The organism is Candidatus Poribacteria bacterium, from assembly GCA_028820845.1.
Lineage (GTDB): Bacteria > Poribacteria > WGA-4E > WGA-4E > WGA-3G > WGA-3G.
Genome location: JAPPII010000119.1, coordinates 1 through 57,671 on the forward strand (window position 1 = coordinate 1; position 57,671 = coordinate 57,671).

Sequence of the window (57,671 nt, forward strand, 5' to 3'; positions counted from 1 at the left end):
GTGTCTACATCCCCGACCTAAAGGACGGGGGTTTGACACCGAAGATTATGCTAAAACATGCTAAACATAACCATTAAAAGTATACGATATTTTCAAGGAAAAAGCAAGTTATACCATTTCTAAAAGTTTATCTCGCATTAACCGAACCCACTCACACCACACCCGGTAGGTGCGGTTTCTAACCGCACCGAGCATCGCTGAAAAATAGTCAACCTTTTAAGAGGAATTATCAATTAGAATTGGTATTATATCCGAAAAAATTGTTGATTTTGCTTGAGGCGGGCATAATACTTTAGGATTTTACCCGGTTTTTGTGAGAAAAGTTCTTTTAAAAAAAACAGGGAAATTGCGAAAAAGTTTCTTCAGGTTATTTCTATATTAACCCAAGTTGCTACTTGATAATAAAGTTTGGCTTTTATCTTGATTAATTTCTTAAACCCTACTATCATTGTCGCACTAAGCGGCGAGGAGATGCAGAGGTCCATACGCTTTAGCGTGTGTGAGCCGTCCCTGTAGTGAGGAGGTATGTCTATGACAACCGATATCTTGCAAGATATGATCGTACGCTGCCACGAACGGCATGAGAAGCCACTTAAGCAACGGAGGACGACCGCAACGCCTCCGTTGTACAAAGGGCTTCCTTACTATTTCACAGCCCATTGTGCACATAGATATCCTGTAATGCTCCAAGACTTGGAGGCAGCAGGCATTTCCTTCATGCCGATAGGGCGTGCCCCTGGAACCGACCGACCACCTCGGAGTTTTGGGGGTAATCGGTTCTTGAAACGCCAACAGGCGACAGACTGGGATATCATACAATGGCAGAAATCGTGGGGGATTCAAGTGTATACGGGTATCCCCTCCGCACGCGATGGCGCATCATGGCACGACATCGACTTTACCTACGAAGCTATCTGTGCCGCACCTAACGCCGTTCTATTTTGCGTTCAATCACTTATTGATGCTGTTGCGAACCCGTTGTTGACGATGTCAAAGTCTGGGGGACTCCGCTTTTCTTGCAGGATACCGGGGTACTTGCACCCGAACACGAAACAGGCAAAACTGTATGTCTATAAAGGGGACCTGACAGCAGAGAATCTACACCGACCTGACGCGTATCTTGAGATTGTTGGTGAGAAAGGATACAATTGCTGGGATGCGCGTTATGAAATCCTACTCGGAAATCTGTTAGATCCACCTATGATTTCTAAAGAACTCCTCTTTGCACCTCTCGATGCCCTTCGCGCGAAACTTCACCAACCTGTTTCCCAAAGCGTCCAAGACAAGGAGGACATTTCCGAAGCACCCTACTCTCTCGGATCGGGTAAACTGGATCTCGCCAAAGAGGCGTTTTTCAAGCGCGGATTTTCTTACGCCAGACAAGAAGATGGATTTCACTATTGGAGACGGCAGGGAGTGGAGATTGGCAACACAGAGGTATCATTGTGGGAGCGCGAGGGTGGCGTGTGGATATGTGCCTCTACAGCGAATACGGGGCTGCCTACGGAGGCAACGCTCATCACAGATGTTTGGAAGGATACGGGTATCCTGCCGCCGCTCCCCGCGACGGGGCTGCCGATAGATGATAAGGTGCTTGCCGTTCGGGAAGGGACACTCAGTCCACTGGGAATAAAACGCCCTCGGCCGGTGTTAGAGAAGCCGACACCTCCAGAAAAGATTCATGAGACAGATGAAGCAATTAGCACTCAGGTGCAGCATGCTTTCGATAGAAACGTGCGCGTTCTTGGATTTATTTCCGATACAGCTCCAGAGGAAGATCCTGAAGTAGAATCGTTTCTGCAGAATAATGAGGCAATCTGTTTAAACGTCTCAAACGTCGCACTTGCGGCAGAAGCGGAACAACTTCTTGAAAAGCGAAATGTGGGATCGGTCCCACGGTGGCGGGATCGGATGTATCTCTGGGATCAAGTGAAAGATACCCCCATCGCCATGCGTATAGCAGCTCCCTTTCAACGTGGAAACGTCTGCGTGGATCCTGAGCGGTGCGAAGCACTTGAGAAAAAGGGCGGGAATCCAGACGAAATTATCTGTCCACAGTGCCCCGTCTATACAACATGTCAAGAGCGTGGCTATCTATCGCAATTCTCTACATTACAAACTTCCGAAGCACAAATATTAGAGGATTCCCAACTGTTTTTGGACCCACAATACGCAAAAACAGTGGAACAACTTCTCGAAGCGCGCGATGGAACACATCGGCTTTGTATTACCAATTCCATGAGAGAGACTGAACTGTTTCTTGAATGCAATCTATCAAAAACCACATTGGAGGCGTGGGTTGCCAACTGGCAAGGCAGTGCTTTAGGCAATTTCGCCATAGCCCTACTGAATGCAGTAACAATCAGAGACAAATCCCATGCCAACGCCATCAAACGCCTGCGAACAGTGACACAGACGTTTGAATGGTTGGAAGCAGAAATCATTCAACAGATGTGCCATGTTGAGGTACAGGGGAGAGTGGTCGAGCGAGGGACTATTGATGCCGAGACCGAAGAGGAATTAGCACGCTTTACGATCGAGTTTGAAGGCGGGATTTCTGCTTACATTCCTTTAGACGCTGCGGCTGCGGAGAGACTGGCGGCAGAAGGGTTGCCCTTCTTTCGACCCGACGCTTTTGTGCCTAACGAAGAGGTAAAAATCCTGATGTCAATAGCGGATGCCGTCAGGTTGGGTATCTTGGATGCATCGACTGTTGAAAATATTCAGGCGTTTCCAACGGTTTGTGGGGACCCAAACTGGACGTTTTGGCATCAACTCAAGGGTTTCTTCGCATATTACACCCGAGACGCTGATGCACCGATGCGATGGGAAGACGAAGTGCTACAATTTTGGGTGCCGCCGGTCCTACATCCGGGCATCAGACACCTGTTGGTCACCTCCTCGGCTCTCCATGGCAGACACCTACATCGAGCGTTCTTGGATGAGGAAGTTGAGATCCTTCCCGCCCAACCGATGGCCTGGGTTCCCGGAAACTGTGTTTTTCAGGTTCGCACCGGTATTTATCCACGGGAGACAATCTTAGAACTCGACAACACTTGGAACGTTCTCGGGGTGTCTGAAACAGGACAGGACATTTTTTGGCGGATTCAAGCTGAAATTGAAAGGGATCGGAACATTAAGCATGGAATTATAACCCATGTTTACTCACTGTTACAGTTAAAGGATATCGCGAAAAATGAGAACGTCCGTTTCTTGACAGCTTTCCGATGGATGGAAGGATTGGAAATGGCTTGTCAAGAGGCAGAGGTCATCTGGATAGTTGGCTTGCCGGAAGTAGGACCACGCGCCATTTTGGAGCGCAGTCGGATCTTGTTCGGAAACGATGAGGAACCCCTCTCTTATGAAATGGACCCTGAGTCCCACCGTTACAAAGACGAACGCGTCCAGAGCGTTTGTGAAAAAGCGGTCGCCCATATATTCACAGAGATTATAGCACTCGCTCAGCTGAACCGTTTGGAAACCAATAAGAAAGTTATGTTGATTACGGGTTTGCGGATTCCCGAGATTACCGACAGACCTGAAACGCACCTTTTTGACTGGGCAGATTTGGAGGTTGCCGGTGGCTTAGATAAACTTTCAGAGGTAATAGCGACACGCCAAGGTTTTGAGACCGAACGCGACAATCTGACACCTGAATCCCCCAGAAAAGAGGTAGAGCGGATTCTGGGATGCTCCCCAAGACAGGCGAACCGAGTGTTACGAAGACTCAGGGGTGGGAAACTCGCACGTGTCCCTTTCCGCGAGCAAATCCTCGCGTTTCTCGCCGATGGAGACAAAAAAACACGGGAACTAACGGATGCGATTCAAGGACATCCAAAAGCAATAAACACAGAACTTACGCGCCTTGTAGCCCTCGGTGAAATTGTAAAAATTCGGCGAGGGGTCTATACACTGCCGAAAACATAGGACACCCACAGCCACTGAAAGACCCCTGAATTCCCTTATTTTTCCCTTGACAAATTCTGGAATCTATGGAATTATAAATACCGTATCTATCAGAAACGTTGTATTTATCATGCGAATTCCAGACTATTATCAAATCTTAGAGGTCAAGCGGAATGCTACCGCTTCTGAAATAAAACGCGCCTTTCGGCGACTCGCAAAACGCTACCATCCCGATAAAAATCCGGAACAGATTGCCTTTGCTGAGCAGATGTTTCGTGAGGTGTGTAGGGCATACAACACCTTACGGAATAAAAAACAGAAATCGGCTTACGATCAAAAGCTACAGACAATTGAACGTCAGCGTAAGGCGCGCGAAGCATACCTCGAAAAACTCAGTAAACTCAACCAGAGTTATGCCAAGTTAGAACTCCTGCTCGAAGCACTCCTCCATCAAAACTACGAAACCGGTATCTCTTTATACGAGCAGTTGTGTCATACTAAAAAGAAAACAGGCAAAGCGTGGCGCATCGACGATTTCCTTAGCTACGAAGAAAGTCGCGACTGTGAATTCCTCATTGCCGAAGCGTACCAGTCCCTCGGATTCTCCAACGGAGATGCGTCCTCCACTTTCGAGCGGCACCGAAAAATTAAGCAGGCAATGTTGATGTACGAATCCCTCCTGTCCGCCGAAGCGAAACGTCCCTGTTTCAGACACTTCACCCGAGAGGTCAAGGAACGCCTCAAGTTCATCTATCTCTACCATTTCAGCACCGATGGATACGATCAAGCACATCACATTTCCCTAACCAAGATCCGCGCACTAAAACTCCCGAAACGTGAAACCGCATGGATGTACAAAAAAATCGCTGAATTCTACGTGGAAATCGATCGACTCCCCGAAGCACGCATCGTTTTGAAGATGGCATTTGAATTGCAACCCCGTCTTACCGGTGCCAAAAAGATTTGTAGAACTTTAAATATAGAATATTAGTTGTCGGTTATTGGATATATACAGAGTATGTTGGGACACTCACACTTCAACCGATTATCACCGCTCGGCATCTATATGAGACGCAATCACAGCGACTCCCCCTATTAGCATTATACAACCGGAAAGCGCGCCCGCAACAACTGACTTCATTTTATAGGTTCGCATCCTCTCCTGATAAGCATCGGCGTAAAATGCGACATATTCCGGCGATTTCCCGATCAGTCTCTCAGGTTGCGGATACGGTGGGCGGATATGATATCGAAATAGCAGACTGAAGACACCCGCAGCACTTACCGCAGCCGTTAGATAAAAAAGCTCGTCCTCCCCATCTCCAAGCGTCAAGTCGGCGATGAATCCCGTCATCAAACCGCACATCGCTGCGGCGAAAGTTGCACCCATGCCTGTGGCAAAAGACATCAGTACTTCTGTATCGCGTTTAGCATCCAACTCCGCAGCGGCTTTTGCCTGAAGATGTATTGGGTGCTCTGCCGCAAATGGTATCTGCACAGAATGTTTAGCACCGCAGCCGTTAAGCGCAAGGCCCCACACAATTGACAAACACCCTAAACATCGTAAGCATTTCACAAGAAAGCTCCTTCAGATTGTGGAAAGTTACCGGGCGACCAGCAGTGTCACCCGATGCGGTTCGGTGGTGGATGGATGATACATCAAAACATCCTGCTTAGCGTCCCTATTCAAATTTACCAGCCAAGTGTGTCGCTCATCAAAAGGGGTGGCGACTGCTATTTTTTTAGGCTCCTGGGTGAATACATCAGGCCCTGACACACCCATGAAAACGTGCAGTTCTTGGGGTGCGTGCTGCACTAATAGATCCGCGCGTTTATCGCCGTTCACATCTCCGATCAGCACAGACGATAAGGTGGACCGTTCACCTGTTTTGTCGCCAGGATATAATTTGACCGTGCGGATAGCGTTCGGCGCGTCAAGGTAGTGACCATCCACCATGCGGTAGAACTCAATATCCAACGGCACGGAGCCTGTCAAAACCCCGCGGCGGCAGATACCATGGAATCAACAGTGTCGCCAAGCGTCCCTGCGCATCCCGATAGAAAGACATTGGGCACCAATAGCGGCAACAGGCCAAGTCGACAATATTTTCTGAACTCGGCTGCGGAAAAAAAGAGGCTTTGGAATAGATTTCGTTTTTTCATTGTATGTTCCTCATATTCATCGGCGGACATCCGATACCCGCACAAACGTGTATCCCTCCCGTTTAAGGGCAGTAATGATCCTGTCTGTTGCCTCGACGGTCCCCAGACGTTTGGCATTCCCATAGACACCTTTCCCATCGTGTAGGACGATAATGGAACCCGGCTTTACCTTCTTCAACACCGTTTTGGTGATTCTGTCTGGGTTCTGTGTTATCCAATCCCAACTCCATACATTGCAGCTCACATGTGCGCGATCCCGCTTCGCGAGCACCCACGCCACCGGCAGAAACCTTGTTAGCACAGGTGCCCGAAACACAATCTCACCCTTTACTCCGATTTGCCGAAGCAGGGCATCCGTCCGTTCAATTTCCCGTCGGACCTGGGACGGCGGCAGCAAACCCAGTACAGGGTGACTGTAGGAATGGTTACCGATCTGGTGTCCTTCAGCGATCACGCGGCGAACCGTTTCAGGATGCTGTTTGACCCGATTCCCGATCATAAAGAAAGTGGCTTTAACATCGTGTTTGGCGAGGACATCCAGCAAGGGATCGGTATAAGACGGACTCGGGCCATCATCGTAGGTAAGCGCGACAACCCGTTGATTTGTGTTCAGGTGAACAATGTTCTTACCGAAGGGCGGTTTGAAGAAAATCCACAACAGCCCCACGATTGCGACCCCTGACACAGCAGCAATTATTGATTTCATGTTTTTATCCTTATTAGACAGGTTTTTCCTTAATGGTTTTTTAGGACGACCGAGAAGAAACCCGATCAAAACAGTGATTTTTTCCCTTGTTCACGGTTTTTTAGTACCCATCACCTCATCTTTGATTTACAGAGTCATCTAAATTAACAGTGTTAATATTATATCAGGTGTTTTTCTTTTTGTCAAATAATTTACGCTTGAAGTAGTTCCGATAATCTGATAACATAGTCTCTAAACGGAAAAAAGGATCTATTTTTACACATCCTTAAAAAAATATATCCTTGGTTAAACCGGCAACTACGGTAGATTTCAGAATTACCTATACATTACGTATCAGCAAGAAGCCGTCGGGACTCGGAAATCTCTCCTACACAAAAAGAACTGAAATGTAAATGTATTTTCGTAATTCACCATAATAACCAATAATGTTCCAAAAGGAAGGACACATGCGAAAAGAGGTACGTTGGGAACGGATGTTCCCTGATGAATTAGAAGCAGCATTTGATGAATGCCCCACTGTCTATTTCACTTACGGTCTGTGCGAACCCCACGGCCCCCAAAACACTGTAGGATTGGATGCGCTCAAAGCACACGCAATCGCTTGTCGCGCGGCACAAACCCACGGCGGCATTGTCGCACCCCCGGACTACTGGCACATCCACGAACACGGGATGTATGCGAATTGGGCATATCGAAGTGTCGGCGAAGTGCGGAGCTGGCTCACTGCAATGCCTGCATGGCAACACTTCAAAAACGTCTGCTACCACGTCCGCGCTGCCGATGCACTCGGATTTCACGCAGCCATCTTCCTCACAGGACACTATGGACCCAACTGGCAAGACCTCAAGACCCTCCTCTCTCTAATTCAACCGCACTTCGCCATGCGTCTCTACGGACTCCCTGATTTCGAGGCGAACACACCCGGATTTGATCAACAAGGTAACGGTGGAGACCATGCCGGTAGAGTCGAAACATCACTCCTATGGGCATTAGAACCCGACTGCGTTGACATGTCACGCATGCCCGAAACTGATGCAGGCAGCCCGCATTTCGCTATGGGCGCGAATGCCTTCGAGTCAGACAGACGTATCGGTGAACGGATGGTGAACGATGAAGTCGCATGGCTCGGACAAAAGATGCAGGAACTCTTGGAGGCTTACGCAGCAGCGGATATTTCTGACCGTCAACAGGTAACTTTTGAGGAAGTCGAACGAATATGGGCAGAAACAGTGTCACCTGCTTTGAAGACTTTTGAGACAATGAAAGATCCAGATGAATCGCCACCGGAAGATTCACAATGGTTTCGACAGTGCAAGATCCCAGAACTCCTCTGACCCAATCGCAAGGAAGAATAAAAAAATGGAAACGAAAAACCCACAACTCGCCGAACTTTACCGAAAAGACGGATTTTTGACCGGTATTCCTATTTCTAATGAAACTGAAGCGACACAGCATAGACGTGCCTACGATGCATTGGAAGCAGAAGTTGGCAAAGAGATATGTGAAATCGGTCTTATTGACTGGCACTTTGACCATCAATTTATCTGGGACCTCGCAACGCATCCAAAGATTGTAGATGTTATTGAAGCACTTATTGGTCCCGATGTTATGTTATTAGCGACCCACTTTTTCTGCAAATATGGACCTCGCGACAAGTTTGTTGCATGGCATCAAGATGTGACATATTGGGGTCTTGAACCCCCGGACGCGATTACGGCTTGGTATGCGATAGATGACAGCGACACCGGCAACGGTTGTATGCAGGTAATTCCCGGAAGCCATCAGCGCGGTATCCAAGAACACGGCACATCTGAACAGGCGGGCAATCTGCTAAGCATCAATCAGGAAGTTCCTGTCACCGAATCGGAAGCAGACAGTGCCGTTGATCTCGTGTTGAAAGCGGGAGAGATGTCCATCCACCACGGACAGATGATTCACGGCAGTCTACCGAATCATTCTACGCGTCGGCGATGCGGTCTCACAATCCGCTATATTGATCCATCCGTGAAACAAGCAGAAGAAAACTCACTGAAACGTCCGTGGAAACCGATCCTACTGCGCGGCGAAGATCGGTATCAGAACTTCACGACCGTGCCAAATCCATTTTAATGGTTCCTGGTTATTGGTTGTTAGTTTTCAGTTACCAATAACCAACAACCAAAAACTATGAACACTCACATCTACGACGCAATCGTTATTGGTGCCGGTGGAATGGGCAGCGCAACGGCATACCACCTTGCTAAATCGGGGGCAGATGTCCTTGTCTTAGAACAGTTTCAGCGCGGACATAAGTTCGGCAGCTCACACGGAGAAACTCGGATTATCCGTTTCTTTTACGATAAGCCTTTCTATACCGAGTTGATGAAAACCGCTTATGCCGAGTGGCGCGATCTGGAATCCGTATCGGGGAAACCGCTCCTCTTCATCACAGGGAGTGTTGGTTTCGGTGCAAGGGGAAACCCCTACGGACGGGCGACAAAACAAAGCTTAGATGCCTCAGGTGTCGAATCTGAGTGGTGGAACGGGACACAATTAGCAGATCGTTTCCCGCAATTTCAAGGCGTGAAGGATATGGACGTTCTCTGGCAGAAGGATACCGGTTTCCTCCGCGCCGCTGCGTGCACCGCTACACATCTACAACTGGCAGAAAAACACGGCGCAACGGTTCAAGAAGAGACCCCAGTAATCAAGGTTGACTGGCAAACGGATGTTCCAACTGTTCAGACTAAAAACGATCAGTTTCAGGGAAAAAAAATCGTCGTGACGGCGGGAGCGTGGGCGGGTATTCTTCTCACAGAACTGAAGCTTCCACTCACCGTTACAAAACAACAAGTCTGCTACTACCAACCCACAAATATCGACCGTTTTCAGCCAGACCGGTTCCCAGTTTTCGTGGAATCAACAGTAGATGGGGAATTTATTTACGGTATCCCGGCTTTCGGCTCTTTTGATACGGGTGGCGGATTAAAAATTGCGCGTCACGGAAGGGGTGAGATTATCTCTCCTGATACGCGCGATCGCACACCCGATGCGGATTACATTGCCCATATAGATGCTTACGTGCAAGAACGCATCCCAGAACTTGGAAAAGCCACACACGCCGAAGTTTGTCTCTACACTGAAACACCAGACGAAGACTTTATCATCGACACACACCCAGACCGCTCAGACATCCTGATTGCGGCAGGCTTCTCAGGACACGGCTTCAAGTTCTGTGCTCTTGTCGGACGCATCATGAGCGAGCTTGTCCTTAACGGCGAAACCCACTTTGACATCCATCCATTTCGTATTGAGCGAAAACACAAAATCTCAAGCGGCATTCCGAGGCTTCAAGCATGAGTAAACAGAAAAAACTGATTGTCGGTGCGATCTTTCTTGGTGCCGTTTTAATGCTAATCACGTTATTCTTGCTGCTGCCACGAAAGTCGGACCTTACCCTCAAAGCACCGGCACCCCCGCGAGCAGTCACACCCGTGCCATTACCGCCCCCTATCCCTTCAACTATTGTTGCGAAAGCAGACCTGCCAATACAAGATGTCAAACAATTAACGGAGTCCGTCCTCAAAGACTATCTCAGTAAGCCGATCAAGTGGAAAGATGGCATTATTGATGCCTCTATCAATTTACACCTCGATGCGCTGACAATGACAAGCGCGGCTGATGGAACGGTATCAGTCCGAAGTCCGTTTCGGTTCAACGGTTGGATACGCGTCTCAAAGGAAATTTTTGGGAAGGTCCTCGAAAAACGCGAAAATTTTGAAGGGAAAGCGACGGCATCTTTAACCCTCACACCAACGCTTAATCCTGACTGGCGCATTACCACAAAAACTACCTCTGACATCTCTATTCAGAAAGCAGAACTTGAAATTTTGGGGATTACAGTCTCAGTCCGCCGGATTCTTACCGAATTGGTCAGAGAGAAAGTCCTTCCGAAATTAGAGGATCTCATCGTCAAATATATCACCAGTATAGATATAAAAACGCGAGTTGCGGGTTTATGGGCAAAACTCTATGAACCGATGGTCCTAAAACAAACGCCTCCAATCGTTCTTATCATGGAGCCGCTGGAAATTCTGTCAGAAAACCTATCAAGCGATGGAGAGATGCTCTTCCTCAGCTTCGGCATAAAAACGTACATTCAAGCCAACATCGGAGAGACCTCAACCGATTCAGTCTCCCACGTGGGTCCCCGCGCCGATTTGCCGAATATTCATTTCGTGGATTCACTCGAATCCGGCTACCATATTATCGCGCCAATCGACGTAACTTACGCTACTATTGAAAACTTCGCCAAGCCGCATGTCGAAAAAACACACAAACTCAAAGGTGTTGACACATTCGTTGAAAATTTAACACTCCACGGTAGCGGTACGCAGCTGGCGGCAGGTGTTGGATTTAGCATGCCATCTTTCGGAGCAAACGGGCAGCTTTACATGCTCGGAACACTTGTGTATAACGCAACCACAACATCGCTTTCTGTCACCGAATTCGATTATTCTCTGACAACCCAAAGCCTACTCTTAGAAGTCGCTGAACATGTAGGCGAAGGGATTTTCCCAAATCTACGCACGACTGTTGAAGAAAAGCTTCTTTTTCCTTTAGAAGCAGAACTCACGACACTGCGTGAAAGATTATCAGACGTTATCGCAGACCGTTCGATCGATCCTTACCTCCACTTGCACGGCACTGTTGATACCCTCACACCAGAGACGCTCTATCTCACACAGGAAGGTGTGCGCGTCCCCGTCCGTTTACAAGGCAACTTGACATGTGAAATTACTCTCAACGCCTCAAACGCGCCATAGCCCTGAACGCATCGGTTCGCACTTCAAAGCAGAAAACTATATCCAGCTATACACCGCCGACCTCAGCACAAGGCTTAACAGGGGCCAGAAGCATCCCATCAAAGCCTCGCCCAACACCAAACCGATGAAAAACGGTACTGCTTTCCGATACGCATTGATACCGCCGAGTCGTAAGATAATCCATTTTGTCACCATCGCAATGAACAACGGAAACCAGATTACATCCGTCGTTCCCGGTGCAACGCCAATCACATAGCCAGCTGGATGTAAGGGACACCACACGAAACGCGACCGCAAAAATATAATCCCCAAATTCGCCGCAAAGGCTAACCCTAACACCGAGGTTGCGAGCCAGTCTGTCGGCTTCGGGCTCACCAACCACGACGAAAGAAAGTTGTAGGTATCCGCACCACCGGCATGGATCTGCTCCGAACCCGCGGCAACCCCCTCACTATAAATCGCATACGGATAGAGAATAAGTCCCGATAAGATACCGGCGAGACTCGCAATGACCAATACGCCGAACATTGTCCGGTTTCGGATACCTGTGCGCTCGGCAAGCTTGAACGCCTCTAATTGGTCGGGCATTGGATGCGTCCGGAAAGAGGCGTAACTTGCGCCACTGAGCCAATTCAACAACGAGAGCATTGTCAGATTTCCCGCTCGTAAACGTCGCGTGCCCAGCAGCGAAATTATCATATATTGCGGTGTTAGATAACCGATAGCGTGGATTGGTGGCCCCAGTTCCGCCCGCATTCGCGTCAATCCGACCACAATCAGAAGATAAACACATATAAAAATTGCAAACGCCCAGAGCGTCATTCCGCTACGAACACAAAAAATTGCGAGGAGCAGTACACAGACTCCAAGCGTTATGACAGCACTCCGATGCGAGATTGCTTCAGTTCGCGACTCAGCGCGATTCGGACGCACGACTTGTTTTAGCACAGATGTCAAGTGATGTCGGGCATACCAGCACGCAATCGCGAGGAGTGCCAATAACGCCCCTGCCCCCTGTTCTCCTAAAAACGGGTAGCCTTGTAATGTTGCTATACCTACCGCACTTCCGAATAGGAGCTGGACTTTCTTCATAAGGTAGAAAAACGTACACGAGAACGCTAAGTCTAAGGGTAAAATAAAAGAGAAGCCTATGAGATAGGGATGAAACCGTAAGGGTGTACTGCCCATTGCGTTCCACGGTTTCTGGGTAAAATAGATATTAAGGTTATATTCTCTGACAGGAATGTGCGGAAGCACGGGAAAAAAGAATTGCAATCCGTTGAGTAGGTTGATGCCCACGGCTATCGCGAAGCCAAACCAGAGCAACCGATTAAAAAAGATGCGACGGTTGGTCGTAATCTCAAGTGGGATTTGGATAATCGGATACGCCAGCTTTTCGTTTTCTATCCACTGCTTGCGGATGATAGAGGTCAAACACAAGAAGATCATCATCAACAGGAAAATAACCACCGACCAAGAGAGTATCGGTACAATCCAGTGCTGTACATACCCTTCTGTAAAAAAGTTGACCTCGCCTTCATAAAAATCGTTGACCGCTCTTGGGTCTTTTACCACAAGCCATTCTGGAAGATAATGGAAGAGCAATGCCTCCCAATCGTTCTCTGGGGTCGCGAAGCGAAACGCGTAAGGTATCAGTCCCATAAGGCGTGGCAGACAATCGTGTCCGGAAAACGCGCTGCCCACAGCGAGCATGCTGTAAACCACAAGCAGATCGCGCGGCTGTAGCGCGACCCGCGGAAAAATACGCTGGACCCCCATGTTCAGCAGTGTCATCATCAAAATGCCAAACATCACATTGACAGACATTGCAACCGTCGTCAGATGTGCGGTATGCCAGATCATTTCTACATACGCTATCCAGTAGCTATTCGCGATAATGAGAACCGTGCCAATTAATACCGCACGTTTTGCAATCCGCTGCGAGGAATGCCGATCCGTATTTTGCATATCTTTAGGAGAAGGACGAAAGTAACTTAGTTTTTCAGTAGCCTTAGGTGTCTGTTCGCTGCTCACCAGCAACAGGTGGGGCCCGAGCACCTAAAAACTAAATCGTTCTGGTGTATATTTTGGTTAGAAAACTTAGAATTGTAGATTGGAGTGGGTGTTAGCGTCTATCTTGCGAGTCGCAACCTACCCTATGTTGAAATCTATAATTTTTTCTATGCTATATCCGTGATAATATGTTATACTAAATGTAGGTGGTTGTCAAGATTTTTATTGGATAGGCGAAACCTTTCGGCGAGAAATTATCAGGTTTCGTCATTGGCGCTGCCACTGCACTGTTTAACACAAATTTTTATGTAGAGGTGCCTTACGTTTTAAGGAAAATCGCATCTATCGTATAGACAAAGAATAAGGAGAAATTGGCATGGAACTAACTTTTGAAAGAGATGATCTCCTGTATGCCCTACAGGTACTACAAGGCGTTGCGAGTGGACGGAACACTTTACCTATCCTCTCAAATGTTCTCATCCACGCGGAAGGGAACAGTATCGAATGTATGGCAACCGACCTCGAAATCGGTATCAGAATGAAGGTCGAAGGCAAGGTTACAGAGGAGGGAGCAATTACCGTTTCTGCGAAAAAATTGGGCGATATCGTCAAAGAGCTCCCCAGCGATAAACCGATAGATCTCGCAACTACCGCCAACGATCGCGTTGAGCTCATCTGCGGGGACGGTGTTTACAAAATTATTGGGATGCCCGATGAAGAGTTCCCACAACTCCCTTCTGTTGAAGGTAATGCTGTCGCTATCGGTGGAGAAACGTTGCGCGACGTTCTCCAAAAAACGGAATTCGCAGCTTCCACAGAGGAGGTCCGATACTTCCTAAACGGACTCTATTTTAATTTCCTTGACGAGAAAACCGAAGTCGTCGCTACCGATGGCAAACGCCTCGCCCTTGCACACTGCGAACCCCTTAACTCTCCCGGCGAAGCCAAGGGATTTATCGTCCCACTTAAAGCCGTCCGAGAGATTGAACGGACGTTTGCGGAATCTGGCGAAGTTAATGTTTCTGTCTTTGAAAATCAAATCCTTTTTACCGACGGAGATGCCACTTTAACAACCCGACTTGTCGACGGCGAATATCCGAGTTATCAGAAAATCATCCCTGAAACCAGCGAAGGCAAGACAACCGTCTCAAAGGAACATATCCTCCGTGCAACTCGGCGGGTCGCTGTGCTCTCAAACCCAAAAAACTTTTCCATCTCTTTAGAGATTGATACAGAACAGATTCGGGTCTCCGCGAAGACCCCCGAATTAGGTGAAGCACACGAAACATTGCCGGTTGAGTCGAGCACTGGAACCGTCCGAATCGGTTTTGACGCACGGTTGCTGGTAGAGGCGTTCGCCCATATCGAAACTGAGTCTTTGTCAATTGAATTTTCAGGCGAGTTGAATCCTGTCCTTATTAAACCCGTTGGCACGGACAACTATCTCACCCTTATCATGCCGATGCGTTTGGAGCCTGTTTCGGCATAACTGACAGGATCGTTTTGGCAGGTTCTCCAGACATGACGCTGGTGCGGTAGCAAACCGCACCAGTAGTCGGTCTAATTACTGTGCCAATCGCAATCAGGGTTACAAACCCATCCTACAATTCGGACCAAACACTAATCTATCTCGACACCGGACATCTGCTCTAATGCCAACATCAAGGCTTGGGTTCCCAATCTACCGTGCCCTTGTGCTTGTACTGCCGTGTAAAGTTGATGTACCAACGCCAAACCCGGTAGACTTAAATTCATTTTGCGTGCCTCGTCCAAAGCGATACTCATATCTTTGATGAAATGCTCCACGAAGAAACCGGGATCGAAGTTGCGTTGCAGCACCCGTGGTGCTAAGTTATCAAGGGACCAACACGCCGCTGCGCCACCGCTAATTGAGGACAACATCGTCTCCAAATCCAAACCGGCTCTGTAGCCGTAAATCAACCCTTCGCAGACCCCAATCATCGTTCCAGAAATCGTAATTTGGTTACACATTTTGGTGTGCTGTCCCGCGCCTGCGCCACCTTGATGCACAATATTTTTACCCATCGCCTCAAAGAGCGGCATTACAGCTTGCACAGCAGCCTCATCCCCACCGACCATAATCGAGAGGCGTGCTTCTCGGGCTCCGACATCGCCGCCCGAAACAGGAGCATCCACCGACGAAACATCTTGTGCCTGCGCTGCAGCATAAATTTCCTGCGCCAGTGACGGCTCGGTTGTTGTCATATCAACGATGATACTTCCAGACTTCGCACCCTTCAAGATGCCGTTATCGCCGAGATAGACCTCCCGGACATCCGGTGGAAATCCGACTATTGTGAAGATAATATCGGAAGTCGCTGCAACATCTTCCGGCGAATCTGCCCACGCTGCGCCTGCCTCCAGAAGTGGATCCGCTTTCGATTTCGTTCGGTTATAGACCGTCATCGCGTATCCCAAATCCATTAGATGTTGACACATCCAGCGTCCCATGACCCCGGTGCCAATCCAGCCGAGCTTTGTTGTCGTAGGTTCAATTTTCTCATAAGTAGTAGCTGCCATAATTTTCCTTTCAGACGTAGTGTCTCATTCATGCCTTTTTTATCCGATTACGATTCAACGAGTGTCAAGGTAAGGCTAATATCCATCGGCATCGCCGAGTGAGTGAGTGCTCCAACAGATATGAGGTTCACCCCTGTCGCTGCGACAGCCTGCACCCGATCCAGCATAATCCCACCTGACGCTTCAGTTATCACCCGATCGCCTACCTCTTGAACAACGCCTCGCATAATGCCAAGCGGCATATTGTCAAGGAGTAAGATGTCCGCGCCTGCTGCCAATGCCTCGTCAACTTGGTCAACGGTCTCAATTTCAATCTCTATCTTCGCCGTATGTGGAACAATCTCCCGTGCCCGCCGCACGGCATTGTGAACACCACCAGCAGCAACGATATGGTTATCCTTGATTAGCACCCCGTCGTAGAGACCAAAACGGTGGTTGGAACCGCCGCCGACGCGGACAGCATATTTTTGAACCGCGCGCCATCCGGCTGCAGTCTTCCGAGTGTCCACTATTTTGGCATCATAGTCAGAGACGGCTTCCACAAATTGTGCCGTGAGCGTCGCTATTCCTGAAAGCCGCTGTAGGAAATTAAGAGCAGTCCGCTCACCTATCAGAATCGCCTTGGCACTGCCTTGTACTTCAGCAATCGGGGTCCCTGCCTTCACTGCATCCCCATCACTGACAAGGGCTCGAAATCCCAACGTCTCATCCAATTTCGCGAAGACGCGTTCGGCGACCGGTAGTCCTGCGACGATACCGTCACTCTTGGCAAGTAGGGTTCCTATACCCTTCCGCGTAGGCGGCACTGTTGCCTCTGTCGTTATATCGCCAATACCAATATCTTCCGCAAACGCCAAGTCAATTAGGGAATCCAATGAACGCAGATTAAGCATCTAACCCTTAATACCTTTCCAAATAGGGTGTTAGGAATTTCTTTGCGTCTTCCGTGACATCCCAAGCATTGGGCCAGAAACAGAGATCGATGGAGAACCAATCGCCGTCGTATCCAGTCTCTTCCATGATGACTGGAATAATCGCGTCAAAGTCGAGGACACCATCTCCGAAAGGCGCGTGTGTGCTTGTTTCGTCGTCATGGAGCGTATTATCGGAATCGATAAGGTGGAAATGACCGATTTGCCCTTTCAGTTGCCGTGCAAGGTCGATGACCCCATTCTCACCGAGTGTCTCCTGTTCTCCGGGCTGCCTGGCACCGACAACGGCACACATTTGTGCGTGGCAGGTATCGAACATCACCTTGAAATTCGGGTGGTCGACTGCCTTCGGCATTTCAATAATCTCGCTGGGTTTGTTGAACATAAATCCGGGTTCAAATTCCCAGAGCATCAGCACACCATGATCTTCAGCGACTTGCGCGCAGCGCCGCCAGACGGAAACGATCCGATCCCACGCTTCCTCACGCTCAACGCCCTCCACGCCTGCTTCGGGATCGCTCACTGTATCGACTCGGATAGCCGGTGAGCCGAGGTCCAACGCGAGCTGGAGACTCTCTTTGAAGAGTTTGTAATACCTATCGTCCTCTTGTGCCTCATCTGTAGCGGGCCCGGGGTGCGACCAGAAATCTGCCGCCAATCCAGAGACCTCTAAACCGTAATAGGCGATTAAGCCCCTGACGGCATCCCGCTCACTTTTCATGGGATAGTCGTTAATGTCAATATGCGGTTTAAACGCTCCAATTTCAATACCATCAAATTCAAGTTCGCTGAGTGTCTTGACGACGGTATCAAACGGAATCGGGTTATCTTCATAGGGCCCAAACGCGTAAGCCCAACTTCCAATTGACAATTTTTTTGCCATGTTTTTCTCCAAATTTTTTAAACTTAGGACTTACGCAATTTTGGCGGCAGGACACTTTGTGAGAGGAAGATGCCCTGAGAAACACAAGCGTTTTGGATGCACAACCTAACAGGTTATGCTACAAAAGAGCATTCTGCGTCAGTCCTGAAACTATTGAATTATGATATACCCCTGACCAAATCCTGGACTACTGTCTCAAGTTCAAGGGTTATCTGCTCCACTGTCTCTCTTTTCTGTGCCTTATAGGTATCGTAATATTCTCGGAGATTTTTGGGTTCACCGACACGGACGGATGCGACCCTTGGACCCCGCATTTTTGACGTACCAAAGACTTCTCTCTCCAGACGGATGATCACTTCAAGAAATCGCTCCGGCGACTGCTCTTCAGCAACATACCCATCCGAAATTGCTATGAAATTAATTAACCGCTCCAAATCTGGATAGAATTGTTGAAATTTCTGGAGCAGCTCCTCATGTATCTTCTGTTCATATTCGGTCATCTGATCAATGTCTCTATAGACTTCAGCATCGACCAAGTTTTTCAATGCCCGGACCCTTGTGAGTACATCAGCGTTAGTGTCGATCCCCATGATTCTTTCAGCATGGGATAAAATGTGCTCTTTCATTCTTTGGATGTGTACATCAAGCGGTACGGTTTCATCCACCTTGTATTGATATTCGGCTGCAAGCGTTCTGAACATTGTCACACCGATGCGTCGCAACCGATCATAGCGTTCAACCGACTTTCGTTCGGCAGGTGGTAGAATGCTCTCCTCTAATTCTGTGAGGGCAGCATCAATGTCGCCCCACATGTCTTGTGGATAACGGTATTTGATCCCGATAGGAACAACATAAAGCGGTTTGCTGACTTCCGCCTTCGCCATATCGTCCAACGCCCAGAAACAGAGTTGTACAATCCCCCTCTCAAAGCGCATAACAGTGTCATTCTGCAGCGAAATTTCCCCTTCCGCGAAGATAACAAGGGATGCGTTGTCTTCAGATAGGAGTGCCCGCGTTGTGCGGAAGGCGTTTCGGTCGGCGGTGCCCCGCACAATTGAATAAGCACCGAACCGTTGCAACAGAAAACTGCGTAAACCGCCGAATCTTCCTTTGTCAAAGGTCTCCCGTGCAGTCAGGTAGTAATACTGCTGAGAGAGTTCTTTGGACAAGAGGAATGTAACGGCAGGATCGGCACGTGCCGCATGATTGGGTGCTAATACGGTAGGGTAGCCATCTGTCATTTTTAGACGGGCAATAGATTCCGCATCAACATCCAACGCCAATCCCTTCAAACACAAGCGGTTGACAAGCGGCATAAGTGCTTTCGCAACCTGAATTGCGGTTGTACTCGGTTTAGGGGGTTTAAAATCTAACATTTTATAGTTTTCAGTCTTCAGTTAACAGTTAACAATCACAAGAGGTTTTGGGTCAAAAAATTCTCTTTAACTGACTGTTGACAACTGACAACTACTGTTCTGTCACATCTAAACTGAGAGGCAGTTTGTAATAGGGAAACCATTCATTGCCCGTTCTGACGTGCGATAAATCGCACTACTACGAACCGGGGTTTCCCCATCATTTGAAGGTTGACAGACTACTACGCTTCGGCACACAGGGCGTACCTAATTTTTTAGAGCCTCGGTGGATAGCAACAAATTATTTCCATCGGTGTATCGCCAGTGCTAACAATGACATAACTCGACAAGCACCGCGGAATAAAGACGGATTTGCCCCGTTTGAGCGGGACATCTTCAAAGTCCCCGCGAAGCACACCTTCACCCCCCAAGGTCACAAGTGCATAGAAGCCTTCGCCTGCTGGCATACTCAGCGTCGAATTCACCGTCAGACGTGAGCACCCGAAGAATTGCAGTGCCTCCTCTGGCACAATCCGATCCTCGCGGTTATCACCCTCTGCCCGAACGAGTTCCGGCGTACGTCGGATGTAGTTGTTCAGATAGTCGAGCTCCAATTTATCAAACTCAGCGGCATCGACTGCCAGATCCCATCCGAGACCGAGGTGTCCATCGTCTCTTTCAAACGGGAAACCTTCCCATTCAGCGAGGATGTTCCAGTCGGTAGGTTCCTGAGGTTCAAGGACGCAGAGTCCTGTACCGAGTGAGTGGACAATCGGTGTGCGTAAAAAATAGACTTCTCCGACTTTCGGTTCAACGACGTGCATGAGACTCCGCAGCGTTGGGACATCTTGTGCCTCCATCAGGCGACGGAACTCTGCCTTGTCTATCGCTTCTTTCCAACCGATCCACGCTTTTGCGCCTGGACGCGTGCCGATTAAAATCCATGCCTCATTTTTGCCGAAAGGTGAATTCAGATGCTCCTTTGAAAAATCGGGGTTCGGGTGCCAGTGGATCGGGATATGCGCGCCTTCACCGACATCAAAAATTTTGAGAAGTACACCGAGATCTGTGCCGTATTTGGCGACATGCGAACTGCCAAGCGCCTCCTCTGGAAACGCGTCCAACAATGCTTTCAATAACACGACTTCACCACTGGGAAGTTCGATACGGCTGAAGCCCTTGTCGGGCGGGTTTTCCCTACCCGGGGTCTCTGCCCGGTTCGTGGAGAAGATCCATTCCTCGGAGTAGTAGTCATCTTTGGGGTCGGGTTCGCCCATAAACTCGGCGCGGAGTTTCCCACCGTTATAGAAATGGAGGTAGGTATTGGGTGCTAAAGCGATGGGAGCGTTTAGCATTGACTGTAGTTCGTTTTGTGATGCCATGTTGTTTCCTTTCTCTATCTTTAAAAAACTCAAGGCGTAAAGGTTTCCCTTGTTTGAAAGTCAATTTATCATTTTAGACAGGTTTTGTCAAGTCAATTTCATAGTGATTCATAGTGATTCATAGTAACGGTCTGGAAACTGTGCGATGGGAACTGCCCGGAGGTTAGACGGGCCGTGGGTTGAGAGGACTTTTGCGGCTCTGGTGTTTTTTCGCTGTTACTATGAATCGTGATTTTGAGGCGATTAAAAAACCTCGTGAAAACCCAGTTGTGGCGTGGGTTGAGAGGGCTTTTGCGTTTGTCTGCTTTGGGGTGGGTTACTATGAAAATAACATACCAATGAAAATAACATACTTATAAATTATTTTATACAAAGTGTGAATAATTAAGGAACATCCAACCCGAATTTTTAGATGTTTGATGCGATTAGATGTATCAACATCCGTTAGTTACAAAATCCACGACTGCATACGATCTGCAATTACTTCAATATCGGTTATAGTTCCATCGGCAATCTTGAAGCCGAGATCAATAATGGAGTCATCAATGTCTGCCCGACGGAAATAACCGTTCAATTCTAAAAACTGGAACGCACACGTTAGACCGATACGTTTGTTCCCATCGAAAAATATATGTCCTGTAATGATATGGTGGGCATACACGGCAGCTTTTTGAAATACAGTTGGAAACAGGTCGATGTTACCAAATTTCTCACCCACTATGTCCACCAAATAATGTAACTGATTTTCATTTAGCAGCTGATAGTCACCCACATGCCCCACGGCAATGATTAGAATATCTTCAATTGTCAAATATTTCATGCGCTGCCGAGGACTTTCCACGCGCGATCGTGGTCTTGTAGTATCTTGTCTAAGGTGGTGAGGGCATCACTCCCCAAATTTCTGGCGGTCCCCAGATCTGCTTTGGCTTTGTCGCGCTCCCCGAGGCGTAACCACGCACCACCTCGATAGTAGTACGCCTCAGCGAAATCGGGCTTAAGTTCTATCGCCTTGGTATAGTCTGCAATCGCAAGTTCAACTTCGCCTTTTTTGGCGTAAGCAAGGCCGCGTTGGTAATATGCCTCGGCAAACTTTGGGTTTAGTTCTATCGCTTGGGTGAAATCTTCAATAGCGCAGTCATAATCTCCGCTTTCGGTGTAGGCAACGCCGCGCTTGTAATATTTATTAGCAAATTCTTGATTCGGTTTTTGCATGATTTTTCTCCTCCATAAGTCAATTTTGCCTATAAGCACACCCGCTAATCCATCTCATCTGCTTCTTGTAGCGCGTAATTGATGAGCGATTCACTCAGATGCATCCCGTTAGCCCGCAACCGAATTAAAAGCGGTTTGATGACCTCAATCAAACCTTCTTCTTTCGCCTCCAGCAAGATGCCTACTGTTCCTTTAGTCATTAATCCGATTTCTTTCGCCTCCCGTCTTCCGTCACTGTCATCAATAAGAACGAGGCGTGCATCATGTTCGTTGGCAAGAGCTAAGGCATGGGCTTCACCGTCATCAAGTCCCGCATAAACCGCAGCGGCTTGCGGATCCGTTAAATCAACAGTTTTAATCCAAGGGGCATTTTCGAGGGCTTTCCGGCGGATTATTGGATCCCTTTTGAGAAACTCTTTTTCAACTTTTCGTGGAATCCATACCTCTGTATAAAGATCTCTCAATAGAGAAAGCAGGTTGATCCCCAAGAGTCCCACAAGCGGACTGTTATTGCTAATAACTGGTTGTATCGGCATTCTTAAAATCCGCTATTGACAAGCTCCTCCTCATCAACATAAAAAGGAGAGAGTCCATAATCCCCCATTAGATACCAGAATTCTTCGCGTGATACCCCTGCAAGCTTCGAGGCAAGCCCACTGCTAAGTTCACCGCTCCCGTAGTACTTCATTCCTAACGCGATCCGCGCTTCCTGATCAATCTCAAATGGTCCTGTTAGCGGGGTCAGCAGTGTCACAATTTCTTTTGGTAACTGAACCTCTATCTTTTGCTCAAAGGCAGCAATGCTCTCATGGTTGCTCCGAAATGCTGCGGCGACATCTACGTCTTGTAGGAGTGCAGCTGTCAGGTCCGTCTTCGCTTCTTCCCAACCTTTCGCAAGCAACCAAGCCTCGCCCCGTATATAATAGAATTCAGCAATTTTTGGTCTGAGTTTTAGTGCCCCGGTATAATCCTCAATCGCACTGTCTAACTCGGCTTTGGCGCGGTAGGCGTTGCCCCGATGCGTGTATGCCTCCACAAGTTCTGAATTGATCTCTATGGCTTTGTCATAATCTGTTATCGCCTTGTCCAATTCGTTTTTGTTGTAGTAAGCCTGACCCCGATTGAGGTATGCCTCGGCAAATTCTGGATTCAATTCTATTGCTTTGCTATGATCTCCGATCGCCTTGTCTATCTCGCCTTGCTGATTGTAGATGAGACCGCGGCAGGTATAAGGCTCAGCAAGTTCTGGGTTAAGTTGTATAGCTTTGTCATAATCTTCAATCGCCTTGTCTATCTCGCCTTTATCACGGTAAGCCTTACCGCGCGCCGTATAAGCCTCTGCAAACTTTGGCTCCTGTGCGATCGCAGCGTTATAGTCCTCAATTGCCTTGTCTACCTCACCTTTGCAATGGTAGGTTATACCGCGCTCGGTATAGGCATAGGCAGCTGCTTCCGGTTTAAGACTTATTGCCGTGCTAAAGTCTTGGATGGCTTTCTCAAAAACCAAGAGATTGCGGTAAGCCATCCCGCGGCCATAGTAGGCAAGTGGATCGTCAGGGGTGAGACTTATGACTTTGCCGAAATCATCGACTGCTCGGTAAAACCTGCCCTTGTTGTAGTAGGCTGTACCGCGATTGTAATATGCCTGGACAGCATCTGGGTTCAGTGCTATCGCCCTGCGGAAGCTTGCAATAGCAAGATCATAATTACCCTTTTCCTTATAATCAATACCTTGGGCTATATGGATGTAAACATCAGCGGTCTTTAATGAGTGTGGGGTCAACAGTGCTACGATGTCCACTGGCAATTGAACCTGATTTGTTTCTTCAAAGTTTGCGACGTTTTCATAGTCGTAACAGAACGCGGTAAGAAGATCAACATCCATATTCTTGGCAGTGATGAGATCCACCCTAGCTTTTTCCCATTCTTTCAGGAGCAACCACGCCTCACCGCGGTTATAGTACGCAATAGTAAATTCTGGATCAAGTCGTATCACCATACTATAATCCTTGATAACTTGATGTATCAAGCGTTTGCTGCTTTTCCGACAAGCGAAGCCTCGGTTGTAATAACCCTCAACACGCTGGGGATCTATTTCTATTGCAGTGTTAAAGTCTGCAATGGCTTTGTGAAGTTCGCCTTTTTGGTCATAAGCGTTTCCACGGTTATTATAGGCATCGTAATAACGTGGATTCAGTTCTATCGCCTTGCTATGATCTGCAATCGCTTTGTTAAAATTCCTTTTACTGCTATAGGCATTACCACGGTTGAAATATGCTTCGGCAGACTCGGGATTCAGTTCTATTGCCTTGTTGTGATCTGCAATCGCTTTGTTAAAATCTCCCTTATTATAATAAATTATCCCCCGGCTGTTATAGGTCCCAGCAAAATTGGGTTTACATTTTATAGCGGTACTTAAGTCTTCAATAGCTCTATTAAAATCTCCTTTGCTAAAATAAATAGCACCACGGTTATTATAGGCCTCGGAATTCTTAGGATTTAGTCCTATCGCAGTGTTGAAATCTTCAGAGGCTAGGTCAAGATATCCAATGCTTAGGTAGGCAGTGCCGCGGTTGTTATAGGCACTAGCATAATCTCGTTTTAGTTGTATTGCCGTATTATAGTCATTAATCGCCAAATCAAAAGATTTCATGATTTGATAAGCCAATCCACGATTATCATAGGCTTCAGGGAGAGCTGGTTTTAGTTGTATTGCCGTATTATAGTCATTAATCGCCAAATCAAAATTCTTTTTTATTCTATAAGCATTACCGCGATTAACATAGGCTTCGGCAAAATGTGAGTTCAGTTCTATTGCCATGTTATAGTCATTGATAGCCAAATCAACTTTGCCTAACTCGTAGTAGACAAACCCGCGATTGTAATAGGCCACAACATCATTAGGTTTTAGTTGTATTGCTCTATTACAATCTTGAATTCCTTGGGTAAAATTGCCCTTACTAAAGTAAGCGAAACCGCGGTTGAGGTAAGTTTCGGTAAGTTGGGAATCTAATTTTAATGCGTTGTCAAAATCAGCGATAGCAAGGTCATACTCACCTTTTTTCGCGTAAGTAATACCACGGTTGTTATAAGCAGCAAAAAACTTTGAATCTAGGGCTATTGCTCTAACATAGTCCTCAATAGCCTTATCATATTCGCCCTTCCTATCATAAGCAACACCGCGATCGTTATAAGCACCAATATGCTTTGGATTCAGTTCTAATGCCTTGCTAAAATTTTCGATGGCAAGGTCATACTCGCCTCCCTTATTATGAGTAATGCCGAGAGTATTGTAGGTTTCGGCCTCATGAGGAATAATGTCTATAGTTTTGTTAGAATTTTCAATATTGCTGTTAGGTGCATTTATGTAACCGTAAACAATGTCGGCTGCGGAAAAATCCAGATTCGGTTGTAACATCGTTCTTCCTCCCCTACAATACGGATAATTTAAGGGTAATGATAACACATTTGAAGACCTGATGTCAACCGAATTTGGAGATTTGAAACCCAATTAATTGCATGTGTCACATACCGCTCCGAAATCAACGGTATGAATGCCTTATGGCATTCCCCGGGAGCGGAAGATTGGAAACACCATGCAGACTATAGACATAACGCTCCGCTGGAGCGTAATCCGCGAAATCTGCGCAATCCGCGATAATCCGCGATTCAGACAAACTATCCTTTCCCCTTCAAACTCCGCGCCTTCCGCAACCGAGATTCTACCAAATTAACAACCGCTTCATACACCCCATCCCGTTCACCTTGTGTGAGACCGAGCGCATCGAAAATGATTGTGTCAAGGACGCGACGGTCATCCGAAGGATCAAGCATTTCCCATGAAGAAGATGTGAATATCGCTGCATCTTCAAATGCAAATATCTTTGGATCTAAACAGAGTAACTCCGACACTTCATAGGTCTGAATCTTCAGTAAACCGCCACCGAAATTAGAACGTCCTGCCATATTTACCATCAGTTGAAACAGGGACGAATTCAAAGAGGCACACAAGGGCAATATCAAATCCGAATCCGTATGTACTTCCTGAAAATTGTCGCTTGTATAGCAACCGTTTCGTGCATATAGCGTTCTTGCGGTTGAAGAAATTAGATAGTTGAAAGCAAGCGATGGGATTTCTCGTTTACCTAAATCCCACCACCTTACCCTTGACCTACAACTCGGTTTCTGATGAAATCCCTGTGATTCACCCCATTCAATATAGTCCAACGCAGCAGTGCCTGCCAATACCGCTCTGTCCGTATGACACATAAATAACTTGAACTGCAACTGACTGGGATCTACGCGGATGCTTTTGCATTCCCGCGGACTTTTGATGACGGGCTTCAAGAATTCATCTTCGATTCCCCATTCTCGAATCCGTTCAGCGTCAAGATAGAAGAAGTCATTGGCACCTGTTGTGAAGCCACGCCTTACCTCCGCAATGTCTCCCAGACGCACCAGTTTATCCTTGCCTTTCTCCAGCAGCGTCCAGTAGATGTCTGGGGCGCGTAGATATTTCCCACCCCACTTGTCACCGGTGTATTTATTCTCACGCGTGCCTGCTTGTGCTAATTCGGTATAGGGGCGCGTTCGCTCTCGTCGGTTCTCTATATCTGGGTCACCTATGAACGTCTTGAAGGTCAGAAAACGGATCTGAGAATCAGGATTGGGGATGCCGTTGTGGAGAACACTCACAATCGTGTTGATGTCGGCACTCTCAAACTCACGTTCTGCTTCGCTGTGACAGATAACGGCACTCTTCGTATTGTCTAAGAGATACTTCTGTAACGGGGCACCGTAGTTGACATCCAACCAGCTGTTGGAACAGATAAAGGTATGGATACCCTTTGGACTCAGCAGTTGCAGTCCGCGTTCATAGAAATAGACGTAAAGGTCGGCTGCGCCGGTGTAGCAGGTATAGCGTTTTTTCAACGTCGGTTTGAGGGACTTAATCTTCTCTTGACGGACGTAAGGCGGATTGCCAATCACGACATCGAACCCGTCTGTAATGCCGAACATCCACTCAGGGTCAAAGAAGTTGGCGGAGGCGTTTTGGTTGTATGGATCCCACGCCGAAATCTTTTCAGTCGTCTCGCTTGGAAACCCGTCCTGTTGCAGCAATGTGCTAATCTCAGCGCGGAGCTCAGCGTCTTGTTTTCTGTACCGGTCTTTCGTGCGCGGGGTGCGGGCGGTGAAGTGTCTACGCCTCACCTCTTCGAGTGCTTTCTCCTTGCTGTCTATCTCTGGGTTGCGGAGTGTCATCTGCTCGGGTTTCTCCACGTCAAGAAGCGTATTCGCCGCAACGAACTTCGTCTCTAAGTTTGGCAACGGACGCACGCCTCGGTTCTCGCGGGTATCGTCAATTTTCTGTTCTACGATAAGGGAGATGAAAAAGCGGAGTTTGGCAATTTGTGTGGCAATGGGTTGGATGTCCACGCCGTAGATGCAGTTCTCTATGAGATAGAGTTTTCTGCCGTAGTCGAGTTCGTTGCGTTCAAATGCTTCATTGATGCTGTCGATTTCTCTTTCCAATTCGCTGATGGCACTCTCACGGAAGGTGCTATCGTCGATTTTCTCTGACGCGGTGATGGCACCTTGGACGCGGTCAATTTGGCGTTGTCGCCATTGTGCGTTGCGGGGATCAAGTTTGCTGAGTAGGAAGACGAGTTTGTGTAAGATGCCCATCGGGAAGGCACCGGAGCCGCACGCTGGGTCGAGAATCTTGAGGGTGTCGATGGCACTGATGAGGTGTTCGACTTCGGTAGTGGTGAATTGATGAGGTTCGTCGTTGTATGCGAGGAGGTGACGGAGTTTGGTTTCTGACGGGCAATGAATGGTTTCCCTACTACGAACCGTGTTTTTGAAGTAGGCGATGAGGGACTCGTCTACCATGTAGTTGACGACTTCACGGGGAGTGTAGAAAGAGCCGGTCTGTTTACGCGCAGTTGTGCCGGTTTCTGGGTTGTATGCGGCGAGGAGGTTTTCAAATACCTGCCCGAGGAGTTCGGGGTCAAGAGCGACTTCTTGCTCTATGGGTGTGTTTTCGGCAATCGTGAACTTGTAGCGGTTGAGGATGTGGATTAAACCTCGCACGGTGTATCGGCTGTTTTTCGTATCATAGACGGCGTTGAGATTTACTGACTGCGGTTCGGAGAAGAAGAGTTCGTTTGGCACCGAAAGCGGGTTGTCCTCTCTGTCGGAGAAGCCGTCGATTCGTAGAATTGTTTTTGCGTCGTCTGGATCGGGTTTATCCAAACATTCAAATAAGCCGCCGTTGAGGAACGGGATTGTCTCAAACAGATGCAGCGCTGCGTCCGGGTCTCTGAAATAGCGTTTGTAGCGGTAAAGTGAGGTGATGTTGTAGTGCTGTCGTCCCTCGCCTCGGAACTTGCGAGTGTTCGGTTTTTCAGACGTGTTCATCTCCTGATTTAACGTCGCGAAGAATAGGTTTTGGAGGATTGCCTTGTAGTAGGTGCTTTCCTGTGGATCAACGTTTGCGAGCAGTTCCGAGATGGTGTCCTCCTCAAAGAGCGCGTTCGGGACGAGTTCCTTCCCCTTGAGAAACCAGACGAAGATCAGCCGTGTAATCAGGCGGATGACACACGTGGCATTGTGGACGGTGAGGTGAGAAACCACGCCTACCGATGTGTCGGCATCGGCTGGAAACGTCACCTTATCCACCGCCCAGAAATACCAATCGGCAATCTCTTTGAAGAAACGTCTGTTGAGCTCGGAGGTGTCCAAGGTCTGCTGCCACGCCTGATGGAGTTCAAGGAAGTTCGTAAACCCGTGCTGCTGATAGAGGGCACTTAGTGACAACTCCGCTAAGATGTCAAGGTGTGCGCGGTGGGGATTCACAAGGTCAATATCCTTGATGAGTGTCACTTTTTCAAGCACATCAAGGTCCCTATCACGCTGACTCGGTCTGCGGTTGATAATGGAAAAGGTTAGGGTGCGTCCGTGTTGAAAAATCAGGAGTGCTGGTATGGCGTAGAGCTTGTTGATTTCGCGGGTGATGTTGGCGAGTGCGGTGCGAGAGTAGGTATCTCCTTTAAGTTTGATAGCGAGAAAGAGATAGGACTGATAGATACTCTCATCAACGCCTGCGTCCTCATGGAAGGTGATCGTCTCTTGGGTCTGCTGTCTGATTTCGTCAGCGGTGAGTTGGAAGAGGAAATCGGCGGTCTGCCAGTCGTTTAGGTGCGCTTTCTCAGGGTTTATGAGGTTGTCAGGATCGAAGTCTTCGCGAAATGCCTCGGTTGTGTTTGCGTCTCGGTTGAGGGTCCGTTGGCTCTCGTAGCCTAATACCTTGAGGAGATGAGTTGCGTTTTTGGCGAGTTCACCGTCCATGAAGTTGTTGAGGGCACTTTGAATTTCGGTTCTGATATGTGTTTCAGGCATCGTTTCTTTTCCTTTAGGGTTATATCTGTTGAGTTTACACGATTTTTTAAGGAAAAGCAAGTGTTAATTGTCTGCAGGGCCATTCAGTTTTCCAATAATTTACATCCGGATGCCCGGATTTAGTCTGGGAATAGACTAAATCCATTCCTTATATTACATTCTTGTTGGGGAAAAGTGTGCTGTCCCGAATAAATTCGGGCTTCCGGAAGCGTGAAGGCTTTACATAGGTAAACTTAACTCTTAAAACTAAATAGCCCTGTGTTAATTCAGGACTTACGCAAAATTAAGTTGAGACATGTATCTTCGGACGATAAAGACACGGACCACCATAGGATCGGTGCGGTTAGAAACCGCACCTACCGGTAGAGTGCGTAAGTCCTATTAATTGAAAGATTTTGCACTTTGAAGCCTCATGTGTTATAATAAAAAATGTAGATAAAATTGGCAGGTTCCCCATATTGCACAACCTAAAAAGCAAAAAGGATACACAAGCAAATGGCGAAATCTCAAAATAAGACACTGATAGTACGAAACTTGACAATATGTTCTTTGCTCCTCACGGCTCTCCTCCTTTGCCCGTTCGCATTAGCCCAAGAAACAATATCTGACATCGAATCCGTCATCAAACATATCGATCAACTCTATCGGAGTGAAACCAGTCACGCCGAGATGGAGATGCACATCGTCACGCCGCATTGGGAACGTACGCTGGCGATGACAATATGGACACAGGGGATGAGCAAGACCTTTATCCGCATTACCGCCCCAAAGAAAGAACAAGGGGTCGCGACACTCCGCATTGGGAATGAGATGTGGAACTACCTTCCGAAGACGAACAAGGTGATGAAGATTCCACCGTCTATGATGATGGGGTCGTGGATGGGTTCTGATTTCACGAATGACGACTTGGTTCGGGAGTCGTCCATGCTCAATGATTATACCTACCAGTTTGTTACACCTGAAGATGCATTGCCAGATCATCTCTATGTCCAACTTGTCCCGAAAGAGGATTCTCCGATCGTTTGGGGAAAGATTGTTGCATCTGTGCGATCCGACGATTATATACCGGTGTGGCAGCACTTTTATGACGAAAAAGGGAATTTGATGCGGGTTATGAACTTCAAAGAGATTAAGACGTTTGGTGATAAAATCGCACCGTCTGTGATGGAGATGATTCCTCAAAACAAAGAGGGACATAAAACGGTTGTCCGGTGGTTGAATGCCACATTTGATTCAGACATTGACGATAAAATCTTCACACGCCGAAATCTTCAGAGAAGAAGATAGTATGATACTCAAAATTGCGTTTCGTAACATCTTCCGTCAGAAGCGACGGACAATCCTTACCGCACTCGCAATGGTTGTCGGTTTCACACTCTTGTCGCTAACCATCGGTCTGTCCGACGGTGCGTATGGGGACATCATCTCCATGTTCACGCGAAATCGCATCGGACACATTCAGGTGCACCGTGATGGATACCTTGATAAGCCATCGCTTTATGAGACGATTGATGGGTATACTGCTGTCGGAGAGGTGATACAGGATGTTGCAGGCGTTGAAGCGTGGACACCACGGGTATATGCAGCGGGACTCGGCTCGGTTGGTGAAAAGAGTACAGGTGTACAAATCATCGGCGTTGATGTGACACGAGAAGTTCAAGCGACGCGATTTGATCAAAAAGTAATTGAAGGCACGGTATTAGCGGAAACCGCTTCGCACGAAGCCGTTATTGGGAAAAACTTGGCAAAGACGCTTTCTGCAAAGATTGGTAGTGAGATTGTGATCTTCTCGCAGGGTGCAGACGGTTCGCTTGCGAACGATGTGTATAAGATTGTCGGTATTGCAGAGAGTGGTGACGACGCAACAGATCGAACAACATGTTATCTGCACATTGAAGATGCTCAGGAATTGTTTGTGCTTGAGGGGCGCGCCCATGAAATCGTTGTGATTGTCTCAAATATCAATCAGGTCGGTAAAATTAAGACTGCAATCGAAGCGAACCTTAACGATTCAACGCTTGATGTTGCCCCGTGGCAAGTAGTTGCTAAATCCTTTTATCGCGCCATGAAATCCGATCAACAAGGGGATGCCATTTCACGTTGGGTGATTATGCTGATTGTGGCTATCGGTGTCCTGAATACAGTGCTGATGTCAGTACTGGAGCGGACGCGCGAGTATGGGGTGCTAAAGGCGGTTGGGACAAAACCGATGCAAATTTTCTGGCTCGTCATCTGCGAAGTCGTCATCATAACACTCGGTAGCATCTGCGTTGGTGCGCTCCTTGGGGTCCTTGTTAATTATCTGCTGTCTATATACGGCATCACATATCCCGAAGAAATCACCTTTGGGGGCATGAAAATCAAGACGTTGTATGCTGTAGTGAACGTCCGATGCCTGATTATTCCGGCGATCACGGTTATGGCATCAGCAACGGTGGTCGGTCTGTTCCCTGCGATAAAAGCAGCCCGGATTCTGCCAGCAAGAGCGATGCGGACACATTAGATTAGCGGTCAGCGGTCAGCAGTCAGCAAAGAAGCATTAAGTATATCACAACCTTTTTTAGAAGAGCGCGAAGCTTGGAACGAAGTGGAAAGCGGATCTACGGAAAAGCACTTTCAACCTTCAACCTACCTAACCGAACCGCAAGGAAAATTAGAAAAATGTGGTTGATTTTAGTAAAACTCGCATGGCGCAATATCTTTCGGAATAAACGGCAGACCATTATCGCTGCGACAGCGATCGGTATCGGTTTGACTGCTCTCATCTTTATGGATGCACTCATGATAGGGATGCAAGAGATCTTGATTCGGACGGCTACCGCTTCTTTCCTCGGTGATGCGCAGATTCATCGGGAAAGTTTCCGAGACGAACAAGAGGTTTCATTGACAATCCAAGCCCTCGATGAGGTGACAGCGAGTCTTTCTGAAGAAACCATCGTTCAACATTGGACGCAAAGAGTGCTCGTTTTCGGGATGATCACGTCTCCAGCGAATGTCAGTGCGATTAATCTCGTCGGCGTTGATCCCACTACAGAAAGGCACCTGTCGCTGATTGACGACGCGATAACGGAGGGGGTCTATTTTGAAGGGGATAACAGCCGCGATGTCGTCATTGGTGCAAAACTCGCCGAAATCTTAGAGGTTGGACTTGGCGATCGAGTGGTTGTGACGGTGGCACAAGCTAAAACCGGAGAACTTTCCCAAGAGATGTTTCGGATTTCCGGTATTTATAACTTTGCTGACGAGGCGATGAACAGCGGTATGGCATTTGTCCGGATTCAAAAAGCACAAGAAATGCTTGCGATTGGTAATGATGTCCACGAAATCGCTATTAAATTCTCTTCCATCGCTTACGCACAAGACTCGACACTACCATTTTGGGACACTTACTCCCAGCATGGCAACGAAGCATTAAGCTGGACAGAACTGATGTCACAATTAACTGTTGTGTTAGACATGACGACATACAGCAAATATATCATAGGCGTTATATTATTTGCGATAGTTGTCTTCGGGATTATCAACACACTTTTCATGTCGTTGTATGAACGGATGTTTGAGTTTGGTGTGCTACGCGCCGTTGGCACCCGTCCTTTTGGGATGGCGCGCGTCATCTTATTTGAAGCGGGTGCTTTAGCGATTGTGAGCATTGGCGTAGGAATGATACTTGGATTCCTCGTGACAGCACTGTTGGCATACACAGGTATAGATTACACCGGCATTGAAATGATGGGTGTGACGATGCAGGAGTTCATCCGTCCAGTCATGACGGTTGAACAGTTCATCATCTATCCGATATGGGTTTTCGTTTTCACCCTCATTGCAGGGTTGTATCCGGCTCGGCATGTAGCTAAAATGGCTCCCGTAGACGCGATGCGGCGCATCTTTTAATTTTTTAACTATTAAATCTGGGCACCGTTCCACTTCGTTTCACGGTGATCTCCGATGAAAGCAGATACTCTGGGCACCTGGGACGGATCAGTAGAAGCGGTTTCACAATTGATTGGAATCCTAAGGTACTCACAATGGCACAAACTGAGAACAAAGATGTTATCGTCACAGAAGGCGTGACGAAGGTTTACGCAGCGGACGATATTCCTGTCAACGCGCTTAACGGGATTGATTTAACCATCGAATCGGGAGAATTTACGGCATTGGTGGGTCCCTCGGGTTCTGGTAAAACAACCTTTCTCAACATCATTTCTGGATTGGATAGCCCTACAGAAGGGAAAGTGTGGCTTGCTGGCAAGGTGTTATCAGAAATGAGCGGCAATGAACTCTCCGACTTTCGACGCGATAACATCGGATTTATTTTTCAGGCTTACAATTTAATTCCTGTATTGACAGTCGAGGAAAATGTTGAATATATCATGCTTTTGGCGGGTGTGCCGAAAGCAGAACGGCATGAACGGGTCATAGCAATGCTTGAAACCGTTGGGTTAAAGGGGGTTGCCAACCGGACACCGACGCAGCTTTCAGGTGGACAGCAACAGCGTGTAGCGATCGCCCGCGCTATGGTCTCTGAACCGACGATTATTCTCGCCGACGAACCGACGGCGAACCTCGATTCTAAAACGGGTGCCGACCTGCTTGAGATGATGCGCCACCTTAACTCAGAAACCGGCATGACATTCATCTTCTCAACCCACGATCCGATGGTGATGGCGCGTGCAAGGCGTTTGATAACCTTACGCGATGGACGCATAGACACTGACGAAATGAGATAAGAGATAATCAACGGTATGAAGCCCGTGTGGGCTTCCCCGGGCATTCCCTGGGTTTTTAGTTTTAATAGTTTGCAGTTATCGGTTATCAGTTAAAAGAGGCTTTCAGTTGATGCAAAAGATTCTGACCGCCATCATCTGTTTGATGGTAACGTTTCTTGCAGGAACCGCTGCGGCTGAATTCCGAGCTGGTGGTTACTACAAGAACTTTTCTACGGCATTTAACTCCCCGCTTCCAGAGGCATCGATGATGGGGGTCGTGGTTAACCGACTGCGTTTCAACCTCTCTTACGCACCAACAGATTCACTCTCATTTGCCTTCGCTTACGATTTCACCCCGCGCGTTCAAGACCCACTCCTTTTCTCTCAATCTCCGTTTGCCGTCGGTATTGCTTCATCCCGTTACCGCGTCGCAGATTTCGAGTCCCAGCTCTATCCGAGTGAGGATGAACTGGTTGGCAGCGTTGGTATCTATCATAATCTCGATCGGGCTTCGGTGCAGTTCAGCACAGATTTTGCGGATTTTTCCATCGGTCGGGATGCGATTGCCTGGGGTAGTGCTCGAATTGTGAATCCAACCGACATCATCGCTCCCTATACCTACGACCAGCTTGATACCGAAGACCGCGTTGGCGTAGACACCATTCGGATGCGGATTCCTGTAGGGGTCCTGGGCGAGATAGATACAGGATATATTTTCGGGTCTAATTTCGACTTTGATGAGAGTGCCATCTTTCTCCGAACCCAATTGAACGCCGTAGAGACAGACTTCTCAATTCTACTTTTGGAATTTCAGAAAGATCTGCTCGTCGGTTTAGATATAGCCCGTGGTATCGGGGGTGCTGGCTTTTGGCTGGAAACGGCTTATGTGTTTGCCGAACCCTTTGATGACGAACCGAACACATCGGACAATTATCTGCGTGCCTCTATCGGGCTTGACTATAGTTTCGGTGGGGAGACCTATACGTTTATCGAATACCATTTCAACGGTGCAGGTGCGACAGAACCCGAAAATTTTCTTACCAATTTGGAGAAACCGGCGTACACGCGCGGCGGTGTTTATCTACTTGGCACCCACTATCTGGCTCCCGGATTCACCCGTCAACTGACCCCCCTGATTAGTCTCAGTGGACAAATACTGCTTAACCTATCCGATCCGTCAACCTGGATTGCACCGCAGATCGCATACAACGTTGCAGAGGATATTCATCTCTCTGTCGGTGGTTTCATCAGCATAGGCAAACGCCCTAAAAACGGTGATTCTACCGAATTCCAATCCGAGTTTGGCAGTTATCCGAATCTCGTATTTTCTTCATTCCGCCTCTATTTCTGAGTCTCACTTAAAGACTATAATGAGTTTCCGATAGACGGCTCGCTGCGAACCCGTTCTTGCCCGAATTACAAGTAGATAACGTCCATTTCGGACAAGCGTACCATTATCCGTCAATCCATCCCACTGCACAGCGTTCGGTCCGATGTAACGTGGCACCTCTTCAAGCAACCGTCGAACCTGTCTACCGCGAAGGTCAAAAATATCTATTGTCACAAATACCTGCGTTGCATCGGGGGCGTTGAGTCGATAGGCTATCGTCAATCGATGTCTATCGGGTGCGAAAAATACGCGCGGCGAGAGTTCAAGGTTCCGAATCTCCAGCCGTTCACTACGTTTCAAATCTTCAGGCACAGCAGCCGTCAAGGCATAAATTCCGAAGTGGTTGATAGAAGTTGTCACGCCCTCTTGTGCCTTATCCTCACGACCTTGCAACGGCACCCATTTTTTTCCATACGCTTCCCAAAAATAGAGTTGTGGTTTCGCAGCCATAAACGCGGCACTTTCAAATAGAAATGCCAACTGTGCAGGGCGTTTCAAGACAAGTCCTTCGGGTGAAATCTGGACGACATGGACGAATCGCTGCAGTGTTGGTGGTAATGCGGGTGGTGCCACAATTTCTATCCCTATTTTTTCTTCGGCAGCAAGCGCGCCCTTCGGCAGGTCTATTGCTACATCCGCCGGACTTTGGAGTTTTCCACCACTATCCCCAATCGTTTTTGTTGCAGGGACAATCCTTAACCTTACCCGTTGTTCCACACCTTCCACACGACAGATAAGAATACCATCTCCTACAAAAACCGCCGTAAGCATTGGCGGCATATCTGTTGTAATTTTGCCTAAATTTCCCGATAGAAACCACTGTGCTGGCAGAATTTTTTCATCAGAGGAGATTGCTTGAAGTCGGTACTGTTTGCCAGATATGAGCGTATAGGGTCGCATGATTTCTGCTGCCCCATCGAATATCTGAATTTCAAAGGAGCTCGCCGCCTTAATACTCGAAGAAAACAACACTATCAGTGCGATGAATATAAGTCCTGTTATTCGGTGAAAAAGTGTTTGCATGTGCTTATGTTACTACACATTCCCTTGAATCGCAAGCCTTCTTGTGGTAAACTGATACACTATGGGAAAGCAACGCTCAAAAGGCAGACAAGCAGACGGCACTGCTCTCATCAAAAGAGATCCTTTGTTAAAACCGTACGCTGAACAACTACGCCAACGGTTCATGCACTATCAACGTCTCAGAAGGAAGATAGAAGAAACTGGCGGCTTATTAGGTGAAATAAGCCAAGGACACCACTATTTCGGCTTCAATCGCGGAGAAAACGACGGCGAAAACGGGGTCTGGTACCGTGAATGGGCACCGAACGCGCAGGCACTTTCACTCATTGGCGATTTTAACGGCTGGGATCGCGCTGCAAACCCGATGTCCATTGATGAATGGGGAGTCTGGCATCTCTTCCTACCCGACAAACACTATGCTGAACGACTCTCACATGGAAGTAAAATTAAGGTACATGTCGTATCAGCACTCGGTGGACTCGATCGAATCCCGGCTTATGTTCAGCGCGTCATTCAGGAAGACGATGCCGACTTCAGCGGACAGTATTGGACACCATCGTATCCGTATCAGTGGAAATACCAAGCCCCTGATTTTAATGCCGAAACTGAAGGATTGCGAATTTACGAAGCACACGTCGGCATGGCGCAAGAAGCGGAAAAAGTCGGCACATTCGCTGAGTTCAGAGAAAATGTCCTCCCCCGAATCGCTGACTTAGGCTATAACGCCGTTCAACTAATGGCGGTGATGGAACATCCCTATTATGCGAGTTTCGGGTATCACGTGAGTAACTTCTTCGCTGTCTCAAGCCGTTTCGGAACGCCAGAGGAACTCAAAGCGCTTGTTGATACAGCGCATAGCATGGGATTGCTGGTTATCATGGATTTGGTGCAGAGCCACGCCATTAAAAATCTTAACGAAGGGCTGAATCACTTTGACGGCACGGCACATCACTACTTCCACGCCGGTGAGAAAGGCGAACATAGCGCATGGGACTCGCGGTGTTTCGATTACGACAAATACGAGGTGCAGCGTTTTCTTCTTAGCAACATCCGCTATTGGCTGGAGACCTATCGATTTGATGGGTTCAGGTTCGACGGCATCACGAGTATGCTCTATAGCGACCACGGACTTGGACGGGTGTTCGCTGGATACGCTGATTACTTTGATAGCCGAGTTGAATTGGATGCCATTGTCTACCTGATGTTAGCAAACGAAGTCCTCCACACCGTCAACCCTGCTGCGATTTCGATCGCTGAGGACATGAGTGGAATGCCCGGTCTCGCGCGCCCCATTGAAGAAGGCGGACTCGGCTTCGACTACCGCCTCGCAATGGGAATTCCAGATTATTGGATTCAGTTGTTAAAGGAAAAAGAGGATGAAGACTGGCACATCGGTGAGATTTACGGTATGTTACGCAACCGCCGTACAGGTGAAAAACACATCGCTTACGTCGAAAGCCACGATCAGAGCATCGTCGGCGACAAAACGCTTGCTACCCAACTCATGGATACTGAACTCTACACGAACATGAGTATTTTCACGACAAGCCTCGTGGTTGCAAGGGGAATCGCGCTCCACAAACTCATCCGCCTTCTGACGTTCAGCTTGGGTGGTGAGGGATACCTTAACTTTATGGGAAATGAATTTGGACACCCTGAATGGATCGACTTTCCGCGCGCAGGCAATAATAACTCCTACTGGTATGCGCGCAGGCAGTGGCAACTCCTCGACGATGAAGCACTCCGATACAAGCATCTCAACGCTTTTGACCGCGCGATGCAGCACCTTGATATAGTACACCATCTGCTTGCTGAAGAAGGCATTCATCTCTTATTTATCCACGAAGAGGCAAAACAGATTGCCTACGAGCGAAGCGGACTTGTCTTTGCCTTCAACTTTCATCCGACGGCATCCGTTACAGATTGGCGTATTCCAGTGCCGCAGCGGGCAGATTACCGCCTCATTCTGAACACCGATGATATTGCTTACGGCGGCCACGGTGCCGTAGAGGGTGTCCATTACCCGTGGCAAGATGTAGCGATGGCGGGGCAGACGCAATCTATTCAGATTTATGTGCCTGCCCGGAGTGCGTTGGTGTTAGTGTCTAAGCAACACTAGAATTAAAAACACTACATGACTACTTAGGAGGTTCCACATAAAATGGATAAGAAAATTGATCTTTGTAGTACAGAAATGAATGAAGTAGTTAAGGAAGTTCGCGAAATGCGGATGAAAATTTCAGAAAAATGCGGACATGATCTCAATCGGTTAATTGCTCATTACCAAGAGGTAGGGAAAAGATTAAGGAAAACAGGTAAGTATAAGTTTGTTGATCCGAAACCGGCAGCCGAGAAGCCTGAGCCTACAGAATCGACGCGTGGTGAAGCTGCAGATTAAGACGTAGTATGACCTTAGCCCGAATACGTGCCGTATGGACGGTGTTTTCCTCTTCGGAAAAATAGGGACAGCCAACCGTGACCTCTACCACCACGATATGTCTATGTTGGATTGCTGGAGCCAGACACTCCAGCATTTTTAATGTCTTTTTCGGGAGAGGCGCGCTACTGGTACTATAACCCCACCTGCTGAGCGCGCTAAATTAACCCATCTTATCACGTCGTGTTATTCTCTAATGAATACTCACGGTTGCCGCCAGGACCCCCGCCAATCGCCCATGTGCCACGGAATAACGATTGGCGTTTCGGCGGCATGGTTTCAATAACCTCATGGCTCAGGTTCAGCCGGTGCCATTGTGCCCAGATGGAGTTGTAGCAATTAAAGACAGCACAGCGTGGATTCGACGGATTCGTCCAGTCGTTCGCGGCATGGACGAGGCTCTCGGTAAAGATAACAACAGAACCCGGTGGGCAGCTATAGTCGTCCATCATCTCGCGCATATTCGCTTCCCACGGCGATTCACCGATGTTCGGACGATACGGATCGGGACCGCCATAGTTGAAGTGTGCCTTATGCGATCCGCTGAGAAAAGAGGTAGCACCCTGTCCTGATTTGACTTCTTCAAGTTCCCAGACGACGCGCGTCAATCCCGCAAAGATTTTGCCACCGGCGACCTGATAGCGCATCGCATTCGCCTGTTGGGGCGGACGGACGACGTGTGGCAGACCGTTATCGCCACGTTCGGATACGCCCCAGCCGGGCGGTCTGACAGTCGTAAAAGACCCTTCACACCGAAATCCATAGCAATCATCTCTAACAAACGGATCTTCGGACAAAATCTCGTTTAGGATTCCAACAATTGCCGGATGGTCAAGCAAGGTCTGTAAGGCACCTTGATAACTCTGTCTGGCACCCGCATAGACTTCTGCTTTCATCTCTTCTATCTCTGAATCCGACAATATTGAGGGTATCAGAATCCAGCCGCGAAGATCAAAGAAAAACTTCTGTTCCGGTGTCATCAGGACTGCAGTTTGGTTTGACATTTTTTTCACCTTATTTTCTCCTTAAAAGTAGTAGATACGCTCCGCTGTGCCGTTCACTAAACCCCAAAAAACTTACTTGTTGTTACGGCATACGGCGTATGCGCACTACTTTATAACGCCTGTTTCAATCCAGGCAAGAAATAATTCGCAACGACAACCTCCCAACTCATGCGGGAAGCGATGTCATAGCCTTCTCGGATCATATCCTCTACATCGCGAGGTTTACGCGGCAGCCGTCCAAGCAGTTTCGCAGCAATATCCCGACTATTCTCCAACTCAATCGCATTCCGTTCCGTCAAGCCGATGTGCAGCACATCTTCTAACGATTCTGGGGGTATCCGCAGCTCCGTATAGTCGGCAATAACGACATTCGGCACCTCTTGCCCATCCGTCGCACGGTGAATGAAACCGCAACACCCACAGACATTACTCACAACACAGATCGCACCAAAACTCAACGGTTCTACCTGTGCGATCCCGAAAGGTTCATAAATGGATTGTCCAAATTCCGCATCGCTCCCTTTGCGGATGTCCATGAACTCCATCTCTGCGGGCATTCGCTTTCCACACGCCTCTTGGCTCCATCCGAACTGATTGACAAACACCACCTTAATTGCCTTAGACCGCAAATTGAACGCAGACACGCCGTTGTTTAACTCCACCTCGGCACCCACGAGATCTGGATAGCCTATCTTGTGGTACACAGGCCAACCGTACTCTTGCTCCATTTCATGGATAGTCTCATACGGACGACCCGTTGCAATTTCTGTGGAGAGGATGAATAACACCGCCGTTTTATCGTTGGAGGCAAGCAAGGAATCCAGATGTGTAAGCACCTGTAAATCGCGCCATAAGCCTTTGCTTTTAACCAAACGCGTTACGTGTGTAAAGACGTAATCTGGACGGTAGTCGAGCAGCGTCGTTGCATACTTTTGAAGCAGTGCCTTTGATTTTAATTTTTCCTGTAGGCTCACCTCAAACGCAGGAATGCCGTTGTAAACAAGGTTAATTGGGAAACCCTCAAACGGTTTCGCCAAAAACCGAAGTTCATCTACAACGAGGTCACCAACGGCAAAAATAGCGTCACAGAGATGTGCTTTATCAATCAAGGCGTGCTTAAAATACCAAAATGGATCATCAAAAACATCATGAATCGCCTGTCCGTGCGCCTTCGCCTGTTTTAAAACGTTATAGAAACGGACATCGTGGCCCGGGTGTCCTTCAACAATAGGGCGGATTGTTGCAACTTCATGGGCGTAAAAGATGGTGCGCATGTTTTTCGCACTCGCATCGTTTTGCCGCGCAATAAGCGTTTTGAGCGCAAGCGGCATCCCCATAAATTCATGAGAAATAATGAATACCGGTGTCTCTGCCTGTCTACCGATAAGTGTCCGCAGCGCATCATAAGCAGGTTCCGCAAGACGGATATACTCCTCGAATTCCCACTCGCTCTCGTAACGGCTCGATTCAAGGTGGAAGTGTTCATAGAGTTGCCACTTGAATTGACTGGTCAAATCTTCATTGCTGCTTGATACATTCACCAAAATAACATCTGTAAGGGTTGTAACTTTTTTATTTTTATCATCAAACCGCCGTTGCCCGTAGACAAGTTCAACGTGATACGTCTGCTCAATCCCACTGAGCGCATCGGCGTGCGGCGTGTCTTTTATTCCATCGCTGGCGCGATAGAGTATCGTATCTAATTCTCCTAAATCTGCCCCTGGAAAGAGTGGACCCACGAGAAACGTACGCTCAACTGTAGCATTGTAACTATGGGTTGTCAACAACCCTTCCAAAACCGCCCCAATGCCTCCCATTTTTTGGATGGCTTCGTGTGTGGCGTGAACAACAATACTCAAATTTTTACCTCACTTCGTGTCTTTATTTATCGAGATTCGCGCTTATCATTTAAGATTCCGATCCGACGCTATAACAATTTTTAAATTACCATGTGTCTGAGTAAACTGTCAAGGTATTTTCAAAATACGCGGTTGCAGGACAGGTTCGCCCCATTACCGTCCTCAATGATATTCGTCTGGGTACAATCCGCAATCTTTTTGCTGGTGCGATCTGAGATTTTTGTTCTTGACAACCCCACCAAAAGCAACTATAATATAATAGTAGTCGGTTGTCAGCCATCAGTCATCAGTTAAGAGATTTAGATGTAACAATTTACCCCTTCGTTGCGTACCCAAAGTTTAGGAAGATTGTTACAAACCGCTCTTAACTAACAACCGATAACTACTTATAATCTTTCGGAGGTAAAGATGTTAGATAATATTGGACACATTGCCGGCACCATCTGGCACTATCTTGAGGAAAATAACGAAGCCACTGTTACAAAAATAACCCGAGAAATCGGGGAAACTGAACGTTCAGTCCTGATGGGAGTCGGTTGGCTCGCTCGCGAAGGAAAATTAGATTTCGAGAAACGAAAACAAGGCACTTACATCACACTCAAAACACAACAATCAGACGCAGATGTTGCATAGATTTCGGAAGGAGCACGGAACTAAATGAAGCCACTTCGTCAATTAACAGTGGTCCCTACGCTACCGCCGAATCTCGAACCTCTGCGTGAGCTCGCTCTAAATTTATGGTGGACTTGGGATCGTGAAGCCCTCGATCTCTTCCGCTATCTTGACGCTGGGTTGTGGGAAAAAACTTACCACAACCCAGTCGCAATGCTTGGACAGATTTCCCAAGAGCAGTTGGATGAAGCATCAAAAAACAGCATGTTTCTTGCTCGGTTTGAGGTCATCCACAAGAAGTTCAAAGAATACCATCAAACATCTTCATGGTTTGAAACAAATTACAGTGATGATACGCTCGAAAACCTGAAAATTGCTTATTTTTCTATGGAATATGGGTTAACAGAGTGTATGCCGCTCTATTCCGGTGGCTTAGGGGTCTTAGCGGGTGATCACCTGAAATCTACAAGCTATCTCGGATTGCCTTTCGTTGCAGTTGGTCTCCTCTATCAACACGGCTACTTCCGCCAAACGCTTACCGCAGACGGGTGGCAGATGGCTGATTACCCGACAAACGACTTCTATAATATGCCCATCCGACCGGAGAAACGTCTGGATGGAAGCCCACTCCTCATAGAAGTCTCATATCCAGAAGGGACTGCCGTCGCTAAGGTTTGGCGTGCCCAAGTCGGACGTGTTTCGTTATATCTCCTTGATACCAACATCCCAGAAAACCAGAGCGAGGAATTACGGAATATCACTGATTACCTGTATGGTGGCGACGAACGCCTCCGCATCAAGCAGGAAATTCTACTCGGGATCGGTGGATATCGTGCCTTAACCGCTCTCGGCATCCAACCCACCGTCTGCCACATGAATGAAGGACATGCAGCCTTCCTCGCAATTGAGCGGATCCGGCAGTTGATGCAGAGCACTGGCATCCGTTTTGAAGAAGCCTGCGAAGCCACGAAAGCCGGAAATATATTCACAACCCATACACCTGTTCCTGCTGGCATTGACTGGTTTCCACCGGATTTGGTGAATTACTATTTCAGCAACTCCTACGACGAGCTCGGCGTTTCTGCTGAAACTTTTCTCGGCCTCGGCAGAGCTAACCCAACCAACACCAACAGTGAATTCAGTCCCGCGCTCCTCGCACTCAGGCTATCGGCAATGCGTAATGGTGTGAGCCAACTGCATGGAGATGTCTCCCGCGATATGTGGAAAAACCTTTGGCAAGGCATTCCTGCCCATGAGATACCTATCAGTGCGATTACCAACGGCATTCATACTCGGTCTTGGGTCTCCGATGATATGCAGGGGCTCTTCGACAGATACCTTGGACCCCACTGGATCGTTGAACTCACAAACCAAGCCGTTTGGACGCAAATCTCAAATATACCTGATCCCGAATTATGGCGCATACATGAACGCCGACGCGAACGTCTTATCACCTTCGCCCGTCAACGGCAAGAACAGAAACACACACTCGGTGGCACTTTAGGGCGGAGCTCACAAGCCCAACTAACCCAATCTAACCGGAGAAAAGAAACTGATAGTGCAGCGATTAAAGTCCTTAATTCTGCTGCATTGACTATCGGATTCGCACGCCGATTTGCGACCTACAAGCGCGCAACGCTACTCTTTCAAGACGTAGACCGACTCGACAAGATTTTGAATCATCCTGAACGTCCCGTACAACTCATTTTTGCTGGGAAAGCGCATCCGCACGACTATGAGGGGAAACTACTCATTCAGCGTATCGCTCGTATCGCAGCAGAACCCCGCTTTTATCATAAAATCGTCTTCGTTGAGAACTACGACATTTGCGTTGGACGTTATCTCGTTGAAGGTGTCGATGTCTGGTTAAACAACCCGCTACGTCCCAACGAAGCAAGTGGCACCAGCGGTATGAAAGCCGCCGCAAACGGCGCACTCAATTTGAGTATCGCAGACGGTTGGTGGGCAGAAGCAAACCACTTAGGCGGCGGATGGACAATCGATACCGGAACGGCTTCAGACGATACAAAATCCAATGACGAAGTACATGCCAACGCTATTTATGAACTCCTTGAAAAAGAGATTGTCCCGCTCTTTTACGAGCGTAGTGCTGTTGATGATGTCCCTTATCAGTGGGTCGCACGCATGAAAACCGCAATGCAGAATCTCGCACCCATTTTCAACACGAAACGGATGGTAACCGAGTACGCCGAGCAGTTATACTTCCCAACGCACCAGCGCTGGTCGGAACTCAACGAAAACGAAGCAAAACGTAGCATCGCCTTAGCGCACTGGAAAAGCCACATTCAGGACCATTGGGGGAACCTCTGGATTGAGGAAAAATCCCCGAATAGCACATCGCTTACACTTCAAAATCTTGAATTAGGTGTGGGTGAATCCACAACAGTGGAGGCAATCATACACACCGATGTCTTATTTCCACATGAACTTGCTGTCCAAATTTATCACGGCGTGTTAGATACCACCGGCGAAATTCACAACGGCAACGCTACACCCATGGAATATAAGGCGGATCTTGGGGGTGGTGCTTATCTCTTTGAAGGAACGCTTACCTTGAAACAGACCGGATTGCACGGCTACACCGTGCGCGCCTTACCCTATCATGAAGATCTGGAATCGCTCTCTGAACTCGGTCTTATAACGTGGGCATAACTATAGTAATTGGCTGTCAGCAGTCGGAAACCGTTAGCGGTTCGCTTAGCAGTTGAGAACGTTTGTAATCCACCAATGCTCTCTTGACTCATTGCTGATGGCTAAAGGCTGAAAGCTATAAAAAATGGACAGAACAGCAGAAATTGCGCGTGAAACAGCAGAAACCCAGATCCAACTTCGCCTGAACCTCGACGGAACGGGCACCTCCACTATTAGCACGGGTGTTGGATTCCTCGATCACATGTTGGAGCTCTTCGCCAAGCACGGCTTCTTCGACTTGGAGATCGAAGCAAAGGGAGACCTACACGTAGACGCACACCATACCACCGAAGATGTCGGTATCTGTTTAGGACAAGCCGTCCAAAAAGCCGTCCTTGACAAAGCAGGCATGCGACGCTTCGGCAGCTTCGCTGTCCCGATGTATGAATCCCTTGCCAAAGTAGACCTTGACGTTTGTGGGCGACCCTACTTACATTATGAAACACCGCTTCGTGACGCGAAGGTCGGCGATTTCGATGTTGAACTTGCAGAGGAATTTTTTCACGGATTCGCCAACCACAGCGGCACAACCCTACACATCAACGTCCCTTACGGTACAAACCAACACCATATCATCGAAGCGATTTTCAAAGCTGTAGCGAAAGCCTTGCACATCGCTACACGTCTCGATGCGTCCATCACCGGTGTGCTATCCACTAAGGGGAGTTTATAGTAAAGCGAAGTAAAGATATTAAATAGGGCAACCACAAGGGGTGCTCCTACAGACGTTACGCAGCAACCCATACTGATGACTAATAACTCTTGAAAGGAAACGCTTATGAGTAACGGAAGCGTTATCGCGGTAATTCTTGGCGGCGGTCGTGGCACACGGCTCTTCCCACTCACCCGAGACCGCGCGAAACCCAGCGTCCCCATCGCGGGCAAATTTCGACTTGTAGATATACCAATTAGCAACTGCCTTCATTCTGGATTCGACCGCATCTTCGTCCTGACCCAATTTAACTCCGTCTCACTGAACCGACACATCGCACGAGCGTACCGATTTGATAGCTATCGACGTGGGTTTGTCCAAATTCTTGCAGCACAACAGACCCTCATGGGGGACGAGTGGTATCAGGGCACAGCCGATGCTGTTAAACATAATCAACCCTACATTCTCAATCCAAGATTCAAAGATGAACACGTCCTCATCCTTGCGGGGGATCATCTCTATCGAATGGACTACCGCAAAATGTTGGCTGTCCATACGGAATCTAAAGCCGACATTACAGTGTCCGTCATTCCAGTCAAGAAGGAAGATACCAGCGGCCTCGGTATTCTCCAAGCAGATCGCACTGGGCGCATCGTTAACTTCGTCGAAAAACCACAAACCGAAGGGGAACTGCTCCCCCTACGCGTTGAACCGGAAGTGTTTACATCGCGCGGCATTCAAGCAGAAGACCGCGAATATATCGCCTCAATGGGGATCTACATCTTTAATCACGAGGTACTCCACGAATTCCTTAAAGATGACTCGAATGTAGACTTCGGTCAGGATATCATTCCAAAAAGTATCAAAACACATCAGGTATCCGCTTACTTTTTCGACGGCTATTGGGAGGACATCGGGACGATCCGTTCGTTCTACCACGCGAACATTGCCCTTACCGATACCTCACCGGCTTTCAACTTCTACGATGAGCAAGGACCTATCTATACCAACCGCCGCCACTTACCCAGCACAAAGGTCAATAGTAGTAGCGTCCGCTCCTCAATTCTCGCTGAGGGCTCTATTATTGATGATTCGGAACTCGACAGAACAATTGTCGGCATCCGAAGTATTATCTCCAGTGGCAGCCGAGTTTATCAATCTGTACTTATGGGTGCCGACTATTATGAATCCAATGCTTCGCAACAGGAGAACACACAAGCAGGTATTCCTCACATCGGCATCGGTCAAAATTGCTTAATTCAGAACGCAATCATTGACAAAAACGCGCGAATCGGTGATAATTCCGTACTCGTCAATCGAGATGGACTTGACAATTATGATGCCGGAAACTACTATATTCGAGATGGCATTGTGATTGTCCCGAAAGATGCGACAATACCCCCCGAAACCATTGTTTAACCGATAGCCTCGATTTTGCAATCGAAGGCCTGCGTAACTAAGGAGAATTTCCGATGCACAGAATACTAACACTTCTAACCATAAGCTTCTCTGCTGTGATACTTTCCATGTCACCGCACGCCACAGCACTGGATACAGACGGACTTGTCGGGGCATGGTTGTTTGATGAAGGCAAAGGGGACACTGTCACCGATTCCTCTGATAATGGACTGGATGGCAAAATCGCACAAGGAAAACCGAAATGGGTTGATGGGAAATTTGACGGTGCGATGGAGTTCGGCGGCTCCGATATGGTGACGGTCCCCGATGATAATGCACTTGACCTTGAGAACTTCACGCTTGCTGCATGGGTGAATATTCCGAAAATCTCTGGCGCATGGCAGATTATTGCCTCTAAAGAGACCCGAAATCCTACGGGTAGGAACTATGGGCTCTTTGGTAACATTAACACCGGCGTTATTCATTACTCCTTTACAACAAACGCCGGTTGGAAATCGTTTGACGCGAAGACCGCTGTCACTGATGGTGATTGGCATCACGTCGCAGGCACTTACGACGGTTCTGACTTCAAACTCTACCTTAACGGAGCGTTAGACGCACAAGTGTCGCCAGGGACGAAACCCGATACCAGCGATAATCTCTTCTTTATTGGTGGATGCGACATCGGTAACTACTGGATGTCGGGGGCTATTGACGAAGTTGTTCTCTATGACAGACCCCTGAGTGAAAAAGAAATTACCGAACTCATGGAGGATGGAATGTCAGTAGCGTTGGACGTACAGCCCGGCGGAAAACTGGTAACCACGTGGAGTCAAATTAAGGCACACGCAACTCGGTAGATTTCAAGAAGCGTTAAGGAGAATCAACGTATATTATGTCTGAGTTAAGACAGCAACTCCTTGTACTGCATCTGCACACGCCTGACCTGAACAGTGGCGTGGTCGCTTGGGCGATGTACGATGGAACGGGTCAAAAACGCCATACCACAGGTGACAGCGAGACACCGCCCTACAGCTCGGTCGTGGAAGCGATGCAAGACGGCTGGCGAGTGATTCAGTTTCCACAACAATTTCCTGCCTATCCCGGCATGGAATATCACACTTCATATCTCAGGTTTGAATATATTCTTGAGAAATTGGAGAAAATCTCATGATTGACAAAAATTATCTACTCAGTACGGAACAGATGGCGAACTTCGTCGCGGACGGTTACCTTCGTTTCGATGAACTCATCCCCCGCGAATTGAATGAAGCCGCACATGCAGAAATGGAAGCCGGTGTTATTGTGCGTGGACGCGGCGGCACGGTTTTAGATGAGGTGTGGGACGACGATTCAACCGTCGGCAAAGTCTTTCGACTGCCGGAAGTGAAAGGTATCATCCACAGCCTTGTTGGTGAGAATCCGCTCTACGATCATCACGCCGTTCATATCGTCCGTCCCCAGAACGAAATAGGACAAAGTTGGCACGCCGATGCGATCATCGACCTGCGGATGCATTTTGACATCCAGTTCTTTTATTTCTCGCACGACACACCGCGCGAAATGGGCGGAACGATGATTTTACCGGGAAGCCACTATCGCCGCGTCTGTGAGACGGACATCGCCCGCTACCAAAACTTCCTTGGGCAGCATCCTGTTGTCTGTAAGGCAGGCACGTTGCTCGTTGTGCATCATGGCATGTGGCACTGTGCACAACCGAATCTGACCGACCGGACGCGCTACATGTTCAAACTCCGCCTTAACCCAACGGTACGTCAGTGTCAACTCTGGAACACAGACGATCTCGATACAGCAGCTTTCCACGGCATCTTAGGGAGAAATCACAGATGGTACGGGAACGATGTCAGGCTTGAAATCGTCAATCGGATCAAGCAGTGGCGTTTCCTTACGGGTGATGATTCCTTCGATGTCGGCTACTGGCTCTCTCGACTCGAAAACATGCCAGAGAATACGCAAGCGGCAGCGTAGCGTTCAAAATAAAAAGGCGCGGTTCTCACAACCGCGCCTACAAACCGTGTAACCCTCAAAGGACTATCTATCTGCCCGTCGTCTGTTACCTGCCCTATTTGCTGCTCTTCTTGCGCCAGCACGTCTTCTAACTTCCCGCATTATTTCTTGCCGCTCCGCTGGCGAAGCATTCTTAAGTTTTTCTGCCAACTCTTTCTGGTTTATCCCTAATACCTCAATTTGTTCTTTCATCTCCATCTGTCTGCGCTTTGCAGCTTCCGCCTGTTGGTTAGCGTTGGCTTGGTTTTTCGCCGCATTATCACCGCCCTCTTTTTCAGAGCCGCCTCCACCAGCCCTGCTGGCACTCCCCCGTTTCGTCGTAAGAAACTGAAGTGCCTCCGTTTTCAGCGTTATCGGCTCCCCATCTTTTTCCAACACAACCTGTTTCGCTTGGATGTCCTTTACAGTTATGTCTCCCAGTTTTTCGCCTATAGTAACAAAATGGTAGCGGTTCGATCTTTTCTCCAGCAGCGTTGCCTGTGCGATCACACCGTCCGGGTGCACAGCCGTGCCAACCAGACTATAAGCCGGTTCGTTGTTGGGTGGTGTCCACCCTAAGGGTCGAAAGAGATTGTTATCAATAATCACCTTGTAGAACGCCGCATTCTCTCCAAAGTCAACTGTCGCTCGGTTTTGACGTTGCCGAAATCTGTTACGTTGCGTTTCAGTTTGTTCCTTTGCTTCTATCATCTCTTGCATTTTCGCTGCGTCCGCTTCTGGTTTTTCGACCGAACGCATTTCAGGCTTCGTGGCAATAAATTCCGTCTTTGTTTTATCTTGTGCGTGCAGCAACACCCCAAAACCGAGGAGCGAGCATACGATACACCCAATCCCGAGCTTCGCAACGATGTTGCGTTGACTACCGGCAACCTTCAATTTCATTTCGTTTTCCTCCGTCGCGTCTTCCAAGCGTACTTCCGAAAATACCCGTTTCTGATTAAGACAATCTCTATTACAAAAAGTTCTATTTCTTTAATTTTATCATATTCTTTGCCGAATGTCAATTATACTCGGCGTTGCCGTAGGGTCATTCAGTCTTACCAAAATTTACATCCGGATGCCCCAACTTGTTGGGGAAAAGTGCGCTGTCCCGAATAAATTCGGGCTTCCGGAAACGGGAAGGCTTCAGATATATAAACTTAACTCTTAAAACTAAATAGCCCTGGCGTTGCCGTAGGGTCATTCAGTCTTACCAAAAAGCATTGACTTTATAGAAAAAATGGAGTAAACTTTATAGCAAGAGATCTGTTTAAAATAATAAAGGAAGAAACCGATGAAATACCATAGTACCTCTCAAAAATATATTGCACTTGCGTGCAGCTGCGCCTTTATTTTTCTCTTAGCAAATGGACAGGCAGCGGCGGCGCGCCGTTCGCGTGTTCTCTCAATAGCACTCTTTGCCTCTGGCATGAGCCTTCAATTCGGTAGCAGCATCCTTAAAGCATCTGCGCAAGACCAGTACGATACTTATCTCAACGCCGCAATTCAAGCAGATATTCAGACGCACAAGGACGCTTTTCTCGTTAGGCGAAATGCCAGCACCATCATGTCCGGCGTTGGTCTCGGATGTGTCGGTCTTGCCGTGCTTTTCTCAATCTACAACCAACTGGATACACCAGAACCTGTGGACACCTCAGTTTCCTCAGTACACGGATCGAATGCGCAAGTTGAAACATCACGGGCACGCCTAAGTGGCTTCGCAAATCGTCTCTCTCAAAACACGAGTCTGCTATTCCCACGCACCACATTCCAACTGCACCCGCATTACGATTTCCAAACGCATCGCGCGAGTCTAAGGCTCTTGCACCATTTTTAGGACGCATCTCATAGCCTACCATGGATCGGAGAAAACTAACTGAAGACCGGCGAGGTTGGAAACCTCGCCTACCAAATGGAGATTAAAAACTTATCTCGTAGATACACGGTCTCGTGCTACAGGACTTTGCATCAATTTCGTTACAGTTTCTTTAAAAGGAAAAAAGCAATGTACTTAATCCGATACCTATTTAACAACAAGTCTATTCTGCTCAGTCTTCCGATATGCCTTGGCCTCCTTCTGTTGAGTGCTTGCACAAACACGGAAGATTTCGCCAACCCGCTCGATCCGGAGAATCTACGCACTGCTGGCGCGCCAGACGGTCTGATCCTTTTTGCTGGAGATAAACAGGTCCGGGTCACGTGGAACGACATAGGTCAGGTAGGCATTAAAGGATACCGTATCTACAGACGTTCTACAGGTGGAACGGATACGGAATTTACATTAGTCGGCTCGGTTGACGCGCCTGCCAACGAATTCATTGATACCCAAAACCTCGAAAACGATCGCATCGACGCGTCTGGCCGCCTCCTCGCCTATGAATATCGCGTCACTTATGTAGATGTCAACGGTGTCGAAACACCAGACCCGACCAACCCACCTACTGAGGGTGAAGAACCGCGTCGTATCTGGAAAACAGCACTCGCCACACCGAGTGTCCCGCCGCCTGCCCCTACTGTAACACTCGGTGACCCAACCGATCTTACCGTCAAACTTTTTTGGGACGGTTATGAGTTCCCGCGCGATTTCTCTATTTTCCGCGTCTACGCTGCACTTGACCCCGGAGAGGACAAACCGCTCCGATTCAAACTGATTGCTGAGCCGAAGCGCGATAAACTTTACTATTTTGATCACGATTTTGAAAGTGACGGTATCCGCAAAGTCTATCGTATCGCTGGTGTTGACGAGTTCGGCGCGGAGGCAATCACTGTAGTTACCGCAGCCGCCCCAAACCTGCCCCCCGCGCCACCAAAAGATGTGAGGGTACGTTATTTGCCGCGGTCCCTATTCAATACAAAATACGATGCGGCCATTTCATGGACACCCAACACCGAACCCGACCTCGCTGGATACCAACTCTATACAAGAGACGCAGCAGGCAATCTACTGCCCCGACCCGCAGTCGGACGAAAGGATCGCAACTTCACAATCATTGGTGAAGACCCTATCCTCGTCGGTCAGTCATTGGAATTCAAGAAATACTACATCACTGCCTTTGACGATACCCCGGGTCCCGATGGACGGCGCGACGAAAGCGCGATGGTAGAAGCAAAGTAAAGTGGCAGTCGGCGGTTAGGACGTTCCGCTACCGCTTCACTTTTAGCCGTTGACGAAGAAAACTTTTTTACCAATTGCTAAAAGCGCAGCGTCCTAATTGCTAATTACCACTAAAGGATAAACATCATGCACGTTAAAAACAGAACACGCAATACGCAATATTTCATTTACACTATCTGTACCGTCCTTCTCGTTAGCATCGCACTGCCGGTTTCAGCACAGTTACCAAAGGTTTCACAACTGAACACCATCCAGACAGCGGAACCGCTCGGTAAAGGCGGCTCGAGTACCACATTCGGACTCCTACAATACGCTAAAGTCGATCTGCTACCCGATTTAAGCCAAAGGGTAGATATCGGAGGGTTTGAGGAATCGCATCGCGTAACGTTTGAGATTGAGACCTTTCTGGTGCCAGTTAGATTCGCTTACGGCTTAAACGATGCACTCGACCTCCTGCTCGGTGGTACATTTTCGACAGGCGGCGCGCGGAAAGTTGTTTACGATTTCTACAATACAGCCACAGAGAACAACACAGATCCAAATGTTAACCGTCGTGTTTATGAACAGCCTTTGTTTGACGGTATCATTGGACTGAAGTACAATATCAAACCCGATCGGAACGATAACCTTCCAAGCATCTCCGTCGGTGGAGACGTGCAGTTCGGTCTCACAGCCGATGACCGACTTAACTCGGACAACGAATTCCTCGATCATAGTCCCGCTGACGGCTTTCCATTTATGGGTGTCAATACCTATCTGGTCGGCACGCAAAGATTTGGGGATCTCTTTAAAGTCCATGCCGGTGTTGGTGTCTTCTTAACATCAAAGTCCCTGAAAACAACGGACTTTTTTACCCTTAATTGGCAGGTCGGCACTGAGGTCGCTGTTTCAGATAACATGTGGTTTGTCGCCGATTTTTCGCGCGAACTCCCTTATGCAGGCGTGCATGTGACGAACCTCATCGGACTTACACTCCGCTACGAAATTTCAAATACACTTGCCTTCCAACTCGGATTCAACAGCCGTCCCGGATTCTTGTTTAACCTAACCTTCGGAGGTGAGGAGACGCAGGCACTCGAAGGCGAGAATTTGCTCTTTTAATAGAGAGATCTGGGGAGACCGCCGATGAGAGCAGTCGTTCAACGCGTTAAATCCGCCAGTGTTAAAGTAGAAGGCAAACTCGTCTCTGAAATCGGAGCGGGTGTCCTCATCTTTCTCGGCGTTGCCCATGAAGATACCGCAACGGAAATAGTATATATTGCCAACAAAGTCGCCAATCTCCGCATTTTCGAGGACGAAGACGGCAAGATGAACCGCTCCCTTCTCGACACAGGTGGTGCTGCGCTTGTGGTTTCGCAATTCACGCTCTACGGCGACTGTCGCAAAGGACGGAGACCGAGTTTCATCAAAGCCGCCCGACCCGAATTGGCGAATGCCCTTTATGAGCAGTTCATCATCGCTCTTGAACAACAGAATATACCAACGCAAGGCGGCACTTTTCAGGCGATGATGGACGTGGAACTCATTAATGACGGTCCTGTCACGATTCTATTGGATAGCGATAAACAGTTTTAACCCGCAAAGGAGAAACCTATGGCTCGTAAAATGCGCCTCGGTTTAGGTCAATTCAGCCAACTCAGCGAAGAACGCTTACGGTTCATCAAACAACTCGGTGTCGAAGACGTCCTGCTCAACACGCCACAACTTCCCGGCACAGAACGCTGGGAGTTCATGGACATCCTTCAACTCCGCACAGAAGTAGAAAACGCTGGACTCCGATTGGCAGCCCTTGAGAACGTCCCTGTCTCCTTCTATAACGAAGCCATGCTCGGACTGCCGTGCCGCGACGAACAAATTGAAAATATGGCGACGACAATCCGCAATATCGGTAAAGCAGGTGTAGAAATCTTCGGGTATCATTGGATGCCCAATCAAGTCTGGCGCACCTCTCGAACCACTCCCGGCAGGGGTGGTGCTGCGGTTACTAGTTTCGATATGGAACAGGTAAAAGACGCACCGCTAACGCACGGACGTGTTTTCACTGAAGCGGAAATATGGGAAAACTACGAGTATTACATGAACGCAATTCTACCGGTCGCGGAGGAGGCAGGCGTTAAACTCGCACTTCATCCAGACGATCCACCTGTCGAATCGCTTGCAGGTGTGCCGCGTCTGTTTCGTAATTTTGAAGGTTTCAAACGTGCGATGGAAATCGCTGACAGCCCGATACACGGACTCGACTTCTGCGTCGGTTCTTGGTCTGAGATGGGACCTGGTGTCACGGATGCGATCCGTTATTTCGGGGAGCGTGACAAGATTTTCTACGTCCATTTCCGAGATGTCCAAGGACATGTCCCAAAGTTCGCTGAATCCTTTGTAAATGAAGGCAACTGTGATATGTTCGAGGTGATGCGGACGCTCAAAGAGGTCGGCTTTACGGGTTTCATGATTACCGACCATGTTCCGCACGTTGTTGACGATACAGATTGGGGGCACCGGGGTCGGGCGTATGCTATCGGGTATATGACGGCATTTCTTGAAATTTTAATGGCGACATAGCAGATATGAAAAGGAGTACAAAATGGCGCAAGTTGTTCCCTTACGATACGATACTGCTTTCAAAAAAGCGTTCAGTCAACCAGAAATCTTCTGTCAATTTGCTGAAGATGTCTTAGGTATCAATTTCCACACCGATGAGGTGCACCGTGGTTACAAATTTCTTGAACCCATCGGGCAAGTTGATATTGAATACGATTTGTTTGCTGAGGATCCGGAATCTCGTATTGTGGTTGAGATACAACACGTCAAAGAACGACACTTCTACGATCGTTTCTTATATTACCACCTCATCAACCTCGTCGAACAGGTGAAAAATAGCAAAGCATATCAGTTCGATCGAACAGTTTACACAATTGTTGTCCTAACAAGTCCATATAGCGAGAGCGAGATTGACTTCAGTGTTGCCATCACAGATTTCAACCCAATCAACGAATTTAACCGCAAAGTCGATGTCTATCCGCATCAACTTGTGTTTGTGGTACCGCGTATGGTTAATGACAAAACGCCATCTGGCATCAAAGCGTGGTTGGAACTCGTGTTGGATTCTCTGGATGGTGAGATAGACGAAAACTCCTACAACTCCCCAATTTTTGGGAAGGTGATTGATGCGGTTAAACGTGACAATATTTCTCCTGCGGAGCGTCGGATACTCAAAGATGAAGAGTCTTGGGAAGATACGCTAATAGATGTGAAAGAAAAGGAAAAGGAAACCATCGCACGCGCACTGATTAGCGAAGGCATAAGCACTGAAGTCATTGCAAGAGCAACGGGCATCCCAGAAACAGAAATCGAAAAACTGAGGCAATCATGAGCACCGAGGTGTGTTAATATAATGAATCAGAAAAACAGATACACAAGGAGGCTATATCATGCAGAACAGACCTCCGACAATCGGCGAATACTTACTCAGGAAACTGGAAAGTTATGGCATTGAACACATCTTCGGCATCCCTGGCGATTATGTACTGCGGTTCTACAACCTCATTGAGCAGAGTCCAATCCAGCATGTCGGCATGACCCGTGAGGACGCAGCCGGTTATGCAGCGGATGCCTACGCACGTACAAAAGGGATGGGTGCTGTCTGCGTTACCTATTGCGTCGGCGGGTTGTCAACGGTGAACGCTGTCGCGGGTGCCTATGCCGAAAAATCACCCGTTGTTGTTATCAGCGGCGCGCCGGGTATCAAAGAACGTGGAAACGATGCCCTCCTTCATCACAAAGTTAGGGATTTCCATACACAGCAACGCATCTATGACGAGATAACCGTTGCGACCGCCCTACTCGACGAACCCTTTACCGCTTTCAACGAAATCGATCGTGTACTTGATGCCGTGTATCGCTATAAACGTCCGGGATACATTGAAATCCCGCGCGATATGGTAGATGTCCGCGGCACACTCTATCAAGGTCCTTCGACTGGCAAACATATTAGCGACCCAGATGTGTTGGACGCTGCCGTTGACGAGGCATGCGATTTTATCAATAAGAGCAAAAAACCGGTAATCCTTGCAGGCGTAGAACTCCACAGATTCGGCTATCAAGACAAATTGATGCGGTTGGCGGAAGAAAAACGGATTCCCGTCGTGGCGACGCTCCTCGGGAAATCCGTGATCCCCGAATCGCATCCGCTCTACTTGGGGATTTATGAAGGCGCGATGGGCAAGCAGGAAGTGAGAGCGTTTGTCGAAGATTCGGATTGCGTGATTATCCTCGGTGCTTTCATGACCGACGTGAACCTCGGAATCTATACCGCAAATCTTGACCGCGCCCGTTCTATCTATGCTACGTCCGAAAAACTTACTGTCCGCTACCACACCTACGAAGATGTGATGTTCGACGATTTCATCGACGGTATTAATTCCGCCAAACTCCGAAAACGAAGGAAACTCAACTTAAACCGGGCATTTCGAGACACAGAACCGTTTGCGGTTGACCCTAAAGCACCGCTGACAGTCAGTCGTCTCTTCCAACATCTCAACGAATTTATTAGCGATGAACTCACAGTGATCGCCGATGTCGGTGACAGTCTCTTTGGAGCCGTAGAACTGAAAATACATCAACACACCAACTTTATCAGTCCGGCTTACTATACTTCAATGGGTTTTGCAGTGCCAGCATCCGTTGGCGCGCAATTGAGTATGCCAGATACGCGGTGTCTTGTTATCGTTGGAGACGGTGCTTTCCAGATGACAGGTACCGAACTCTCAACGACCGTACGCCACGGATTTAACCCGATTATCCTTGTTTTAAACAACCACGGATATGGCACGGAGCGACACCTGCTTGAAGGCCCTTTTAATGATATTGGGTGCTGGAATTACAGCGGTATGCCAACACTCTTCGGAACAGGACGCGGGTTCCACGTCCGAACCGAGGGCGAATTTGACGAAGCCATTAAAGCCGCACTTGCTGAGACGCGACACTTTACGTTGATTGAGGCAGAACTTGAAAAGTTGGATACCTCACCCGCACTTGCTCGGCTGGCAGAGCGGATGGCTGGCGAAATCTAATAAGGGCTGTTAGCAGTCAGCGGTCAGGGCGGATTTTTCAAAAATCCTTTCAGCAGTCAGTTTTAAGAGGTTTTCGTCTAAGTAAGAATCCTTCTTCTTGCTGATGGCTGATAACTATCATAGGGCAGCGATTTTTTCACGTAAGAAACCTGTACAAAATGGCACCTGTTCTTCCGAGAGTCCGTGCAGCACCACAGCCCCGTCATAGCCGCTCTCCTTCAGCAAGCCGAGGTATTGGTCGTAGTCCAGCAGCCCTGTTCCAGCGGCGAGGTGTCCGGCTTGACCGTCGCGGTCTAAGTCCTTCGCGTGGGCAAGTGCAATATCGTCGCCAAGCAGTTCAAACGCCTCGTCAAGGATTTCGCGCATCTTCGGGAGTTCGCCTTCGTGG

Annotated in this window: 47 protein-coding genes (1 of these 47 running past the window's edge); 28 read left to right on the forward strand and 19 right to left on the reverse strand. The window is 48.2% G+C overall.

Going from position 1 to position 57,671, the window contains the following annotated elements; translation table 11 throughout:
• Positions 1-531: 531 nt before the first annotated feature.
• Positions 532-3,927 carry a hypothetical protein gene (locus OXN25_22565; GenBank protein ID MDE0427648.1) on the forward strand — a complete coding sequence of 1,132 codons (3,396 nt, stop codon included), beginning with the start codon at positions 532-534 and terminating at the stop codon, positions 3,925-3,927.
• 109 nt (positions 3,928-4,036) lie between these two features.
• Entirely contained in the window at positions 4,037-4,897 is an 861-nt protein-coding gene (locus OXN25_22570; protein MDE0427649.1) for a DnaJ domain-containing protein, read from the forward strand.
• 57 nt (positions 4,898-4,954) lie between these two features.
• On the opposite strand, the gene OXN25_22575 is transcribed toward OXN25_22570, so the two are convergent.
• The 3 genes from OXN25_22575 to OXN25_22585 form a co-directional block, all read right to left on the reverse strand.
• Complete coding sequence (locus OXN25_22575; protein ID MDE0427650.1) at positions 4,955-5,482, reverse strand: hypothetical protein; 528 nt, start codon at positions 5,480-5,482, stop codon at positions 4,955-4,957.
• 27 nt (positions 5,483-5,509) lie between these two features.
• Entirely contained in the window at positions 5,510-5,884 is a 375-nt protein-coding gene (locus OXN25_22580; GenBank protein ID MDE0427651.1) for a hypothetical protein, read from the reverse strand.
• A gap of 201 nt (positions 5,885-6,085) precedes the next feature.
• A complete protein-coding gene (locus OXN25_22585; protein ID MDE0427652.1) occupies positions 6,086-6,775 on the reverse strand; it encodes a polysaccharide deacetylase family protein in 690 nt (229 codons plus the stop codon).
• Positions 6,776-7,221: 446 nt separating this feature from the next.
• On the opposite strand from OXN25_22585, the gene OXN25_22590 reads away from it, so the two are divergent.
• Genes OXN25_22590 through OXN25_22605 form a run of 4 tightly spaced genes read left to right on the forward strand, consistent with a single transcriptional unit; the run spans position 7,222 to position 11,580 of the window.
• Positions 7,222-8,109, forward strand: coding sequence for a creatininase family protein (locus OXN25_22590; GenBank protein ID MDE0427653.1), 888 nt, complete (start codon positions 7,222-7,224; stop codon positions 8,107-8,109).
• A gap of 25 nt (positions 8,110-8,134) precedes the next feature.
• Positions 8,135-8,884: a phytanoyl-CoA dioxygenase family protein gene (locus tag OXN25_22595; GenBank protein ID MDE0427654.1), complete on the forward strand. Its 750-nt coding sequence runs from the start codon at positions 8,135-8,137 to the stop codon at positions 8,882-8,884.
• A 57-nt stretch (positions 8,885-8,941) separates the two neighbouring features.
• The gene (solA, locus tag OXN25_22600; protein ID MDE0427655.1) at positions 8,942-10,114 is read left to right on the forward strand and encodes an N-methyl-L-tryptophan oxidase; all 1,173 of its coding nucleotides are present in this window, start codon (positions 8,942-8,944) and stop codon (positions 10,112-10,114) included.
• Positions 10,111-11,580, forward strand: a complete 1,470-nt coding sequence (locus tag OXN25_22605) for a DUF4403 family protein (GenBank protein MDE0427656.1) — start codon at positions 10,111-10,113, stop codon at positions 11,578-11,580. Before solA ends, OXN25_22605 begins: the two co-directional genes overlap by 4 nt.
• A gap of 36 nt (positions 11,581-11,616) precedes the next feature.
• Here OXN25_22605 and OXN25_22610 read toward each other — a convergent pair whose 3' ends face one another.
• Positions 11,617-13,614: a hypothetical protein gene (locus OXN25_22610; GenBank protein ID MDE0427657.1), complete on the reverse strand. Its 1,998-nt coding sequence runs from the start codon at positions 13,612-13,614 to the stop codon at positions 11,617-11,619.
• A 355-nt stretch (positions 13,615-13,969) separates the two neighbouring features.
• Between OXN25_22610 and dnaN the strand changes: the two genes are divergently transcribed.
• Positions 13,970-15,082, forward strand: coding sequence for a DNA polymerase III subunit beta (dnaN, locus tag OXN25_22615; GenBank protein MDE0427658.1), 1,113 nt, complete (start codon positions 13,970-13,972; stop codon positions 15,080-15,082).
• Positions 15,083-15,213: 131 nt separating this feature from the next.
• Here the strand turns inward: dnaN and OXN25_22620 are convergent, their stop codons facing one another.
• The 10 genes from OXN25_22620 to OXN25_22665 form a co-directional block, all read right to left on the reverse strand.
• A complete protein-coding gene (locus OXN25_22620) occupies positions 15,214-16,134 on the reverse strand; it encodes an NAD(P)-dependent oxidoreductase (protein MDE0427659.1) in 921 nt (306 codons plus the stop codon).
• Positions 16,135-16,181: 47 nt separating this feature from the next.
• Positions 16,182-17,027 (reverse strand): carboxylating nicotinate-nucleotide diphosphorylase, encoded by an 846-nt coding sequence (nadC, locus tag OXN25_22625; protein MDE0427660.1) that lies wholly within the window; start codon positions 17,025-17,027, stop codon positions 16,182-16,184.
• A gap of 7 nt (positions 17,028-17,034) precedes the next feature.
• The gene (locus tag OXN25_22630) at positions 17,035-17,949 is read right to left on the reverse strand and encodes a sugar phosphate isomerase/epimerase (protein MDE0427661.1); all 915 of its coding nucleotides are present in this window, start codon (positions 17,947-17,949) and stop codon (positions 17,035-17,037) included.
• 158 nt (positions 17,950-18,107) lie between these two features.
• Positions 18,108-19,325: a 1-acyl-sn-glycerol-3-phosphate acyltransferase gene (locus OXN25_22635; GenBank protein MDE0427662.1), complete on the reverse strand. Its 1,218-nt coding sequence runs from the start codon at positions 19,323-19,325 to the stop codon at positions 18,108-18,110.
• Between the two features lie 254 nt (positions 19,326-19,579).
• A complete protein-coding gene (locus OXN25_22640) occupies positions 19,580-20,686 on the reverse strand; it encodes a hypothetical protein (GenBank protein MDE0427663.1) in 1,107 nt (368 codons plus the stop codon).
• Between the two features lie 448 nt (positions 20,687-21,134).
• A complete protein-coding gene (locus OXN25_22645; protein ID MDE0427664.1) occupies positions 21,135-21,506 on the reverse strand; it encodes a type II toxin-antitoxin system death-on-curing family toxin in 372 nt (123 codons plus the stop codon).
• Positions 21,503-21,898: a tetratricopeptide repeat protein gene (locus OXN25_22650; protein ID MDE0427665.1), complete on the reverse strand. Its 396-nt coding sequence runs from the start codon at positions 21,896-21,898 to the stop codon at positions 21,503-21,505. The genes OXN25_22645 and OXN25_22650 overlap by 4 nt, the downstream gene beginning before the upstream one ends.
• A gap of 44 nt (positions 21,899-21,942) precedes the next feature.
• Positions 21,943-22,434 carry a DUF3368 domain-containing protein gene (locus OXN25_22655; GenBank protein MDE0427666.1) on the reverse strand — a complete coding sequence of 164 codons (492 nt, stop codon included), beginning with the start codon at positions 22,432-22,434 and terminating at the stop codon, positions 21,943-21,945.
• A 2-nt stretch (positions 22,435-22,436) separates the two neighbouring features.
• Complete coding sequence (locus tag OXN25_22660) at positions 22,437-25,316, reverse strand: tetratricopeptide repeat protein (GenBank protein ID MDE0427667.1); 2,880 nt, start codon at positions 25,314-25,316, stop codon at positions 22,437-22,439.
• A 260-nt stretch (positions 25,317-25,576) separates the two neighbouring features.
• Positions 25,577-29,299, reverse strand: a complete 3,723-nt coding sequence (locus OXN25_22665) for an Eco57I restriction-modification methylase domain-containing protein (protein ID MDE0427668.1) — start codon at positions 29,297-29,299, stop codon at positions 25,577-25,579.
• 495 nt (positions 29,300-29,794) lie between these two features.
• Here OXN25_22665 and OXN25_22670 point away from each other — a divergent pair, with 495 nt between their 5' ends.
• The 5 genes from OXN25_22670 (at position 29,795) to OXN25_22690 (ending at position 35,356) form a co-directional block, all read left to right on the forward strand.
• Entirely contained in the window at positions 29,795-30,586 is a 792-nt protein-coding gene (locus tag OXN25_22670; protein ID MDE0427669.1) for an outer membrane lipoprotein-sorting protein, read from the forward strand.
• Complete coding sequence (locus OXN25_22675) at positions 30,519-31,802, forward strand: ABC transporter permease (protein ID MDE0427670.1); 1,284 nt, start codon at positions 30,519-30,521, stop codon at positions 31,800-31,802. Before OXN25_22670 ends, OXN25_22675 begins: the two co-directional genes overlap by 68 nt.
• Positions 31,803-31,960: 158 nt before the next feature.
• Complete coding sequence (locus OXN25_22680; GenBank protein ID MDE0427671.1) at positions 31,961-33,190, forward strand: ABC transporter permease; 1,230 nt, start codon at positions 31,961-31,963, stop codon at positions 33,188-33,190.
• Between the two features lie 134 nt (positions 33,191-33,324).
• Complete coding sequence (locus OXN25_22685) at positions 33,325-34,026, forward strand: ABC transporter ATP-binding protein (protein ID MDE0427672.1); 702 nt, start codon at positions 33,325-33,327, stop codon at positions 34,024-34,026.
• 109 nt (positions 34,027-34,135) lie between these two features.
• The gene (locus OXN25_22690; protein MDE0427673.1) at positions 34,136-35,356 is read left to right on the forward strand and encodes a hypothetical protein; all 1,221 of its coding nucleotides are present in this window, start codon (positions 34,136-34,138) and stop codon (positions 35,354-35,356) included.
• A gap of 3 nt (positions 35,357-35,359) precedes the next feature.
• On the opposite strand, the gene OXN25_22695 is transcribed toward OXN25_22690, so the two are convergent.
• On the reverse strand, positions 35,360-36,418 hold the full coding sequence (locus OXN25_22695; GenBank protein ID MDE0427674.1) for a hypothetical protein: 1,059 nt from the start codon (positions 36,416-36,418) through the stop codon (positions 35,360-35,362).
• Between the two features lie 61 nt (positions 36,419-36,479).
• Between OXN25_22695 and OXN25_22700 the strand changes: the two genes are divergently transcribed.
• Both OXN25_22700 and OXN25_22705 read left to right on the forward strand, forming a co-directional pair.
• On the forward strand, positions 36,480-38,537 hold the full coding sequence (locus OXN25_22700; GenBank protein MDE0427675.1) for an alpha amylase C-terminal domain-containing protein: 2,058 nt from the start codon (positions 36,480-36,482) through the stop codon (positions 38,535-38,537).
• A gap of 42 nt (positions 38,538-38,579) precedes the next feature.
• Complete coding sequence (locus tag OXN25_22705) at positions 38,580-38,816, forward strand: hypothetical protein (protein ID MDE0427676.1); 237 nt, start codon at positions 38,580-38,582, stop codon at positions 38,814-38,816.
• A gap of 215 nt (positions 38,817-39,031) precedes the next feature.
• Here the strand turns inward: OXN25_22705 and OXN25_22710 are convergent, their stop codons facing one another.
• A complete protein-coding gene (locus tag OXN25_22710) occupies positions 39,032-39,859 on the reverse strand; it encodes a phytanoyl-CoA dioxygenase family protein (GenBank protein MDE0427677.1) in 828 nt (275 codons plus the stop codon).
• A gap of 110 nt (positions 39,860-39,969) precedes the next feature.
• Positions 39,970-41,718, reverse strand: a complete 1,749-nt coding sequence (locus tag OXN25_22715; GenBank protein MDE0427678.1) for a hypothetical protein — start codon at positions 41,716-41,718, stop codon at positions 39,970-39,972.
• Positions 41,719-42,126: 408 nt separating this feature from the next.
• Here OXN25_22715 and OXN25_22720 point away from each other — a divergent pair, with 408 nt between their 5' ends.
• From OXN25_22720 to OXN25_22750, 7 genes are all read left to right on the forward strand, one after another.
• Complete coding sequence (locus OXN25_22720; GenBank protein ID MDE0427679.1) at positions 42,127-42,351, forward strand: winged helix-turn-helix domain-containing protein; 225 nt, start codon at positions 42,127-42,129, stop codon at positions 42,349-42,351.
• A gap of 24 nt (positions 42,352-42,375) precedes the next feature.
• Positions 42,376-45,003: an alpha-glucan family phosphorylase gene (gene glgP, locus OXN25_22725; GenBank protein MDE0427680.1), complete on the forward strand. Its 2,628-nt coding sequence runs from the start codon at positions 42,376-42,378 to the stop codon at positions 45,001-45,003.
• 124 nt (positions 45,004-45,127) lie between these two features.
• Positions 45,128-45,715: an imidazoleglycerol-phosphate dehydratase HisB gene (gene hisB, locus OXN25_22730; GenBank protein MDE0427681.1), complete on the forward strand. Its 588-nt coding sequence runs from the start codon at positions 45,128-45,130 to the stop codon at positions 45,713-45,715.
• Between the two features lie 105 nt (positions 45,716-45,820).
• The gene (locus tag OXN25_22735) at positions 45,821-47,113 is read left to right on the forward strand and encodes a glucose-1-phosphate adenylyltransferase (protein ID MDE0427682.1); all 1,293 of its coding nucleotides are present in this window, start codon (positions 45,821-45,823) and stop codon (positions 47,111-47,113) included.
• 53 nt (positions 47,114-47,166) lie between these two features.
• Entirely contained in the window at positions 47,167-47,952 is a 786-nt protein-coding gene (locus OXN25_22740; protein MDE0427683.1) for a LamG domain-containing protein, read from the forward strand.
• Positions 47,953-47,987: 35 nt separating this feature from the next.
• Entirely contained in the window at positions 47,988-48,266 is a 279-nt protein-coding gene (locus OXN25_22745) for a hypothetical protein (protein MDE0427684.1), read from the forward strand.
• On the forward strand, positions 48,263-49,081 hold the full coding sequence (locus OXN25_22750; GenBank protein MDE0427685.1) for a phytanoyl-CoA dioxygenase family protein: 819 nt from the start codon (positions 48,263-48,265) through the stop codon (positions 49,079-49,081). The genes OXN25_22745 and OXN25_22750 overlap by 4 nt, the downstream gene beginning before the upstream one ends.
• A 63-nt stretch (positions 49,082-49,144) precedes the next feature.
• Here OXN25_22750 and OXN25_22755 read toward each other — a convergent pair whose 3' ends face one another.
• Positions 49,145-50,002 carry a hypothetical protein gene (locus OXN25_22755; GenBank protein MDE0427686.1) on the reverse strand — a complete coding sequence of 286 codons (858 nt, stop codon included), beginning with the start codon at positions 50,000-50,002 and terminating at the stop codon, positions 49,145-49,147.
• Positions 50,003-50,393: 391 nt separating this feature from the next.
• Here OXN25_22755 and OXN25_22760 point away from each other — a divergent pair, with 391 nt between their 5' ends.
• The 7 genes from OXN25_22760 (at position 50,394) to OXN25_22790 (ending at position 57,283) form a co-directional block, all read left to right on the forward strand.
• The gene (locus OXN25_22760; GenBank protein MDE0427687.1) at positions 50,394-50,936 is read left to right on the forward strand and encodes a hypothetical protein; all 543 of its coding nucleotides are present in this window, start codon (positions 50,394-50,396) and stop codon (positions 50,934-50,936) included.
• A gap of 168 nt (positions 50,937-51,104) precedes the next feature.
• On the forward strand, positions 51,105-52,214 hold the full coding sequence (locus tag OXN25_22765) for a hypothetical protein (protein MDE0427688.1): 1,110 nt from the start codon (positions 51,105-51,107) through the stop codon (positions 52,212-52,214).
• 126 nt (positions 52,215-52,340) lie between these two features.
• A complete protein-coding gene (locus OXN25_22770; protein MDE0427689.1) occupies positions 52,341-53,315 on the forward strand; it encodes a hypothetical protein in 975 nt (324 codons plus the stop codon).
• 24 nt (positions 53,316-53,339) lie between these two features.
• Positions 53,340-53,789: a D-aminoacyl-tRNA deacylase gene (gene dtd, locus OXN25_22775; protein MDE0427690.1), complete on the forward strand. Its 450-nt coding sequence runs from the start codon at positions 53,340-53,342 to the stop codon at positions 53,787-53,789.
• An 18-nt stretch (positions 53,790-53,807) separates the two neighbouring features.
• Complete coding sequence (locus OXN25_22780; GenBank protein MDE0427691.1) at positions 53,808-54,773, forward strand: mannonate dehydratase; 966 nt, start codon at positions 53,808-53,810, stop codon at positions 54,771-54,773.
• Positions 54,774-54,795: 22 nt separating this feature from the next.
• Positions 54,796-55,584 (forward strand): PD-(D/E)XK nuclease family transposase, encoded by a 789-nt coding sequence (locus OXN25_22785; protein ID MDE0427692.1) that lies wholly within the window; start codon positions 54,796-54,798, stop codon positions 55,582-55,584.
• A gap of 58 nt (positions 55,585-55,642) precedes the next feature.
• The gene (locus tag OXN25_22790; protein MDE0427693.1) at positions 55,643-57,283 is read left to right on the forward strand and encodes a thiamine pyrophosphate-binding protein; all 1,641 of its coding nucleotides are present in this window, start codon (positions 55,643-55,645) and stop codon (positions 57,281-57,283) included.
• Positions 57,284-57,400: 117 nt separating this feature from the next.
• Here the strand turns inward: OXN25_22790 and OXN25_22795 are convergent, their stop codons facing one another.
• On the reverse strand, positions 57,401-57,671 hold the 3' end of the coding sequence (locus tag OXN25_22795; protein MDE0427694.1) for a sugar phosphate isomerase/epimerase. Its footprint extends 530 nt past the window's final position; 271 of the gene's 801 nt are visible here — the last part of the coding sequence; its start codon lies beyond the right edge, outside the window; the stop codon is at positions 57,401-57,403.

What these genes read in the sequence shown, in the direction of transcription:
- OXN25_22780 (MDE0427691.1), top strand. Translation starts at nt 53,808, where the DNA reads ATGGCTCGTAAAATGCGCCTCGGTTTAGGTCAATTCAGCCAACTCAGC.
- solA (MDE0427655.1), top strand. Translation starts at nt 8,942, where the DNA reads ATGAACACTCACATCTACGACGCAATCGTTATTGGTGCCGGTGGAATG.
- OXN25_22760 (MDE0427687.1), top strand. Translation starts at nt 50,394, where the DNA reads ATGAAATACCATAGTACCTCTCAAAAATATATTGCACTTGCGTGCAGC.
- OXN25_22620 (MDE0427659.1), bottom strand. Translation starts at nt 16,134, where the DNA reads ATGGCAGCTACTACTTATGAGAAAATTGAACCTACGACAACAAAGCTC.
- OXN25_22695 (MDE0427674.1), bottom strand. Translation starts at nt 36,418, where the DNA reads ATGCAAACACTTTTTCACCGAATAACAGGACTTATATTCATCGCACTG.
- OXN25_22790 (MDE0427693.1), top strand. Translation starts at nt 55,643, where the DNA reads ATGCAGAACAGACCTCCGACAATCGGCGAATACTTACTCAGGAAACTG.
- nadC (MDE0427660.1), bottom strand. Translation starts at nt 17,027, where the DNA reads ATGCTTAATCTGCGTTCATTGGATTCCCTAATTGACTTGGCGTTTGCG.
- OXN25_22750 (MDE0427685.1), top strand. Translation starts at nt 48,263, where the DNA reads ATGATTGACAAAAATTATCTACTCAGTACGGAACAGATGGCGAACTTC.
- OXN25_22740 (MDE0427683.1), top strand. Translation starts at nt 47,167, where the DNA reads ATGCACAGAATACTAACACTTCTAACCATAAGCTTCTCTGCTGTGATA.
- OXN25_22675 (MDE0427670.1), top strand. Translation starts at nt 30,519, where the DNA reads ATGCCACATTTGATTCAGACATTGACGATAAAATCTTCACACGCCGAA.
- OXN25_22665 (MDE0427668.1), bottom strand. Translation starts at nt 29,299, where the DNA reads ATGCCTGAAACACATATCAGAACCGAAATTCAAAGTGCCCTCAACAAC.
- glgP (MDE0427680.1), top strand. Translation starts at nt 42,376, where the DNA reads ATGAAGCCACTTCGTCAATTAACAGTGGTCCCTACGCTACCGCCGAAT.
- OXN25_22700 (MDE0427675.1), top strand. Translation starts at nt 36,480, where the DNA reads ATGGGAAAGCAACGCTCAAAAGGCAGACAAGCAGACGGCACTGCTCTC.
- OXN25_22595 (MDE0427654.1), top strand. Translation starts at nt 8,135, where the DNA reads ATGGAAACGAAAAACCCACAACTCGCCGAACTTTACCGAAAAGACGGA.
- OXN25_22660 (MDE0427667.1), bottom strand. Translation starts at nt 25,316, where the DNA reads ATGTTACAACCGAATCTGGATTTTTCCGCAGCCGACATTGTTTACGGT.
- OXN25_22635 (MDE0427662.1), bottom strand. Translation starts at nt 19,325, where the DNA reads ATGTTAGATTTTAAACCCCCTAAACCGAGTACAACCGCAATTCAGGTT.
- OXN25_22640 (MDE0427663.1), bottom strand. Translation starts at nt 20,686, where the DNA reads ATGGCATCACAAAACGAACTACAGTCAATGCTAAACGCTCCCATCGCT.
- OXN25_22745 (MDE0427684.1), top strand. Translation starts at nt 47,988, where the DNA reads ATGTCTGAGTTAAGACAGCAACTCCTTGTACTGCATCTGCACACGCCT.
- OXN25_22630 (MDE0427661.1), bottom strand. Translation starts at nt 17,949, where the DNA reads ATGGCAAAAAAATTGTCAATTGGAAGTTGGGCTTACGCGTTTGGGCCC.
- OXN25_22650 (MDE0427665.1), bottom strand. Translation starts at nt 21,898, where the DNA reads ATGCAAAAACCGAATCAAGAATTTGCTAATAAATATTACAAGCGCGGC.
- OXN25_22755 (MDE0427686.1), bottom strand. Translation starts at nt 50,002, where the DNA reads ATGAAATTGAAGGTTGCCGGTAGTCAACGCAACATCGTTGCGAAGCTC.
- OXN25_22670 (MDE0427669.1), top strand. Translation starts at nt 29,795, where the DNA reads ATGGCGAAATCTCAAAATAAGACACTGATAGTACGAAACTTGACAATA.
- dnaN (MDE0427658.1), top strand. Translation starts at nt 13,970, where the DNA reads ATGGAACTAACTTTTGAAAGAGATGATCTCCTGTATGCCCTACAGGTA.
- OXN25_22680 (MDE0427671.1), top strand. Translation starts at nt 31,961, where the DNA reads ATGTGGTTGATTTTAGTAAAACTCGCATGGCGCAATATCTTTCGGAAT.
- OXN25_22645 (MDE0427664.1), bottom strand. Translation starts at nt 21,506, where the DNA reads ATGAAATATTTGACAATTGAAGATATTCTAATCATTGCCGTGGGGCAT.
- OXN25_22585 (MDE0427652.1), bottom strand. Translation starts at nt 6,775, where the DNA reads ATGAAATCAATAATTGCTGCTGTGTCAGGGGTCGCAATCGTGGGGCTG.
- OXN25_22655 (MDE0427666.1), bottom strand. Translation starts at nt 22,434, where the DNA reads ATGCCGATACAACCAGTTATTAGCAATAACAGTCCGCTTGTGGGACTC.
- hisB (MDE0427681.1), top strand. Translation starts at nt 45,128, where the DNA reads ATGGACAGAACAGCAGAAATTGCGCGTGAAACAGCAGAAACCCAGATC.
- OXN25_22770 (MDE0427689.1), top strand. Translation starts at nt 52,341, where the DNA reads ATGCACGTTAAAAACAGAACACGCAATACGCAATATTTCATTTACACT.
- OXN25_22690 (MDE0427673.1), top strand. Translation starts at nt 34,136, where the DNA reads ATGCAAAAGATTCTGACCGCCATCATCTGTTTGATGGTAACGTTTCTT.
- OXN25_22785 (MDE0427692.1), top strand. Translation starts at nt 54,796, where the DNA reads ATGGCGCAAGTTGTTCCCTTACGATACGATACTGCTTTCAAAAAAGCG.
- OXN25_22710 (MDE0427677.1), bottom strand. Translation starts at nt 39,859, where the DNA reads ATGTCAAACCAAACTGCAGTCCTGATGACACCGGAACAGAAGTTTTTC.
- OXN25_22590 (MDE0427653.1), top strand. Translation starts at nt 7,222, where the DNA reads ATGCGAAAAGAGGTACGTTGGGAACGGATGTTCCCTGATGAATTAGAA.
- dtd (MDE0427690.1), top strand. Translation starts at nt 53,340, where the DNA reads ATGAGAGCAGTCGTTCAACGCGTTAAATCCGCCAGTGTTAAAGTAGAA.
- OXN25_22685 (MDE0427672.1), top strand. Translation starts at nt 33,325, where the DNA reads ATGGCACAAACTGAGAACAAAGATGTTATCGTCACAGAAGGCGTGACG.
- OXN25_22565 (MDE0427648.1), top strand. Translation starts at nt 532, where the DNA reads ATGACAACCGATATCTTGCAAGATATGATCGTACGCTGCCACGAACGG.
- OXN25_22570 (MDE0427649.1), top strand. Translation starts at nt 4,037, where the DNA reads ATGCGAATTCCAGACTATTATCAAATCTTAGAGGTCAAGCGGAATGCT.
- OXN25_22735 (MDE0427682.1), top strand. Translation starts at nt 45,821, where the DNA reads ATGAGTAACGGAAGCGTTATCGCGGTAATTCTTGGCGGCGGTCGTGGC.
- OXN25_22705 (MDE0427676.1), top strand. Translation starts at nt 38,580, where the DNA reads ATGGATAAGAAAATTGATCTTTGTAGTACAGAAATGAATGAAGTAGTT.
- OXN25_22765 (MDE0427688.1), top strand. Translation starts at nt 51,105, where the DNA reads ATGTACTTAATCCGATACCTATTTAACAACAAGTCTATTCTGCTCAGT.
- OXN25_22605 (MDE0427656.1), top strand. Translation starts at nt 10,111, where the DNA reads ATGAGTAAACAGAAAAAACTGATTGTCGGTGCGATCTTTCTTGGTGCC.
- OXN25_22720 (MDE0427679.1), top strand. Translation starts at nt 42,127, where the DNA reads ATGTTAGATAATATTGGACACATTGCCGGCACCATCTGGCACTATCTT.